Origin of the sequence: Acidovorax sp. Root217 (assembly GCF_001428645.1) — a bacterium.
Classification (GTDB): Bacteria; Pseudomonadota; Gammaproteobacteria; order Burkholderiales; family Burkholderiaceae_C; genus Acidovorax.
Window position 1 is genome coordinate 596,421 of record NZ_LMIH01000012.1, and the last position, 57,671, is coordinate 654,091.

The 57,671-nt window shown below is 68.4% G+C and carries 38 protein-coding genes and 1 tRNA gene (1 of these 39 only partly in view); 8 read left to right on the forward strand and 31 right to left on the reverse strand.

Features of this window, described 5'->3' with window-relative positions:
- Positions 1-210 precede the first annotated feature (210 nt).
- Genes rsgA through ASE31_RS12880 form a run of 3 tightly spaced genes read right to left on the reverse strand, consistent with a single transcriptional unit; the run spans position 211 to position 2,825 of the window.
- Positions 211-1,155: a ribosome small subunit-dependent GTPase A gene (rsgA, locus tag ASE31_RS12870; RefSeq protein WP_057202007.1), complete on the reverse strand. Its 945-nt coding sequence runs from the start codon at positions 1,153-1,155 to the stop codon at positions 211-213.
- Positions 1,156-1,167: 12 nt separating this feature from the next.
- A complete protein-coding gene (locus tag ASE31_RS12875) occupies positions 1,168-1,518 on the reverse strand; it encodes a 4a-hydroxytetrahydrobiopterin dehydratase (RefSeq protein ID WP_057202008.1) in 351 nt (116 codons plus the stop codon).
- Positions 1,515-2,825, reverse strand: a complete 1,311-nt coding sequence (locus ASE31_RS12880) for a M48 family metallopeptidase (protein WP_057202009.1) — start codon at positions 2,823-2,825, stop codon at positions 1,515-1,517. The genes ASE31_RS12875 and ASE31_RS12880 overlap by 4 nt, the downstream gene beginning before the upstream one ends.
- Before the next feature lie 38 nt (positions 2,826-2,863).
- On the opposite strand from ASE31_RS12880, the gene orn reads away from it, so the two are divergent.
- The 3 genes from orn to ASE31_RS12895 all read left to right on the forward strand — a co-directional run bounded on the left by orn (position 2,864) and on the right by ASE31_RS12895 (position 7,306).
- Entirely contained in the window at positions 2,864-3,451 is a 588-nt protein-coding gene (orn, locus tag ASE31_RS12885; RefSeq protein ID WP_057202010.1) for an oligoribonuclease, read from the forward strand.
- 324 nt (positions 3,452-3,775) lie between these two features.
- A complete protein-coding gene (locus ASE31_RS12890) occupies positions 3,776-5,701 on the forward strand; it encodes a DEAD/DEAH box helicase (protein WP_057202011.1) in 1,926 nt (641 codons plus the stop codon).
- A 135-nt stretch (positions 5,702-5,836) separates the two neighbouring features.
- On the forward strand, positions 5,837-7,306 hold the full coding sequence (locus tag ASE31_RS12895) for a GGDEF domain-containing protein (protein ID WP_200961107.1): 1,470 nt from the start codon (positions 5,837-5,839) through the stop codon (positions 7,304-7,306).
- Positions 7,307-7,330: 24 nt separating this feature from the next.
- Here ASE31_RS12895 and ASE31_RS12900 read toward each other — a convergent pair whose 3' ends face one another.
- From ASE31_RS12900 to ASE31_RS12955, 13 genes are all read right to left on the reverse strand, one after another.
- The gene (locus ASE31_RS12900; protein WP_057202012.1) at positions 7,331-8,563 is read right to left on the reverse strand and encodes a multidrug effflux MFS transporter; all 1,233 of its coding nucleotides are present in this window, start codon (positions 8,561-8,563) and stop codon (positions 7,331-7,333) included.
- Positions 8,564-8,753: 190 nt separating this feature from the next.
- Positions 8,754-10,328, reverse strand: coding sequence for a cellulose biosynthesis protein BcsG (bcsG, locus tag ASE31_RS12905; RefSeq protein WP_057202013.1), 1,575 nt, complete (start codon positions 10,326-10,328; stop codon positions 8,754-8,756).
- Positions 10,325-12,835, reverse strand: coding sequence for a UDP-forming cellulose synthase catalytic subunit (gene bcsA, locus ASE31_RS12910; RefSeq protein WP_057202014.1), 2,511 nt, complete (start codon positions 12,833-12,835; stop codon positions 10,325-10,327). The genes bcsG and bcsA overlap by 4 nt, the downstream gene beginning before the upstream one ends.
- Positions 12,832-13,620: a cellulose biosynthesis protein BcsQ gene (gene bcsQ, locus ASE31_RS12915; protein ID WP_057202015.1), complete on the reverse strand. Its 789-nt coding sequence runs from the start codon at positions 13,618-13,620 to the stop codon at positions 12,832-12,834. Before bcsQ ends, bcsA begins: the two co-directional genes overlap by 4 nt.
- A gap of 25 nt (positions 13,621-13,645) precedes the next feature.
- Complete coding sequence (locus ASE31_RS31600; protein ID WP_157412458.1) at positions 13,646-13,819, reverse strand: hypothetical protein; 174 nt, start codon at positions 13,817-13,819, stop codon at positions 13,646-13,648.
- On the reverse strand, positions 13,816-15,642 hold the full coding sequence (gene bcsE / locus ASE31_RS12920; protein ID WP_157412459.1) for a cellulose biosynthesis protein BcsE: 1,827 nt from the start codon (positions 15,640-15,642) through the stop codon (positions 13,816-13,818). The genes ASE31_RS31600 and bcsE overlap by 4 nt, the downstream gene beginning before the upstream one ends.
- A gap of 1 nt (position 15,643) precedes the next feature.
- Entirely contained in the window at positions 15,644-19,543 is a 3,900-nt protein-coding gene (locus ASE31_RS12925) for a cellulose synthase subunit BcsC-related outer membrane protein (protein ID WP_235514434.1), read from the reverse strand.
- 5 nt (positions 19,544-19,548) lie between these two features.
- Positions 19,549-20,700 (reverse strand): cellulose synthase complex periplasmic endoglucanase BcsZ, encoded by a 1,152-nt coding sequence (bcsZ, locus tag ASE31_RS12930; protein WP_057202018.1) that lies wholly within the window; start codon positions 20,698-20,700, stop codon positions 19,549-19,551.
- The gene (gene bcsB / locus ASE31_RS12935) at positions 20,693-23,068 is read right to left on the reverse strand and encodes a cellulose biosynthesis cyclic di-GMP-binding regulatory protein BcsB (RefSeq protein WP_235514437.1); all 2,376 of its coding nucleotides are present in this window, start codon (positions 23,066-23,068) and stop codon (positions 20,693-20,695) included. The genes bcsZ and bcsB overlap by 8 nt, the downstream gene beginning before the upstream one ends.
- A gap of 270 nt (positions 23,069-23,338) precedes the next feature.
- A complete protein-coding gene (locus tag ASE31_RS12940) occupies positions 23,339-31,792 on the reverse strand; it encodes a GH36-type glycosyl hydrolase domain-containing protein (protein ID WP_082604133.1) in 8,454 nt (2,817 codons plus the stop codon).
- A 320-nt stretch (positions 31,793-32,112) separates the two neighbouring features.
- On the reverse strand, positions 32,113-32,247 hold the full coding sequence (locus tag ASE31_RS32940; RefSeq protein WP_255357675.1) for a hypothetical protein: 135 nt from the start codon (positions 32,245-32,247) through the stop codon (positions 32,113-32,115).
- A 362-nt stretch (positions 32,248-32,609) separates the two neighbouring features.
- Positions 32,610-32,685 (reverse strand) — tRNA-Lys (locus ASE31_RS12950).
- Positions 32,686-32,770: 85 nt separating this feature from the next.
- A complete protein-coding gene (locus ASE31_RS12955) occupies positions 32,771-33,661 on the reverse strand; it encodes an NAD(P)-dependent oxidoreductase (RefSeq protein ID WP_057202021.1) in 891 nt (296 codons plus the stop codon).
- A 130-nt stretch (positions 33,662-33,791) separates the two neighbouring features.
- Between ASE31_RS12955 and ASE31_RS12960 the strand changes: the two genes are divergently transcribed.
- Positions 33,792-34,688, forward strand: coding sequence for an alpha/beta hydrolase (locus tag ASE31_RS12960; protein ID WP_057202546.1), 897 nt, complete (start codon positions 33,792-33,794; stop codon positions 34,686-34,688).
- Between the two features lie 18 nt (positions 34,689-34,706).
- On the opposite strand, the gene ASE31_RS12965 is transcribed toward ASE31_RS12960, so the two are convergent.
- Together ASE31_RS12965 and ASE31_RS12970 are read right to left on the reverse strand one after the other, a co-directional pair.
- A complete protein-coding gene (locus ASE31_RS12965; protein ID WP_057202022.1) occupies positions 34,707-35,684 on the reverse strand; it encodes a GMP reductase in 978 nt (325 codons plus the stop codon).
- A gap of 228 nt (positions 35,685-35,912) precedes the next feature.
- Positions 35,913-36,629, reverse strand: coding sequence for a hypothetical protein (locus ASE31_RS12970; protein ID WP_057202023.1), 717 nt, complete (start codon positions 36,627-36,629; stop codon positions 35,913-35,915).
- A 31-nt stretch (positions 36,630-36,660) separates the two neighbouring features.
- Here ASE31_RS12970 and ASE31_RS12975 point away from each other — a divergent pair, with 31 nt between their 5' ends.
- On the forward strand, positions 36,661-39,114 hold the full coding sequence (locus ASE31_RS12975) for a UvrD-helicase domain-containing protein (protein WP_057202548.1): 2,454 nt from the start codon (positions 36,661-36,663) through the stop codon (positions 39,112-39,114).
- A 155-nt stretch (positions 39,115-39,269) separates the two neighbouring features.
- Positions 39,270-39,401, forward strand: a complete 132-nt coding sequence (locus ASE31_RS32945; protein WP_255357676.1) for a hypothetical protein — start codon at positions 39,270-39,272, stop codon at positions 39,399-39,401.
- A gap of 33 nt (positions 39,402-39,434) precedes the next feature.
- Here the strand turns inward: ASE31_RS32945 and ASE31_RS12980 are convergent, their stop codons facing one another.
- From ASE31_RS12980 to ASE31_RS13000, 5 genes are all read right to left on the reverse strand, one after another.
- Positions 39,435-40,409: a tripartite tricarboxylate transporter substrate binding protein gene (locus ASE31_RS12980; RefSeq protein ID WP_057202024.1), complete on the reverse strand. Its 975-nt coding sequence runs from the start codon at positions 40,407-40,409 to the stop codon at positions 39,435-39,437.
- 210 nt (positions 40,410-40,619) lie between these two features.
- Positions 40,620-41,576, reverse strand: a complete 957-nt coding sequence (locus ASE31_RS12985) for a tripartite tricarboxylate transporter substrate binding protein (protein ID WP_057202025.1) — start codon at positions 41,574-41,576, stop codon at positions 40,620-40,622.
- Positions 41,573-42,379: a citryl-CoA lyase gene (locus ASE31_RS12990; protein ID WP_057202026.1), complete on the reverse strand. Its 807-nt coding sequence runs from the start codon at positions 42,377-42,379 to the stop codon at positions 41,573-41,575. The genes ASE31_RS12985 and ASE31_RS12990 overlap by 4 nt, the downstream gene beginning before the upstream one ends.
- Before the next feature lie 10 nt (positions 42,380-42,389).
- Positions 42,390-43,283: a dioxygenase gene (locus tag ASE31_RS12995; RefSeq protein ID WP_057202027.1), complete on the reverse strand. Its 894-nt coding sequence runs from the start codon at positions 43,281-43,283 to the stop codon at positions 42,390-42,392.
- A 42-nt stretch (positions 43,284-43,325) separates the two neighbouring features.
- Positions 43,326-44,477, reverse strand: coding sequence for a CaiB/BaiF CoA-transferase family protein (locus ASE31_RS13000; protein WP_057202028.1), 1,152 nt, complete (start codon positions 44,475-44,477; stop codon positions 43,326-43,328).
- Between the two features lie 150 nt (positions 44,478-44,627).
- Here ASE31_RS13000 and ASE31_RS13005 point away from each other — a divergent pair, with 150 nt between their 5' ends.
- Entirely contained in the window at positions 44,628-45,548 is a 921-nt protein-coding gene (locus ASE31_RS13005) for a LysR substrate-binding domain-containing protein (RefSeq protein ID WP_057202029.1), read from the forward strand.
- Between the two features lie 21 nt (positions 45,549-45,569).
- Here the strand turns inward: ASE31_RS13005 and ASE31_RS13010 are convergent, their stop codons facing one another.
- The 5 genes from ASE31_RS13010 to ASE31_RS13030 all read right to left on the reverse strand — a co-directional run bounded on the left by ASE31_RS13010 (position 45,570) and on the right by ASE31_RS13030 (position 52,752).
- Positions 45,570-46,703: a DUF1513 domain-containing protein gene (locus ASE31_RS13010; protein WP_057202030.1), complete on the reverse strand. Its 1,134-nt coding sequence runs from the start codon at positions 46,701-46,703 to the stop codon at positions 45,570-45,572.
- Positions 46,693-47,790 carry an imelysin family protein gene (locus ASE31_RS13015; protein WP_057202031.1) on the reverse strand — a complete coding sequence of 366 codons (1,098 nt, stop codon included), beginning with the start codon at positions 47,788-47,790 and terminating at the stop codon, positions 46,693-46,695. Before ASE31_RS13015 ends, ASE31_RS13010 begins: the two co-directional genes overlap by 11 nt.
- Positions 47,787-49,253, reverse strand: a complete 1,467-nt coding sequence (locus ASE31_RS13020) for a di-heme oxidoredictase family protein (protein ID WP_057202032.1) — start codon at positions 49,251-49,253, stop codon at positions 47,787-47,789. The genes ASE31_RS13015 and ASE31_RS13020 overlap by 4 nt, the downstream gene beginning before the upstream one ends.
- 30 nt (positions 49,254-49,283) lie before the next feature.
- Positions 49,284-50,486, reverse strand: coding sequence for an imelysin family protein (locus ASE31_RS13025; RefSeq protein ID WP_057202033.1), 1,203 nt, complete (start codon positions 50,484-50,486; stop codon positions 49,284-49,286).
- A gap of 319 nt (positions 50,487-50,805) precedes the next feature.
- The gene (locus tag ASE31_RS13030) at positions 50,806-52,752 is read right to left on the reverse strand and encodes a PhoX family phosphatase (RefSeq protein ID WP_057202034.1); all 1,947 of its coding nucleotides are present in this window, start codon (positions 52,750-52,752) and stop codon (positions 50,806-50,808) included.
- Positions 52,753-53,021: 269 nt separating this feature from the next.
- Between ASE31_RS13030 and ASE31_RS13035 the strand changes: the two genes are divergently transcribed.
- The gene (locus tag ASE31_RS13035) at positions 53,022-55,052 is read left to right on the forward strand and encodes a PhoX family phosphatase (protein WP_057202035.1); all 2,031 of its coding nucleotides are present in this window, start codon (positions 53,022-53,024) and stop codon (positions 55,050-55,052) included.
- Between the two features lie 125 nt (positions 55,053-55,177).
- Here the strand turns inward: ASE31_RS13035 and ASE31_RS13040 are convergent, their stop codons facing one another.
- From ASE31_RS13040 to ASE31_RS13050, 3 genes are all read right to left on the reverse strand, one after another.
- Positions 55,178-56,005 carry a hypothetical protein gene (locus ASE31_RS13040; protein WP_057202036.1) on the reverse strand — a complete coding sequence of 276 codons (828 nt, stop codon included), beginning with the start codon at positions 56,003-56,005 and terminating at the stop codon, positions 55,178-55,180.
- Positions 55,962-56,801 carry a BPSS1780 family membrane protein gene (locus tag ASE31_RS13045; RefSeq protein ID WP_057202037.1) on the reverse strand — a complete coding sequence of 280 codons (840 nt, stop codon included), beginning with the start codon at positions 56,799-56,801 and terminating at the stop codon, positions 55,962-55,964. The genes ASE31_RS13040 and ASE31_RS13045 overlap by 44 nt, the downstream gene beginning before the upstream one ends.
- A gap of 183 nt (positions 56,802-56,984) precedes the next feature.
- Positions 56,985-57,671, reverse strand: the 3' portion of a protein-coding gene (locus tag ASE31_RS13050; protein ID WP_057202038.1) for a homoserine kinase. The gene runs 267 nt beyond the window's last position; only the last 687 of its 954 coding nucleotides appear in the window; its start codon lies off the right edge, out of view — the gene reads right to left on this strand; it ends in the stop codon at positions 56,985-56,987.

Below are 57,671 nucleotides of genomic sequence, written 5' to 3' on the forward strand. Positions count from 1 at the left end.
CGCCCGCAGGGGGAACGCAGTGAGTTCTGCGGCACCACCCCAGGACCGAGCATCGCCGGTTGCCCGCAGCGAAGCGAAGGGACGCAGACTGCGGGGCGCTGTTTCTTTGCCTACTTTCTTTTTGCGCAAAAAGAAAGTAGGTGCGCCGCCGGGCGCACATCCCGGCCTCCGCCGTTGGCACACAGCAGAAGCAACCAAGAAGCCGAAACTTCAATACCGCGTATGGCTCAACTCAGCAAACAGATCCCCATAGATCCGGTACCGGTTCTCGCTGATCCCATCATCCGCAGGCCCGCGCTTGACCGCATCGATCACCCCACAGCCCGGCTCGTGCAGATGCGTGCAGTTGTAGAACTTGCAATCCGTGGCATGCGCCGCGATGTCGGGCATGCAGGCCGCCAGCTGCATGGGTGCAATGTGGTGCAGGCCGAACTCCTGGAAGCCCGGCGAGTCGATCAGCGCCGTGGTGCGCTCCTTGTCCATCCAGTACCAGTGCGTGCTGGTGGTGGTGTGCTTGCCGGAGTTCAGGGCCTGCGAGATCTCATTCGTGAGTACCGTGGCGCCGGGCACCAGCAGGTTGATCAGGGTGCTCTTGCCCGAGCCTGACGGGCCCAGCACCAGCGTGATCTTGCCCTTGAGGTGCTCCATCAGCAGCGCCCGGTCCACATCGCTCGACAGGCGCAGCGACAGCGGCAGCACGCCGTAGTGCTTGCCTGCACCCATGTGGCGGTAGGGCAGCAGCCGCTCCCAAGCCCGTGCGAAGGGTTCGACCAGATCGCTCTTGTTGAGCGCGATGATGGGTTGGATGCGTGCCGCCTCGGCCGCGATCAGTGCGCGCGAGAGCTGGCTTTCGGAGAACACCGGTTCCGCTGCAATCAGGATCAGCACCTGGTCCAGATTGGCGGCAAACGACTTGGTGCGGATCTCGTCCTGGCGGTAGAACAGGTTGCGTCGCTCCTTGACCTTCTCGATGGTGCCTTCCTCGCCCTGGCCGGGTGGGGGTGCCTGCCAGAGCACATGGTCGCCGACCACGGCCTGGCTCTTCTTGCCGCGAGGATGGCAGATGCGGCGCTCCCCATCGGGGGTTTCGACCATGCAGTGGCGCCCGTGGCTGGCGACCACCGTGCCTTCCATGAGGGCGCTGCGCTCAGCCATGGTGTTGCGGCCTCATGAGGAAGTGACCAGTGCGTCGAAGCGCGTGGCGCATTCGAAGTCGGTACTGGAGATGCCCTTCACGTCGTGCGTGTTCAGGCGCACCACACAGCGGTTGTAGTGCACGGACAGGTCGGGGTGGTGGTCCTGTGCGTTGGCGATGAAGGCCACGGCATTCACGAACGAGATGGTCTCGTGGTAGTTGGCGAAGTGGTAGGTCTTCTCGATGGCCACGTTGGCGCCATCGCCGGTCAGGCTCCAGCCCTCCAGCTTGGCGAGCTGGGTGACCACTTCGGTCGCCGTCAGCGCGCGGCGCGTGATGGCCGACCAGTCTTTTTTCTTGAGCATCGAGGAGGGGGCTGTCATGGGGTCAGAGTCGGTGTGTGCATGCGTGCCAGCCGTTCGGTGGCTGGCGGGTGTGAATAGTAGAAACTCACGTAGAGCGGGTCGGGCGTCAGCGTGGAGGCGTTGTCCTCGTACAGCTTGAGCAGGGCCGAGGACAGATCCGCACCACTGGCCTGGGCGACGGCGTAGGCGTCGGCCTGGAATTCATGGCGGCGCGATTGCCGTGCGAAGAGCGGGGAGATGAAGAAGGTGAACACCGGCACGGCCAGCATGAACAGCAGCAGTGCCAGGGCATCGTTCGGGGCGGACGCCACACCCGCGTCGAGCGAGATGCTGGGCCGCACGCCCAGGCCCGTGTAGAACCACACCTGGTTGGAGAGCCAGCCCAGCAGCGCGAAGCCCGCCAGGCTCATGGCGAACAGGCCCACAATGCGCTGGATGATGTGGCGGTGCTTGAAGTGCCCCAGTTCATGGGCCAGCACGGCTTCCACCTCGCCGGGCGCGAGCTGGCGCAGCAGCGTGTCGTAGAACACCACCCGCTTGGCCGCGCCAAAGCCCGTGAAGTAGGCGTTGGCGTGCGCGCTGCGGCGGCTGCCGTCCATCACGAACAGGCCCTTGGCCGAGAAGCCGCAGCGTTGCATGAGCGCGGTGACGCGTGCCTTGAGCGACTCGTCTTCGAGTGGCTGGAATTTATTGAACAGCGGGGCGATGAAGGTCGGGTAGACCACCATCAGCAGCAGGTTGAAGCCCATCCAGAAGCCCCAGGCCCACAGCCACCACATCGGGCCGGCAGCGCCCATGAGCCACAGGATCAGCGCCGCGATGGGCAGCCCGATGATGGCGCCCACCAGCAGGCCCTTGAGCGCGTCGGCCAGCCACAGGCGCAGCGTCATCTTGTTGAAGCCAAAGCGCTCCTCCACCACGAAGGTCTGGTACAGCGAGAGCGGCAGGTCGATGAGCCCGCTGATGGCCGCAAACGCCGCCAGCAGGGCGAGCTGCTGCCACATGCCGCCGCCCAGCACGGCGAGCAGGGCCTGGTTCAGGGCATCCAGGCCGCCAAGCAAGGTCCAGCCCAGCAGCACGGCGGCACCGAGTGCCATTTCCAGCAGCCCCAAGCGTGCCTTGGTGATGGTGTAGTCGGCCGCCTTCTGGTGCGCAGTCAGGGGGATGCGTTCGGCAAACGCAGCCGGCACGCTGGCACGGTGGCCTGCCACGTGGCGGATCTGCCGGCTGGCCAGCCAGAACTTGAGCGCCAGGCCGATGACCAGGGCCGCGGCAAAGGCCAGCGTGAGCAGCATCGAGGGGGAGAAGTCTTCTGTGTTCGGCATGTACCGGGGAGTTTAGGGGATAGGAGACAATGCGCGCCATGTCAGAAGCCAACAACCCCACCCCCGTAAAGCTCGCCAAATCGGACCAGAACCTGGTCTGGCTCGATTGCGAAATGACCGGCCTGGAGCCCGACACCGACCGCCTGCTGGAGATCGCCGTGGTCGTGACCGGTCCCACCCTGGAGCCCCGCGTCGAAGGCCCGGTGTTTGCGATCCACCAGTCGGACGAATTACTCAATGGCATGGATGCCTGGAACAAGGGTACCCACGGCCGCAGCGGCCTGATCGACAAGGTCAAGGCGTCCACCGTGACCGAGGCCGAGGCCGAGCAGCAGATCATCGCCTTCCTCGCCCAGTACGTGCCCAAGGGCAAGGCGCCCATGTGCGGCAACAGCATCGGGCAGGACCGGCGCTTTCTGGTGCGCTACATGCCCAAGCTGGAACAATTTTTCCACTACCGCAACGTCGATGTGAGCACCCTCAAGGAACTGGCCAAGCGCTGGAAGCCCGAGGCCTACACCAGCTTCAAGAAGGCGCAAAAGCACACGGCCCTGGCCGACGTGCATGAATCCATCGACGAGCTCGCGCACTACCGCCAGCACCTGCTGTCGGTGGAGGTGAAGTAGATCTCCTAGGCGCTCGGGTTCCCTTCCCGGTCATGGGAGGGGCCGTGCGGCTTGCAAGTTTTCGAAGTTGAGGGGTATTGCGGGGAAACCCTTAATCGTGCCATAATCGCTGGCTGCGCAGGAATCCCTCGCAGATTGTGCATCTCCCCTCACACACCGGGCTTGCCAGCCGACTGTCCAAGACAGTGCAGGACTGGCGAATAACGCCCACCCGCCTTGACCTTCTGAGTCAGCGCAGGTTTCGTTTGATGGTTGATGTTTTTTAACCATTTAACGAAGCCAACCGTGGGCTCCGCCTGCGGCCGTCTTCGTGAGAGAAAAATCATGACCGACACCTCCTTGGTGCAGGGCGAATTCGCGCCTGCCGACGCTTCCTTTGCTGCCGACATTTCCGTGCAGTCCCTCCCCCTCGACGCCGTGGTGGAATCCGCCGCTGAAGCCGATGCCGCCGTGACCGCCGAACCCAATGGTTTCGTGGAACTGGGCCTGGCCCCTGAACTCGTGCAGGCCGTGGCCGACCTGGGCTACACCCAGCCCACCAGCGTGCAGCTCAAGGCCATTCCCCTGGCCATGGGCAGCGATGCCTCGAAGTTCATCGACCTGATGGTCTCCAGCCAGACCGGCTCGGGCAAGACCGCCGCCTTCCTGCTGCCCGTGCTGCACACGCTGATCAACCAGCAAGCCGCTGCCGAAGCCGAAGAACGCGCTGCCTTTGATCGTTCCGTGGCCGAAGCCGCCGAGCGTGGCGAACCTGCTCCCAAGCGCGCCAAGCGCAAGGACCCCACCAGCTCGCGCAACTTCAAGGCCGCCACTCCTGGCGCCCTGATCCTGTGCCCCACGCGTGAACTGGCGCAACAGGTGGCGCACGACGCCATCGACCTGGTCAAGCATTGCCGTGGCCTGCGCGTTGCCAACGTGGTGGGCGGCATGCCTTACCAACTGCAGATCGCCAAGCTGCAGAACGCCGACCTCGTGGTCGCCACCCCCGGACGCCTGCTGGACCTGCAGCGCTCGATGCAGATCAAGCTCGACAAGGTGCAATTCCTGGTCGTCGACGAAGCCGACCGCATGCTCGACCTGGGCTTCTCGGACGACCTGGCCGAACTGAACCAGCTGACCAGCCAGCGCAAGCAGACCATGATGTTCAGCGCCACGTTCGCGCCGCGCATCCAGCAACTGGCCATGCGCGTGATGCACGACGGCGGTTCGTCGGTGCAGAAGGTGACCATTGATTCTCCACAAGAGAAGCACGCCAACATCAAGCAGATGCTGTACTGGGCCGACAACGCCCAGCACAAGCGCAAGCTGCTGGACCACTGGCTGCGTGACACCACGATCAACCAGGCCATCGTTTTCGCCAGCACCCAGGTGGAGTGCGACGGCCTGGCCAACGACCTGCAACAAGAAGGCTTCTCGGCAGTGGCACTGCACGGTGCCCTGAGCCAGGGCCTGCGCAACCGCCGCCTGATGGCGCTGCGCGCCGGCCAGGTGCAGATCCTGGTGGCGACCGACGTGGCTGCTCGCGGCATCGACGTGCCCACGATCACCCACGTGTTCAACTTCGGCCTGCCCATGAAGGCAGAGGACTACACCCACCGCATCGGCCGTACCGGCCGTGCCGGCCGCGACGGCCTGGCTGTGACCTTCGCCGAGTTCCGCGATCGCCGCAAGATTTTCGACATCGAAAGCTACAGCCGCCAGCAGTTCAAATCGGAAGTGATCGCCGGCATGGAACCCACGCAGCGCTCGCCCCAGGCACCGCGCGGTGGCGACTTCGGCGGTGGCCGTGGTGCCCCAGGCCGTTCGTACGACAACCGTGAAAACCCATCGCGCGGCCGCTTCAATGGCCCCGCACGTGGTAATGACCGCGGTGGCAACGACCGTGGCGGTTTCGGTGGTGGCTTTGGCGGCGGCTTTGCCGGCCGTGGCAGCGACAACCGCGGCGCCCCCCAGGGTGGCGGCCGTGAAGGTGGCTACCAGGGTGGCAACGGTGGCGGCGGCTACGGCGCTCCCCGTGAAGACCGTGGCTTTGGTGGTGGCGCTCCCCGCCGCGATGCCGATGGCTATGGCCGCAAGCCAGGCTTTGGTGACGCGGGCCAGGGCCGCTTTGCCCCCCGTGCCGACGCCGGTGCGCCGCGTGGTGACTTTGCTCCCCGCAAGCCCGCATTCTCCAAGCCAGCCGGCGCTGGCGGCGCCAAGCCGTTCGTGGCCCACGACGCACGCAAGCGTCCTGCCCGTCCTGCACGCTGATCACACAGACACCCTGGTCTGAAGGTCATGAAGGGCTGGCACCGCAAGGTGCCAGCCCTTTTTTGCGTCGGCAGATTGCACAGGCCCGGTTTTCCCTGGCCATGTCGTCAATAATTGCCCACGGAGGAAATTGTCGTGGTGTCATCTCTATCCTCGGGGGCCGACTACGAGCACATGTTCGAGTTGACGCCCGTGTCGTTGTGGCTTGAGGACTTCAGCGAACTCAAGCAGCTGTTCGACGGCTGGCGCGCGCAAGGGGTGACCGATATCCGCGCGCACCTGTCCGAGGACCGGGCCCGCCTGCGCCAGTGCAGCGCATCGCTGCGCGTCCTGCAGGTCAACCGCCGCACACTCGAGCTGTTCTCTGCCAACAGCCTGGAGCACCTGGTCGCCAACCTGGACAAGGTCTTTCGCGACGACCGGCACGACACCGCCGCGCACGAGCTGGCGCAGCTGTGGGACGGGCAGCTGGAGTTCTCCAACCAGACCGTGAACTACGCGCTCGATGGCCGGCGCCTGGACGTGCAGGTGCGTGCGCGCATCTTGCCCGGCCACGAGCACGACTGGAGCCGCGTGCTCGTTTCGCTCGAAGACAACACCGTGCAGTTCAACGATGCGCGCCGCATCCAGCGCAGCGAGCAGTACGCGCGCGACCTGTTCGAGCATTCGCCCGTGTCGCTGTGGGTCGAGGACTTCAGCGCGGTCAAGAACCTGCTCGATGGCGTGCGTGCCCAGGGCATCGGCGATTTCAAGACCTTCCTCAAGGTGCACCCGGACTTCGTGGCCCGCTGCATGCAGGAGATCCGCGTCATCGACGTGAACCAGCAGACCTTGCGCATGTTCGGTGCCTCCAGCAAGGAGATGCTGCTCAACAGCATCGGCCGCGTGTTCCGGGGCGAGATGCACGAATCCTTTGGCGAACAACTGCAGGACCTGTGGGAGGGCAAGACCTTCCAGCAGCGCGAGGTGGTGAACTATTCGCTCTCGGGCGATGCGGTGAACATCCACATGCAGTTCTCGGTGCCCGACAGCCACCGGCACGACTGGGGCCTGGTGCTGCTGTCGCTGGTGGACATCACCGCCCGCAAGAAGGCCGAAGCCTACCTCGAGTACCTGGGCAAGCACGACGTGCTGACCCAGTTGCGCAACCGCGCCTTCTATGCCGAAGAGCTCAACCGGCTCACGCGCAAGGGGCCCTGGCCGCTGTCCGTCATCGCCATCGACCTCAACGGCCTCAAGGTCGTCAACGATGAGCAGGGCCATGCGGCCGGTGACTCCATGCTGCGCCGCGTGGGCGAGGTGCTGGCCAAGGCCGTGGATGCCCCGGCCTGCGCGGCACGCATCGGTGGCGACGAGTTCACCGTGCTGCTGCCGGGCACCGACGAGCGCGGCGCCCTGGCATTGCAGGAGCGCATCATCTCCATGCTGGACCTGAACAACCAGTTCTACCCCGGCCAGCACCTGAGCCTGGCCATGGGTATTGCCAGCTGCCAGTCGGGCGATGCAGTGGAGGCGACCATCAACCGTGCCGACCAGGCCATGTACGCGGAAAAGAACCGCTACTACCAGCAAAAGAACATCGACCGCCGGCAACCGGGGTCGTGATGCCGGAGCCGGTGCCGGGGCGGGTCAGAGATTGACGGGCATGCGGCCGATGTCGGGCCAGCGGTGGTGCAGGTAGATCCAGGCCAGCATGCCGATGCCCATCATCAGCAAGGATGACAGAGCCAGCAAAATGGTCGAATGCATCACCAGCGGGGCGATCACGCCCGCCACCAGTCCGTTGGCCGTGGAACCCACGAAGGCCTGCATCGACGAGGCCATGCCCCGCCGCTCGGGGTACAGGTCCAGCACCAGCAGGGTCACCACCGGCACCATGAGGGCCCAGCCAAAGGCAAACACCGCAATCGGCAGCAGTGCCCACCAGGCATGCACAGGGAACAGCAGGTTGGCCGCCAGGTTCAGCAGCGCCACCGTGAACATGATCAGAAAGCCGTGGCGGATCTGCCGCTTGGGCGGAATGCGCCCGGCCAGGCGCCCGCTGAGCCACGCTCCGCCCATGATGCCCGAGATGGTGAGGATGAAGAACCAGAAGAACTGCGTGGGCGCCAGCGACAGGTGATCGCCCAGGAAGGCGGGCGCCGACAGCACGTACAGGAACATGCCATTGAAGGGCACACCGCTGGCCAGCGCCAGCAGCACGAAGCGTGCGCTCGAACCCAGCTGCACGTAGCCCTGCATCAGGTGGCGCATGTTGAAGGGCTGGCGCTGCTCGATGTGCAGCGTCTCAGGCAGCAGCCGGTAGTTGGCCGTCCACAGCACCACGCCCACCAGGGTCAGGAACCAGAAGATGCTGTGCCAGCCGGTGTGCACGAACAGCCAGCCACCCACGATGGGCGCGATGGCCGGGGCCACGCCGAAGTAGATCGTGACCTGGCTCATCACCTTCTGGGCCTGGGCGGGCGGGAACATGTCGCGGATCACCGCCCGCGAGACCACGATGCCCGCGCCCGTGGACAGGCCTTGCAGCGCGCGGAACACCACCAATTGCCCGATGGTCTGCGACAGCGCGCAGCCCGCCGATGCCAGCGTGAACACCGCGATGCCCCAGAGGATCACCGGCCGGCGGCCGAAGCTGTCGGCCAGCGCGCCGTGGAACAGGCTCATGAAGGCAAAGCCGAACAGGTAGGCCGACAGCGTCTGCTGCATCTCCACCGGCGTGGCGCCCAGCGCCGCCGCGATACCCGAAAACGCCGGGATGTAGGTGTCGATGGAGAACGGCCCCAGCATGCCCAGCACCGCCAGCAGCACCGCCAGGGCCCAACGGGGTGCTTTCCAGAGCAGATGGGCTTGTGGGTTCATGCGGGAGGAGCCGGGAGTTCGTGAGGGGGGCGCCGCAGGCGGGCAGGAAAGAGGCCCCGACGCTTGGCGGGATCTCCGACCGATTATGCGGGAAGCGGCGGCCTGCGGCACTGTGCCAGCGCAATCCCTGCACCAGATTGGGGCTGCCCGGCCGGTACCCAGGCGCAAAGCGCCCCAGGTCCCCGATGCATCAGTAGGTATAAGGAATCCACTCCCCATTGCCCGACTTCATCATGTACTTGCCGGCGGCATTGCGCATCACGATCACGTCCGCGTTCTCCGAGACGAAAGGCGTCGCTTCGGGCGCCTGCAGCCGCTCGGACAGCGGGCGGGCCGTTGCCGCGTAGGGGTTGTCGGCCAGCATGTCGCCCAGCAGCGTGAACAGGCCCAGGTAGCTCATGGGCTGGTTCACCACCACCGGCGCGGCGGGCGGCGCGTCCGCAGCCTTCTTCATGCCGACCAGCTTCACGGCGGCCGGCACGAGGGTGATGCGCGGGCCCGGGATCTCGCGCATGCCCGAGATCTGGATCTTGTCGCCGCGCAGCGAGGCGCCGTGCTCGGGCACCAGCACCACCACCACCGGGCGGCCAGCGGTCTCCAGCTCCGTGATGAACTTGTCGAAGTCGGCCATCAGCTGCACCAGGCGCGGCTTGTAGGTATCGAGGCTGCTGCGCGAGCTCATGCCCGGCACGCGGTTGCCATCGTGCAGCGAGATGGTGTTGTAGTACATCGCCACCGGCGCGCCGCCGCTCTGGGCGCTGCGCTTCTTCCACCACTGCGACAACAGTGCGTAGTCGTTGTAGATCGGCGAGCCATCGAAATTCTGCATGTGCACCGGCGCATCCTGGTTGCGCTGCAGCTTGCCGGCCAGGCCCCCGCGCTGCTCCAGGGTGTGGGCGAACTCTTCGTAGAGGCCATCATGGTTCAGCAGGCCCGCCGTCTGGTAGCCCAGCTTTTCCAGGTTGGGGAACACGTAGCACTGCGGATCGATGCCCTCGTACAGCTTCTTGTGCGGCGTCTGCCCGCAGGAGCCGTGCAGCACCCGCAGCGAGGCCGGGCCGCTGTAGCTGGCCGCGCTGTTGAAGTTGGTGAACAGCACATCGAAGCGCTGCAGCAGCGGGTGGTTGCGCTGGCCCACGAACTCCATGTCGTCCCAGGACAGCGAGCACACGTGCAGCAGGATGATGTCGATGGGCGGCGTGCCGCCGGCGGCCGAGGTGAACTGCAGGCGTTTCTGGCCCTCGCTGGCGTAGAACTTCTGCAACAGGGCATCGGGGTCCGAGGCATCGGCCGGCTGCGTGCCATCGCCCTGGCTGGCCAGGGTGCCGCCGGCTTCATTTTCCTGGGCCTTGTGCTCCTGGATGGCCGCCACCAGCGGTACGCTGAGGATGCCGGCCAGGGCGAAGGTGGCAAAGCGCACGCGGCGCGCCAGCGCTGCGTACAGGAACAGTCCGGCAATGGCCAGCACCAGCGCCGCAGGATTCACCAGCCGTGTGGCCAGCTCCAGCCAGTAGTCTGCGCTGAAGCCGGCCAGCGCCTTGAGCTGCGAGAGCACGCGTGCCGGCGTGGGCAGGTAGGAGTCGTGGTAGAGCAGCGCCAGCGCCGCCGGCCAGGCCAGCACCGCGCGGGTGCGCCGCAGCAGCCGGTGGCCGATGGGTGGCAGCAGCGCCAGCCACAGCAGCAGGTTCAGCCACCAGTTGAAGCCGATGTAGCCGGTGAAGGTCAGGCCGACCTTGGCCAGGAAATACAGGTTCCAGTAGCTCATGCACGCAGCCTCTGTTGCCCGCGCTGGCCACCCAGCGGCCAGCGGGCCTTGGCGGCATCCACCAGCGATCCCCAGAATTTGCGGTAGCCCAGCACCCCCAGCTGCGCGATCTCCTGCAGGCCGTGCAGGGGGCGGTCGGTGTCATGGCTGTCGTTCCACTCGCGCCAGGTGTCGGGGCGCGCGAAGGTGCACTGCACCAGGTCAATCTGTTGTTCGCGGGTCATGGGGTCGAATTGCAGGCCCGTGGCGCTCTGGCCCCGGTGCAGCATGATGGTGGCAGGGAAAGTGCATTCGGTATCGCCGCGCCACAGGCCCACCTGGACCTGCTCGCCCACGGTGAGCTGCGTGCCTTGCGGCAGCTGCAGGCCCACGCCGGTCATCGAGAAATCGGTGCACACGGCCGTCAGCACGCTGCCGTCGTCCTGGTACAGGGTGGCCTGCAGCTGCGTGGACACGCGGTGCATGCGGCGCACCTGGCGTGCCTCGGAGGCCACGCCCAGCGCGGCGCCCAGCATCAGGATGCTGTAGGTGGTCCACAGCAGGTTCAGCAGCACCGTGGCCGTCTCCTCGGTGTTCCAGAAGAACAGGCGCATGAGCCCCATGCCGAAGGCGGCGAAGTTCAGCAGCACCAGCACCGTGTAGGGGCGCGAGATCACCCAGTCGAAATAGGGCTGGTCCACCAGCCCGCCCTTGGCCGTGACGTTGAACTTGCCCAGGCGCGGGTTGATCAGCGCCACCGTGGTGGGCAGGGCCACGTACCAGGCCAGCACCGTCTCGTAGACCTCGGCCCAGAAGGTGTGCCGGTGCTCGCCCTGCACGTGGGCGTTGGCGATGTTGGACTGCAGGATGTAGGGCAGCACGTACAGCGCGATCATGATGGCGCCAGCGTTGATGATGTGCCACTCGAAGAACAGGAAAGCCATGGGCGCGGTGAGGAACACCAGCCGCGGCAGCCCGAAGAAGAAGTGCACCATGGCATTGGCATAGCAGATGCGCTGCCACAGCGTGAGCCCCTTGCCCGTGAAGGGGTTGTCCACGCGGAAGATCTGCGCCATGCCGCGCGCCCAGCGGATGCGCTGGCCCACATGGGCCGACAGGCTCTCGGTGGCCAGGCCGGCGGCCTGCGTCTCGTTGATGTAGGCCGTGGTGTAGCCGCGCCGGTGCAGCTTGAGGGCCGTGTGCGCGTCCTCGGTCACCGTCTCCACGGCGATGCCGCCCACTTCCATCAGCGGGCCACGGCGGATCACGGCGCAGGAGCCGCAGAAGAACGTGGCGTTCCAGAAATCGTTGCCGTCCTGGATCAGGCCGTAGAACAGCGCGCCCTCGTTGGGCACGCGGCGGAAGGTACCCAGGTTGCGCTCGAACGGGTCGGGCGAGAAGAAATGGTGCGGCGTCTGCAGCATGGCGCACTTGGGGTCGCGCTGGAACCAGCCCACGGCGGTGGTCAGGAAGGAGCGCGTGGGGATGTGGTCGCAGTCAAAGATGGCGACCAGCTCGCCGTCCGTCTTGGCCAGCGCGTGGTTCAGGTTGCCGGCCTTGGCATGGTTGTTGTCGGGGCGCACGATGTAGCCCACGCCCATGGACTCGGCGAACTCGCGGAATTCCTCGCGCCGACCGTCGTCCAGGATGAAGACCTTGACCTTGTCCTTGGGCCAGTCCAGCGCCATGGAGGCCAGCACCGTGGTGCGCACCACGCTCAGTGGCTCGTTGTAGGTGGGGATGTACACGTCCACCGTGGGCCACGATGCCGGCATGCCCTGCAGTTCGGCCGGGCGGCGGTGCAGCGGCCAGGCGGTCTGGATGAAGCCCAGCACCACCACCAGCCAGGTGTAGGCCTCGGCGGCCAGCAGGCCATAGCCGAGGAAGGACTCGATGACCGAGTCGAACTCGATGGACGAGGTGATGCGCCACCAGGCATAGCGGCCCATGGCCAGCAGGCTGATGGCGGCAAGGGCCAGCGACGGGTAGCGCCCGGGCAGGCGGCGCAGCACCAGCGACAGGCTCCAGCACAGCAGCATGAACAGGGTCTGCCCGAACCAGTTGAAGGGCGTGGTCATCACGACCAGGCCGGCCACCATGCCCACGGCCAGCACGGCCCAGCGCAGTCCGGGGATTTCCAGGGCAGGGGACAGCACCTGGTCGGCCAGGCGCATGCCTTTTCCCACATTGACGTGGGCGGCCAGGCGGTCCATGGCGCGCAGGAACAGCCGGATCGGCCAGAACACGGCGGTCAGCAGCAGCGCCAGGCCCTTCCAGCCCCAGCGCAGCACGAAGCCGAGGCCGGCAAACAGCCAGTGCAGCGGCTGCAGCAGCCAGGGCAGCAGGGCGCGCTCCGGGGTGGCGGGCAGCACCACGCAGCGCCACAGCCACATCCACCAGGGGGCACCGGGCGCCACTTCGAGCTGGCGCGCCAGCCAGGCCCACGCCAGGCGCAGCCGTGCGCGCGCTTCCTGCGCTCGCGGGGTGTCAGCGGGCAGGGCCGCGCTGGTATCGGTTTGCGCAGTCATGGGCGGCTGGCTCCAGCCACCAGCATCGACGAGGGCGCCTGGCGCTGGCCGGTGAGCCAGTTGCACACGCCCTGCAGGTCATGGGCAGACTGGGCTTGGGGCGCGAAACTGTGGACGCACATCGCGCGTGCCAGCGCGCGCGGGATGTTCTCGTCTTCGTGCAGCGTGTAGGGAATCAGCTGTTCGCCCCATTGCTGGCGCAGCGTCTGCAGGGCCTCGCGGTGCGAAATGCGGCGCGGGTCGAAGCGCGTCACCAGCACGCCCTGGTCGGCCGGTGCCGCTGCGGCCTCGTGCAGCATGGCCTGCACCCCGGCGGGGTCGGCGCAGGCGCGGGCAGAGGCTTCCAGCGTCACCAGCACCACATCGGCACAGCGCAGCGCTGCCCGCGCCAGGGGCGATGGCCACGCGGGCGTGTCCAGCACCACCGTGCAATCGTCGGGCACGTCGAGCAGTTCCAGCTGGTCCAGCAGCCAGCGCGGTTGCGCCTGCAGTTGCCGGTGCAGGGCTTCGATGGCATCGGGCGGCGCCTTGCCGAAGGGCAGCACGCTGACGCCGTCCGTGTTGTCGAAGCCGCCATCGGCCCACCACTGGCCCGCCGCTGCCAGGGGCGCCCAGCCCAGGGCACTGGGCTCTTGCATGCCCAGGTGCCTGGCGAGCAGGTTCTGGGCACACAGTTCCACCGCCAGGCAGGGCTGGCCCTGGCGCGCCAGGAGCGTGGCCAGGTGGGCGGCCAGGGTGGTTCGCCCCGATCCACCGAGCGGCGATACGATGGCAATCACGCGCATGCAGGGTCTCTCTTCATTCGTTCGGTCATTCCGCGCGGGGCGGGGTCACTGCCCCGGGGGGCGGCAGCTCAGGGCGGTAGGGCTGCACGCAGCGCAGCGGCCGGCGCGCGTGCCGCAGGCGGCGCAGCACCAGCCAGCAGGGCCAGGCCAGCAGCGCGCCCAGCACGGTGTAGAGCAGCAGCTCCATCAGGATCTTCATGCCATGGACCTCGGTGAGGGGCGCGGCACGGCACGCCGCCCAATGGGCCGGTGCTGCACGCCAGGCCCGGCGGCCATGGGCAGCAGCGGGCGGGATTCGGTGCCGGGCGCATCGGGCGCCGGGATGGGCGCGGTCGGCAGCGCTGCAGAGACCGGTGCCACCGCCTGCGCCACCAGCGCTGGGGCCGGTAAAGCGCTGGGCCGGGGGCTGTCCGCCAGGGCGGCGCTGTAGTCGGGCAGGCCCTTGCGCAGCGATTCCTGCAAGGGCGTCACCATGGCGCGGATGCCGGTGTCCGAGCTGTCGGTGGCTTCGCTGGAGAACAGCTGGGTCAATGGCAGCGTGAACAGGCGGTTGAGGGCCAGCTCGACGTCGGGTTCGCGGCAGGCGAACAGAAAGACGTAGACGCTTTCGTGGTCGGCCGTGAACAGGTCACCGTCGCGCGAGGTGTGGCAGGCGCGCAGGGCGTCGAGGTGGGGGATCTGCGCCAGCACGTTCAGCCGCACCAGACTGTGCGACAGGCCGATGCCGTGCGTGCGGTCCAGCATGCCGCGCACCAGGGTGCAGAACTGCGCGGGCGGCTGGTAGCCGCGCTCGCGCGCGGGCATGAAGCTGCCGAGCGCCTCTTCGTAGTCGGGGTGCACCTTGCGCGTGTGGCTCTGGGCGTTGATGTCCTGCAGCAGCTGCAGCAGCCGGGAGAAGCCCACTTCCTTGTAGACCACGGCGCTCGCACCCAGTTGCAGCAGGGCCTGCTCGCTGTGCGTGCGCAGCTTGCCCAGGTTTTCACGCACCACGATCTTGAGCGTGAGCGGGCGTGACAGGCGCAGCTGGTGCACCAGGCGCGCGCGCGCCTCGAAGTCCGACGCCTGGCCGGCGTCGATCAGCACCGTGGCGGCCACGCTTGCGGCGGCGGCCACTTCCATGTCGGCCAGGCTGTCGACGATGCGCCAGTGGCCGGGCACGCCGCGCTGGCCATCGACCGAGGCGCGTGTGGCGATCACCTCCGACTGGTCCACGGCCTCGACCAGCTCGCGCACGGCGCCGCGGGTGCGCGTGCCATCGGCGGCCAGGCGGCCCGATGCGCCGTCGTGCAGCAGGCCGAAGGCGGTCTGGAAGAGTGCGCCGGCATCGGTATTCCAGCGCTCCAGGCCCAGGCTCCAGCGGTCGGCCTCGGTGTGCAGCGTGGCGATGTGCATGGACATCTGGCACAGGTTGCGCAGCGCAGGCAGCAGCACCTCGGGTTCCAGCGGGGGAAAGAAGCCCAGCACCACGGGGCGCAGCCGCTCGCGGCACAGCGCACTGAGCTGGCGGCTCACGCGCGCCAGCTCGGTCACGCTCAGGCCCGTCAGCAGGCCCTGCGCATCGCAGATGTACAGGGCGTGTTCGTCCTTGAGTCCCGTGCGCCTGAGCTCTTCCAGCAAGGGTGGCAGGCCGTGGCGCCGCACCTCGGCCTGCAGGCCGGGCGAGAGCACCCACAGCATGAGCCGGCCCGTGCGGTAGGCTTCGCGCACAGGAGGGCGCAGCAGCAGTTCATCCGCCCATGCGGTGCCCGATGCCACCAGGGCCACCGGGCCTGCAGCGACGGCATCCTCGATGAGGGCCGGGAACCACAGCGCGGCGCTGCTGTCGTCGGCCGCCACCAGCGACACCGGCACATGTGGCGGCAACTGCCCCACGCCGTCGGGCAGGCCTTCAATGCCGATGCGCGTGGGTGCGGCGCCGCCGACCATGTCCTGGCGCGATGGGGGCCGCACAAGCCGGGCAAGGGAGCGCAGCCAACCTGCAGGCGGGGCAGCTTTTCGCTGGGAGGAAGAGGCGGAGGACATCTCAGAAACTTGAGTAGGGCTGAACGGGGCGCGGCCGGTTCTCCAGCGGCACGAGCACCGGATCGAAGCGGTAGCGGCCGTAGACCATGAGGTTGGTGGGCGCGTAGTAGGCCGAGCGGTCCAGCTCCAGCTGGGCACCCAGTGCGAGGTTTTTGCTGACCTGGTACTCCAGCACGCCGCGGAACGATCGGCCGAAGCCCGAGCCGGAGCTGCCCGTGTACACCGGCACGCTGCCGCTTTCGGCCAGGCGCGCGCGCGCCAGCGATTGCAGCAGCGCGTTCTGCGGAAAGTAGTCGGTGTCGGCGCTGCTGCTGCGCGAGACCGAGATCGCGCCCCGCGCCAGCCAGGTGAACGCCCCCTTGCGGCCGCTCCATTCGAGGGGCAGGGCCACGGAGGCATAGCTGCGCGGGCTGTAGTAGCCGCCGTGGCCGAAGCTGTACTCCGACAGGTCCTTGCCGTAGTGCCAGGCCGAGAATGTCACGCCCATGTTCACCACGCTGTGGCTGTTCTTCCAGACGTCGCGGTCTACCGCCACGCGCAATTGGGCGCGGGTGTTGCTCTCCACGTTCTTGCCAGTAAGGGCCGCCAGGCTCAGGCTCACCGAGCTGCTGTAGGGGCCGAAGTCGGTCGACAGGCGCCCGGAAGCGCCCGTGGCCACCACGCCGCCCCACACCTGGCCGGTGATGGGGTCGCGCGCGCCGGCATACGACAGCAGGCTGCCCGTGATGGGGCGGCGAAACCCTTCGAGCTTGTAGTCGTAGCGGCCCAGGTCGCCGGTCCTGGCGATGCCGCCCACCAGGTTGGTCACCGGAAAGCCCACGCCCGTGGTGCCGATGTCCCACTGGAAATCGTCGCCTGCAAAGCCGAAGCCCAGGTTGGTGCCCGAGCCGCGCTGGCGCCGGTAGGCCAATGGCGAATTGGGCGGCAGCGCCGCGATCTGGCCGAAGTCCGTGAAGTCCGAGCCATCGGCAGGCAGTTCGCCCGCATCGAGCTTGACCCGGTCCACGTGCAGGAAGTAGTGCCCGTCGTAGCCGCGCGGCATGAAGGCCACCAGGGGCCGCTCCCAGCCGCGCAGGCTGGAGATGCCGTCGGTGGAGTTCTTGCGCAGCCCCGTGTGGGCGGCCTCGATCCACACCTGGCGGCGCGCCTCGATGGAGTCGATCTCGCCCTGGATCTTGGCCACCACAGCCTGGTCGACCGGCAGTGAGAGGGCGTAGCTTTGCTGCAGCACCAGCGGGGGCTCGGCCACTGCGGATTCGCCTGAGGCGGGCTCCGTGGGCGCGCTGCGCGTCTCCAGCGTGAGCGCGCTGCGGAAAAACACCAGTGCCTGCGCATAGTTGCGGTTGGCGCGCTCCAGCCGCGCGGCATGCAGCAGCACGTCGCTGTCCTGCGGGAAGGCCTGCAGCAGCCTGGCGGACAGGGTACGCGCTTCGTCCATGCGGCCTGCGCGCTGCCAGATGCGCAGCAGCGCCAGTTGCTGGCCGGCGTCGGTGGGCGGCAGGTGGTCCTGCAGCCACAGCGCCTGCTCGGTGGCACCCCGTGCATCGCCCAGGCGCGACAGGGCGTCCGCCAGGTTCATGCGGATTTCCAGGCTGTCGGGCTGGGCCTTGGCCAGCGGTGCCAGCAACCGGGCCGCATCGGCGTACTCGCCTGCGGCCATGAGCAGGCGCGCCTGCGTCTGCGTGCGCTGCTGCGCCGTGGTCGGCGTGTCGGGCAGTTGCAGGGGCTGGCGCGCCAGGCGCAAGGCCTCGCCCAGGTTGCCGGCCTGGCGCTGCTGCTCGATGAGCCGCTCCCGGTGCGCGGTGTACAGGGCAATGAGCCGTGCCTCCTGCTCCTCGCTCCAGCCCGGCGACTGCAGCAGGGCGGGCAGGCGGGCGGCCAGGCCCGCGTCGTCCAGCGCGCGGTTGAGCAATTGGGCATGGTCGAGTCGCACGTCCATCGGCAGGCCAGGACTGCGCGCGGCCAGGCGGTCGAACACCGCCACGCCGCGGGCCGGTTGCGTGCGGCGGAACCAGGTGTTGGCCACGGCATACAGCAGTTCGGCATCGTTGCCGGCCGCTTGCTCGGCCTGGCCCAGCAAGGCCTGTGCTTCGGCGGTGTCGCGGCTGGCGCCGGCGCGGGCGACCAGCGATTTGACCGTGGAGCGCTGCACCAGCGCCCGCATGGCATCGGTCTGCTCGGCGGCGGGGATTTGTGCCAGGTCCGCCAGGGCACCCGGGTCGTTGTCCACGGCCGAACGGATCAGTGCGCGCGCATAGTGCATGGCGCTGCGGTCCGCGCCGGCCGTTGTGGCCCGCGCGATGCCTTCGTCCATCACGCTCAGCGCCTCGCGCGGCAGGTTCAGCCGCAGGTACAGGCGGGCCAGGCGGTGGCGCAGCCAGGCATCGCCCGGCGTCAGCACGATGGCCGACTCCAGCGTGCGCATGGCGGCGCTCAGGCGCTGGGCCTGCATGTGCTCGTCGGCCTGTGCCACCAGGATGTCGGCCTGCGTGCCCACGAGCTTCTCGCCCAGTGCCGCGTCGCTGGCCGAGGCCTTTTCCAGCAGCACCAGGGCCTCGCCCGAGCGGCCCGTGCGCGCGTAGAGACCGGCCAGGCCCTTCAAGGCCGAGCTGCTGTTGGCTTCGGCCTTGAGCGCGCTCTGGTACAGGGCTTCGGCCTGGGTGCGGTCGCCCTGCAGGTCGCGGATGCTGGCCAGGGTGGTCAGCGCCTCGGCATTGCTCGGCTGCATGGCCAGGGCCCGGCCTGCGAGGTCGGCTGCCGTGGCCAGTTCGCTTTTCTCCAGCGCCACATCGGCCTGGCGCAGAAAGCCCCAGAACCGGGAGGTGGCCTGCAGGTCCTTCCACTTGCCCTGGCGCGTGAGCGCGAAGGCCTGGCCGAACAGGTCCTGGGCCTCTCCATGCTGGCCCTGGCGCAGGCGGATCATGCCCAGGTTGCCCAGGCTCTCGCCATCGCCGGGGCGCAGGGCGAGCACGGTTTGCAACTGCTCTTCGGCGCGTTCGGTGTTGCCCTGGTCCAGTGCCACGCGCGCGGCATTGCGTGCGATGTTGGCGGGGTCGCGGGCGGCGCGCTCTGCGCGTTCCACGGCCTGCTGCATGGCGGCCAGGCGGTCCACCATGGCCTGGTCGGCCGGGTAGCGCTGCAGGAAGGCGCGCACGCGCGGCATGTTCGCGGCGGTGTTGGGCAGCCGGTCCACGGCACGGCGCCACAGGTCCTGCAGCTGCTGGGCATTCACGTCGGGTTGTTTGGCAAGCGCTTCGATCTCCTGCACCACGGTGCTGGGGTTCTCGCCACCGTACATGCGCATTTCGAGCTGCGCCAGGCGGTAGCGCGACTCACCGGTTTCCTGGTAGAGCTTGCCCAACTGGCGCACGGATTCGCCGCTGCCCTTGGTGCCCGAGCCGCCCACGATCTGCAGGTACTCCAGCGCCAGGCCGCCCAGTTCGGGCGGGCCGTTGGGAAACAGCTCGCGCGCCACGTCGGCGGCCTCGGCCTTGCGGCCTGCACGCGCCATCAGGCGCATCTGCGAAAGCTTTTCGCGGTCGGGGCCGTACACGCGCACCAGGGTTTCGAGCTCCTGCGTCACCTTGTGCCCTGGGTGGCGGGTGCGCAGCGTCTCCAGGATGCGCTTGGCCTCGTCGGTCTTCTTCTCGCGCAGCGCCAGGTCACCGAGGGTGCCCAGGCCCTGGGGGGAGTAGGGGTCCATGGCCAGCAGCTTGTCGATCAGCTGGCGCGCCATGTCGGGGCGGTTCTTGGAGGCCCACAGGCGCGCACCGCTGAGCAACTCGGCCTCGATGGCCGGCGGCGCACTGGCCAGCACGCCGTGGCTGGCCGGGAGGCAGGCGGCTGCCAGCAGGGTGAGCGAGGGCAGCCAGTGGCGGGGTCGGCGCGGCCGGCTGGGCATGGGGGTCACGGCTTCCACCGCGCGATGAGCTGGCCTGCCGCCGTGAAGCGGTACTGGCCATCGAATGCGCCCTGGCCGAAGAGGGCCAGCACCTGCTCGTAGTAGGCCGTGGGCCGCAAAGGCCGCGCCTCCAGGCGCATGCGCTGCGATTGCAGGGCCTTGTCGTCCCCTGCGGCGCGCAGAAAGGGCAGCATCGCGGCCGAGAAGCCCGAGGGCGCGGGGCCCGAGGCCTGCGCGCTCAGGATGTCGATGGATTCGGGCGGGTAGCCCTGGTCGCGCACGTAGCGGGCCATGGGCGCCAGGGTGTCGAGCAGCGCCCGGCGGCCTGGCGCGTCGGCATGCATCATGCCGGCCCACAGGTAGACGCGGATGGCGTTGTAGGTGCCCTGGCCTTTTTCCTTGCCCTCGGTGTCGACCAGAAATCCCTGCTTGGCGTCGTACACCGTCCAGTCGGGCGTGAAGCCCTTGGGCGAGGAGCCTCGAATGACCTTGAGCGAGCTGTCCACCAGCAGCTTCCACTGCGGATCGGCGTCGCCCGCCGCCAGCCAGTGCATCAGGTGCATGGGCATGTAGCTCGGGTTCAAGCGCCAGCGGCCGTTGGGCTGCACGAAGCCTTTGGGTGCGGGCAGCAGGGTGGGGCCCAGGCCCGGGATGTCAGCGGTTTCTTCGCGCAGCACGCGCGCCGCCAGCAGGGCCGACAGGGCCCGGTAGCTGCGCTCGTTCCACAGGCGCCCGGCTTCGCCCAGGGCGTAGGCGATCCACAGGTCGGCGTCGGAGGCGGCGTTGGCGTCGATCACGCCCCAGGTGCCGTCGGGCCGCTTGCCCCAGAGCCATGCAGGCAGGCGCGCCGTCATGTCGCCGGCGCACAGGTTGTTCTCGGTCCAGCGCAGCAGCTTGTCGAACATGGGCCGGTCGTTGGCCACCAGCGCGAAGAACAGCGCATAGCCCTGGCCTTCGGAGTAGGTCTGGCCGCCACCGTCGTCGTCGGAGACCACGCGGCCGCCTTCGTTGATGAACTGGGCCTTGAAGGCATCCCAGGCGGGCCAGGTCGGGCGGCCGGCGCCCGCCTGCTGGGCCCGGGCGGCCGGTAGGCAGGACAGAAGCGCGGCACCGGCACCGGCCTGCAGCGCTGTGCGGCGTCGAAGGAAATCAGTCATTGCGTGCCGCCAGTCGGCGCCGAGCCATGCTGCGCAGCGCGGCGTAGACGATGAAGGTCAGGAGCAGGCCGGAGCCGATGCCCACCAGGGCCAGCAGCAGCGGGTGGCTGTGCATGTGGAACCACAGGCGCTGCCACCACGGCAGGTCGCCCACGTAGTACACGGGCTTGATGCGGAAGCTCTCGATGGCATCGCCGCGCATCAGGCCCAGGTCACCGCGCAGGCTCTTGATCTTGCCTGCGTCGTTCAGGCCCAGGCTCAGGAGTGCCATGGCCTCCTTGTCGGTGGCCGTGAGGGCCACCACGCTGCGCCCGGCCGATAGAGGCGACTCGAAGCCAGTCACGGCCGCCAGCGGCCCATTGCCCTGCAGGATGGCCTGGCCGCCCGAGGCCGACAGGCGCTGGTTGGATTCGAGGTTGAACAGATCGATGAAGGAGCCCATGGCGCGCTCCAGCGGCTGCACGGAGCGCGCGCCTGCGGCCAGCAGGGCCGGCAGGTGGCTCTTCCACTTCTGCAGCAGGCCGTCGCTGTCGGCCTGGGAGATCACGAGGATGTCGGTGTCGGCAGCCTTGTCGGCCTCGTCCGCGCGCAGCAGCTTGAAACGCGTGCCGGGGTAGCCGGTGGAGGCGCTCATGCGGCCCACGGCGGTGAGAAACACTTCCACATCCGATGTCGTGGGCTGGTTGGGCAGGATGATGGAGGTCTGCGCCAGGTCCGGCACCCGCGTGAAGGGGAAGCCGCTGTTGGCATAGGCCGCCAGGTTGGGCATGGCCAGGTAATGGCGAAACGCCGTGAGGTCGATGGTCGACTGCGGGTCGATGGCGGCGAACAGCTCGGTGGGCGGAGCCGAGCGGCAGCGGCCCAGGTCGTTGGGCGGGATCTGGAAGGCGAACTGCAGCTGGTTGTCGCCGCCGATCATGAAGGCCGGGATCTTCAGATCCGAACGCGTCTGCGCATTGCCATCGTCGAACAGCGGCAGCATCACCGTGCTCTTGCTGCTGGTGCGGTCCTCGCGCGACTGCAGCGGGTAGGACTGGATGAACTGGTTGTTGATCGAGATGTTCAGCGCGCCGTGGTCCGACACGCTGTTGGGTGTGTAGCGGTAAGTCAGGTCCAGCGGCACGCCCTTGGCGTTCCAGGTGAACAGGTCGGGGGCCATGCGCGTGTAGACGTTCACCGTGTCGTTGAGCACCGAGCCGCGCAGCTGCAGGTCGGCCGCGCTCTGCACCAGCTCGGCCAGGCGCACGGGGCGTTTGGTGGTGATCCAGCGGGGCGCATCGTAGGGCTTGGCCAGGTCGGGGTAGTCGAGCGACTTGACGGCGATGCTCTGCCCCGACAGAACCGCCTTGCCTAGGGCCAGGGCATCGGCGGCCATCTGCACCTGCGCATCGTCCTTGCCCAGCACCAGCAGCAGCTTGGCGCCCGGGACGTCGGGGTGGGGCACCACGGAGAGGGTGGGTTCGGTGACCGGCGCCATCGCCTGCAGGAAGGCGGGGCGGTTGTCGTTGGTGGCCAGCACCACGGCATGCTGGCGTGGCAGCTGGTTCTCGAACACCGGGAACTGGTTGCCCCGGTAGCCGGCGAGCATGCCGATCCAGCTGGCAATCGAGCCCGATGCCTTGAGCGTGCCGGTGCTGGGCTTGGCGCCGTACACGAAGGGCAGGTTCACCGGCCGGTTGTCGCGCGGATCGAAGAACGGCGCGGGCAGCAGGGCCAGGTCGTCGCGCAGCGGGATCTGGCGCAGCGACAGGTCCAGCTGGCTTTCATTGCTGATGGTGGCCCACAGGCTCGAATGGTTGGGCGCCTCGCATTCCATCGTGTAGTGGCCGATGAACTGGAAGCGAAAGCGGTTGTAGTCGGTGAAGTAGCGCGGGTCGATGTTCAGCTCGACCGTCTGCTGGGTCCCCAGGCGCTCCTTGTCGAGCACGATGGTCTGCAGCGTCTCATCATTGAGGATCACCTTGAGGTGCGACAGGTTCGGGATCAGCGCCGGCGAAAGCGTGAAGGTCAGGCGGAGCCGGGCGGCCTCCACGATTTCGTCGCGCCGCACACCCACACCCACGCTGGCTTCGCTCTCCACGCCGCGCAGCGTGACCGGGCGCGCCAGGCCCAGGTCCTTGAGGCTGGTTTTCCACTGGCGCAGCGGCAGGGCGGGCGCTGCCGCCGTGGCTGCAGAAGCCGCAGGCGCCGGGGCGGCGCTTTCGGATGCTGCCGTGGCGGTCGCTGCCGCGCGCGCCGCGCGTGCCTTGGCCCGCTCCTTGGCGGGCGCGGTCTGGGCATGGGCCGTGGGAAGGGGGGCAGAGACCAGCCCCAGGGCCATCAGCGCAGCCAGCAGGGGAGCTGTTCGGGTGGTGTGTCGAGAATTCACGGTGCTTTAGGGGTGTTTTGGCGTGGTGGTGCAAAAGACGCCCGTGGCCCATCTGCCGACGATGTCATTTGTATGACAAAGTGTATCGATACATTTTGACTATGGGGTGGTGGAAGACACTAGTTTGCAATTAAGCGCACATGCTTTTGCGGGCGTACGCAGCCTGTACGTGGGGAGATGCCAACTGGATTCAGATTTGTAAAAAATGAACCCTGTCGCGCAAAATTCACTACCAGTCTGGTCGGGTATGGGGGCAATTGCCCCCGGCCCTCAGCGCTGCGGTAGGGTGATGCGCACGTGGTGCTCACCCATGCGCACAGGCAGGCGCAAAGGGCCTGCATCGCAGGGCAGAGCCGTCCCGTCCAGCTCGGCAGATGCAACACTGCTTCCCTGTCCAGTGGCCGCAGTGATTTCAACCGTGTAGCGGGCGTCACCCAGCACGATCTGCACCTGGAACCCCGGCCACTCGGCAGGAATGCACGGGTCGATCACCAGCATCTGCCCCTCGCGCCGTATGCCCAGGATGCTTTCCACCCCGGCCCGGTACATCCAGCCCGCGGCGCCGGTGTACCAGGTCCAGCCGCCGCGCCCGGTGTGCGGTGCCACGGAATAGACGTCGGCCGCCACCACATACGGCTCCACCCGGTAGCGCGCCACCTCATCGGGCGTGCGCGCGTGGTGGATCGGGTTGACCAGCGCGAACAGCGCGTGCGCCCGGGCGCCGGCCTGCGGGTCGTTGCGCAACTGGGCCCGGGCCATGATGGCCCACATGGCGGCATGGCTGTACTGCCCGCCGTTCTCGCGCAGTCCGGGCGGGTAGCCCTTGATATAGCCCGGGTCGTGCGGCGTGGCGTTGAACGGCGGGGTGAACAGCAGGGCCAGGCCTTCCTGCGGCAGCACCAGCTTGTCGCCCAGCGAGGCCATGGCGATCAGCGCGCGCGCAGGGTCGGCGGCTCCCGAGAGCACCGCCCACGATTGGGCGATGGAGTCGATGCGGCATTCCTTCGCATCGTGCGTGCCCAGCCAGGTGCCGTCGTCGAAGGTGGCGCGCCGGTACCAGGCGCCGTCCCAGGCCTCGCGCTCCAGCGCCGCGCGCACCGCCTCGGCGTGCGCGCGCCAGCGCGCTGCCCTTGCGGGGTCGCGGGCATCCGCCAGTGGCGCCATCAGCGCCACCGTGCGCACCAGCAGCCAGCCCAGCCACACGCTCTGGCCCCGGCCCTCCTGGCCCACGCGGTTCATGCCGTCGTTCCAGTCGCCCGTGCCCATCAGCGGCAGGCCCAGGTCACCGGTCAGCGCCATGGTCTGGTCCAGCGCCAGTGCGCAGTGCTCGAACAGGGTGGCCGATGCATCCGCCAGCATGGGCTGGAAGAACGCGTCGTGCTCGCCCGGCTGCAGTGCAGGCCCTTCCAGGAAGGCAATGGATTCGTCCAGCACCGCTGCGTCGCCTGACACCTGCACGTAGCTGGCGGTGGCAAATGCCAGCCACACCCGGTCGTCCGAGATGCGCGTACGCACGCCCTGGCCCGAGTGCGGCAGCCACCAGTGCTGCACGTCGCCTTCGGCAAACTGCCGGCCCGCAGCACGCAGCAGGTGGGCGCGCGTCTCATTGGGGCGCGCAAACGCCAGCGCCATGCCGTCTTGCAGCTGGTCGCGAAAGCCGTAGGCCCCGCTGGCCTGGTAGAAGGCCGAGCGCGCCCAGATGCGGCAGGCCTGGGTCTGGTACAGCAGCCAGCCGTTGAGCATGATGTCCATGGCCCGGTCGGGCGTGCGCACCTGAATGGCGCCCAGCAGGCTGCGCCAATGCTGCACCACCTCCTGCAGCAGCGCACCCACATCGAGCAGGCGGTAGCGCGCCACCAGGGCCAGGCTTTCGGCAGCCGATGCGCACTGCCCGATGAAGCCGGTCACCTCCCTGCTTTCCCCCGGCTGCAGGGTGAGCGTGCACTGCAGCGCTGCGCACGGGTCGCACCCCGCAACGCCGCCGCCGGACAGCACGGCCTGGCCGCGCAGCGCCGCCGGGGCCGCCAGGCTGCCATGCCGCCCCAGGAACTCCGTGCGGTCGCTCGTCCACGCCGTCTGCTGGCCGCCCAGGTCGGCAAACGCCACGCGGCCGGCAAACGCCGTGCTCCAGGGGTTGCGTGCCAGCAGCACGCCGCTGTCCGCATCGCGCTCGGCCAGCACGAACGGGGCCGATGCCCCGCGCGAAGTGCCCAGCACCCATTCGGCATACAGCGTCACGGTGATCTGCCGCACCTGCGCCGTGCGGTTGTGCAAGGTCAGGCGCGACACCTTGATCGGATCAGCAATCGGCACGAACTGCAGCAGCTCCAGCGCAATGCCGTGGGCCTCGTGCAGAAAGCGGCTGTAGCCGTGCCCATGGCGCGCCGTGTAGGTGCCGTTGCCGCGAATGGGCTGCGCGGTGGGGCTCCACACGTGGCCGCTGGCATCGTCGCGCACGAAGAAGGCCTCGCCCGCCGGGTCGCTCACCGGGTCGTTGGACCAGGGCGTGAGCTGGTTCTCGCGGCTGTTGCCGGCCCAGGTGTAGCCGCTGCCATCGGCCGACACGTGAAAGCCGAAGGCCGGGTTGGCGATGACGTTGATCCACGGCGCGGGCGTGGTCGCCCCGTCGCGCAGGATGGTCACGTACTCCGTGCCATCCTTGTCGAAGCCGCCCAGGCCGTTGAAGAACTCGAGCCCGGCGGTGTCAGGCGCAGGGGCCGGTTCGTGCTGTGGCTGCGGCGCCGGCAGAGGCGCTGGCCTGCCCACCGCCTCGGGGGCCTCCGCGGGCATCCGTGCCAATTGCTGGGCGATAGGGCCGCGCCGCGCTACCAGCGCCACCCGGGCAATGGACTGCAGCAGTGCGCGCGAAGCCGCATCCATGAGGTCGGCACGCAGCGTGTGCACCACCCCCTGCGCCAGCGACTCACCCAGGCGCGGGCGCGACTGGCTGCTGCGCACGGCGGTCTCGATGGCGATCTGCAGGTCCTGCACGTAGGACGACGCACGCTCGTTGATCACCACCAAGTCCACGCCCAGGCGCTTCATGCGCCAGTATTCATGCGCCTGCAGCAACTGGTGCAGCTGAGCGATGTCCTCGATGTCGTCGATGCGCAGCAGCACGATGGGCAGATCGCCCGAAATGCCGTGCTGCCACAGGCCCGACTGCGGGCCCGCGCCGCGCGCAATGGCATCGGCTGGTGCGCGAAAGCGCGCGTCCGCATACAAAATGGGCGCGGCCAGGCGCTGAAAGTCCGCCGCCGCCTCGGCGCCGATGCCGATGTGGCGCAGCTGCACCTGGGCCTGGGTCCAGGCCAGGGTGCGCGCGCGCTCGAAGGCGCTGCGGTCGTGGTGCTGGTCCACCAGGTCGAGCAGCGCTTCGCGCGTGGGCGCCAGCAGGGTCCATAAGGCCACACGGGCCATCTGACCGGGGGCGATGCGCACGCGCTGGCGCAGCGCGAACACCGGGTCCAGCACCGTGCCCACGGTGTTGGAGAGCGCACCGCCGCCATGCACCGCCAGCGCATTGCGCGCCGTGCGGCCCCGGCCGAGGAACAGGCCCCGGTCGGTCTCGTACTGCGCCGGGGCGATCACCGTGCCCTCCACCACCGCAAAATGCGCGGCCCACACCCCCGGCTCGCCCGGGCTGCGCGCGCGGCGCGTGGCCAGCAGCGCGCCAAACTCGGGCAGGTACTCGGTCTGCACGAACATCTTGGAGAACGCCGGGTGGGCATTGTCGGCCGCAGGCGGGGCCAGTACCAACTCGGCGTACGAGGTCAGGTCGATCTCGCGCGCCCGTGGGCCTGTGTTGACCAGGGTGACCTGGCGCACCTCGCCATCGGCCTCGGCCGATACGATCACCTCGGTGGTGGTGGTCATGCTGCCGTCGTGGCGGGTGAAGGCCGCGTGGTCCTCGGCAAACGCCACCTCGTAGCGGTCGGCAGCGCGGCCTGAGGGCTCTGCCGCAGCGGACCAGGTGCGGCCGCTGTGCGCGTCGCGCAGGTAGACATGCGAGCCCCAGTCTTCGCTGGTCGCGTCCTCGCGCCAGCGGGTCACCGCCATGTCGCGCCAGCGGCTGTAGCCGGTGCCGGCCGCCGTCAGCATGACGGCATAGCGCCCGTTGGACAGCAGGTGTGTGGCCGGTGCCCCCGCGCCTGGCGCGCCCATGCGCCGCACGGCATGCAGGTCGTCGCGCACGTCGGCGGGGCCGGTCTGCGTCTCTTCGGCGCGCGGGTGGGCCACGGCCACCAGGCGCGGCATGCGCTCCTGCAGCAGCAGCTCGCAGGCCTGCACCATGGGCTCGCGGTGAAAGCGCTCGCGCATCTGCCCGCCGTGCAGCGTGTTGGCAATGGCCACGATGGTCATGCCCTGGTGGTGCGCCATGTAGTTGCGCACAATGGCCACGGCCTGCCCCTCGGGCAGGCGGCTGCGCGTGAAGTCGAGCGCCTCGTAAAAGCCATGCTGCCCCAGGGCACCGAGCTGCGCCAGGCGCGCGAAGTTGTGCCCCGCCGCCGTGGCATCCACCATGCAGGCCAGGCCTGTGGCGTAGGGGGCGATCACCAGGTTCTCGGCCAGCCCGCGCTTGAGCCCCAGGCCCGGCACGCCGAAGTTGGAGTACTGGTAGGTGAACTCCAGGTCGCGCGCGTTGTAGGCCGATTCGGAGATGCCCCAGGGTATGCCCTGCAGCGCGCCATAGGCTATCTGCCGCTGCACCACCAGGGTATTGGTGTGCTCCAGCAGGCTGCCGGCAGGCGCGCGCATCACCAGCGAGGGCATCAGGTACTCGAACATCGAGCCCGACCACGACACCAGGGCCGAGCCCTTGCCCACCGGGATCGCCGTGCGCCCCAGGCGGAACCAGTGGCGCGTCTCCACGTCGCCCTTGGCGATGGCGAACAGGCTGGCCAGCCGCGCTTCGGACGCCAGCAGGTCGTAGCAATTGGCATCGAGCCGGTTTTCCACCGCTGCGTAGCCGATGGACAGGAGCTTGCGCTCGGGGTCGAGCAAAAAGGCGAAGTCCATGCCCAGCGCCAGCGCGCGCGCCGTGTCGGCCAGCCCCTGCCAGCGCATGTCGAGCGTGGGCGCATCTGTCCCGGTGGCCTGCAGATCGCGCCCCTGCTCGGCGACCCGCGCGCGCACGGCGCCGCTCCAGAACAGCAATGCATCGCCATCGCCGCTGCCTGCCGGCACCACGATGTCCTGCGCCTCCTTCAGCGCCTTGTCGGCCAGGCGCTGCAGGGCGGGCAGGCCCATCTCCACGGCGCCTGCAGCCACTGCGGTGTCGATCTCGGCCAGCATGGCCAGCAGCCGCCGGCCCTGCGCGCCCTGGGCTGCGGGAACGCTGGTCACTGATTCACGCGCCAGTGCCACGGCATCGCCAAGCCCCTGCACCCAGGTGCCGGGCAGCGGCGCGCGCACCCAGCCCTCGCAGGCATTGGCCAGCGCGATCAGGTGGCCGGCCAGGTTGCCGCTGTCCACCGACGACACGTAGGCCGGTGCCAGCACCTGCGCCGTGCCCGTGTCGTACCAGTTGTAGAAATGGCCCCGGTGGCGCGCCAGCGCCCCCATGCTGGCCAGCGTGGCCTCCAGCCGGTCCGCAGTCTGCACGGCGCCGGCCCAGCCGAAGTCGCGCGCGGCCACGGCCGACAGCAGGTACAGCCCCATGTTGGTGGGCGAGGTGCGGCGTGCCACCACGGGCTTGGGGTCTTCCTGGAAGTTGTCGGGCGGCAGGTAGTGCTCGGCCGCCGTGACGAAGGTCTCGAAGAAGCGCCAGGTGCGGCGCGCGATGCGCCGGAGCGCCAGCGCGTTGTCCAGCGCGGGCGCGCTTTGCGGCGCGGGCACCGAGCGGCGGCTTGAGCGCCAGGCCAGTGCCGGCGCCGCGAGCCACAGGGCCAGCAGCGGCAGCACCAGCGGCCGCGATGCCGGTGCGAAAGCGGCAGTACAAGCGGCCAGCACCGTGGCCAGCAGCAGGCCGCCGGCCATCAGCCGGTAAAAGCCCGCAGGCCCCGGGCGCGGTTTGGTGGCCGACTGCGCGGCGGTTTTCCACTCCAACATCTGCCGATGCGTGGCATACAGCCGGACCAGCGCGCGCACGATGGCATCCACCGCGCGCCAGGCATGGTCGGGCAGCAGTGCAATGGCAGCCACGGTCTGCAGCACCGCTACGCGGAAGTCGGCCACCAGCAGGCGCAGGTGGCTGGCCACGCGGATGCCGGGGCGGCTGGCCCACAGCTCGGCCATCCCCGGCAGAAACGCCGGTACGCCCAGCGCCGCCAGCACCAGCAGCACGCCCCAGGGTGCCTGCGGCCAGGGCAGAGCGCAGCACAGCAGCAGGGTCAACAGGCCGGCCGGGGCCAGCAGCGAGCGGCGCAGGTTGTCCAGCATCTTCCAGCGGCCCAGCGCGGGCAAGGCGGCACCCTGGTGGCGCCGGCCCAGCACCCAGGGCAGCAGCTGCCAGTCGCCGCGCGTCCAGCGGTGCTGGCGCTGCACGGCCACGTCGTAGCGGGCCGGAAAGTCCTCCACCACCTCCACGTCTGAAGCCAGGCCGGCGCGTGCCAGCACGCCCTCGAACAGGTCGTGGCTGAGCAGCGTGTTCTCGGGCACGCGCCCGGCCAGCGCGGCTTCGAAGGCGTCCACGTCGTAGATGCCCTTGCCGGTGTACGAGCCCTCGCCAAACAGGTCCTGGTACACGTCCGACACCGCGGCCGCATACGGGTCCATGCCGCCGGGGCCAGAGGTCAGCCGCTGGTACAGCGAGCCCTCCAGCCCCATGGGCAGCGCCGGCGTCACGCGTGGCTGCAGGATGGCATGGCCTCCCACCACGCGCTGCTCGGCCGGGCTGAAAGTGGGCTGGTTCAGCGGGTGGGCCATCTTGCCGATCAGGCGCAGCGCGGCGTCGCGCGGCAGGCGCGTGTCGGCGTCGAGCGTGATGACGTAGCGCACATCGGGCAGGATGTCGGGCTGTGTCCCACCGTCCAGCGCCATGAAGCTGGTGTCCGTGGCGCCGCGCAGCAGGCGGTTGAGCTCGTGCAGCTTGCCGCGCTTGCGTTCCCAGCCCATGAAGCAGTTCTCGCCGGCATTGAAGCGGCGGTGCCGGTGCAGCAGGTAAAAGCGCTGGCCGCCAGGCGCCGGGCCGTGCCGCAGGTTCAGCGCGGCAATCGCCTCCTGCGCCACGGCAATCAGGTGGGCGTCGCTGCCTGTGACCTCGGTGGCGGCGTCCAGTCCGTCGGACAGCAGTGCAAACGACAGGTCGCCCCCTGCGCCCGCCAGGTGGTGCACCTCCAGGCTTTCGATGTGGGCGCGCAGGTCGGCCTCGCTGGTCAGCAGCGTGGGCACTACCACCAGGGTGCGCAGATGGGTGGGCACGCCATCATCCAGCGCCAGGCCTGGCAGCCCCACCGGGCCAAAGCGCCGGGTGACGCGCCGGTTGACGAGCACGCTGGCCACCTCGGTGGCAGGCAGAAAGCCGGCCAGCGCCAGCGCCACCAGCCAGCCCGGGTGCGTGCCGTGCATGCCCGCCCACCACAGGGCCGCGCCCAGCAGCAACAGCGCCAGGCCCATGATGGCGGCAATGTAGCCGCGCACGCCCAGGCCCACCTGCCAGCGGTTGAAGCGAAAGCCCCAGGGCGGCTTGAAGCCGATGGCCTGCTCCAGCGCGGGCCGGCCTTCGGCCACCAGGTGGTACCCGGGGTCGGTGGCGCGCGCGGGGGTGGCCCCGGTGCCTTGGGCGGCTACGGCTGCCTGCGCACTGGCCAGGGCCTGCTCGGCAATGGCCAACTCGGTCAGGGCCGAGCCACGTGCCAGTTGCTCGATGGCATTGCGGTAAAGGTTGCGGGTGGCAAAGTCCATCGCTGCGAAGCCGCTGCTCTCGCGCAGGCGTGCGTCCACCAGGCCCATGCCCTCGACCAGGTCGGCCCAGTCGATGTCGGACATCAGCCGCATGCTGGTGATCACGTTGCGCACGCTGACGTTCGATGCGCCCTGGCGCTGCTGGGCGTGCTCGATCACCAGGCCCACGCTGGTGCCCTGCTGGGCCAGCCGCTCTTCCAGCCACTGCAGCGCCGGGGTGGTGCGCGGGTCCTGGTCGCGCAGGCGCTTGGCCAATTGCGCGGCAAACAGCTCCGACAGCGGGCCACTGGCGCGTGTGCCGATGTCGCCCACCAGGGCCGAATGCGCGCTGCCCGAGGCCAGCAGGCGGTTGGCCAGTGCCTGCGCATCGGCGCGGTCCGCCCGGCCGGCGCTGATCTGGTCGGCCAGCCGGCGCAGGTTTTCCACCAGCACGATGCGCAAGGTGATGGCCACCGCCCACAGCTCGCTGATCATCAGCGGCTGCACCTCCTGGTAGGCCGCAATGAAGCGGCGCAGCGCCAGCGGATCGAAGTGGCTGTCGGTATGGGCGACAAAGGCCCAGGCAATGCCGAAGACGCGCGGGTAGCCGGCAAACGGCCCCTGTGCCAGCTTGGGCAACTGCCGGTAGTAGCCCGGGGGCAGGTCGACCCGGATCTCGCGGATCTGCTCTTCCACCACGTGGTAGTTGTCCAGCAGCCAGTCGGCGGCGGGCACCACGCTGGATCCCGACTCCAGCTCGGCGGCGCTGGCCCGGTACGCGGCCAGCAACTGGCTGGCGTTGGACCGCAGGCGCCGGTGCAGCGAAGGGACCTGGGGCGGACGCAGGCTCACCTGCTGGGCGGCGGCCAGGCTGCGCGCATGCTGCTCCAGCCGCTCCATACCGAAGAGTTCTTCGCGCACGGGCGCGGTGCCGTTCCACGGCGGCGCGTCAGCGCCCCTCAGAACATGGGAGAGGGAAGACAGGGCATCGACAACAAGCACGGGCGCCTTTCGGGGCACCCCGGGGCCGCGCTGTGCCCTGTGGTGTGCCCGCTGCAGGAGAAGGGGCGAACGGGCCACGCCGTCCGCGTCGAAGGGGGCCTGCGTGCGGCACGCGGGCGGGCCTGCGCTTGCGCGAGGCCGTGAATGCTGCGCGCTCCCTTCAAGCCCGGTGCTTGAAGGGGGCGAACAGCCAGGGCAGAAAAGGCCCTGTTGGGGGATCAGCCCTTCTTGGCTGCGCGCTGCGGCGCTGCGCCGCCGGCCTTTGCGGGGGCGGCGGGTTCCACCATCGCGACGGGCTTCTGCTTGGGCTTCTTCGATTCCTTGTTGCCGCGTTTCTGTTCTTTTCCTGCCATGAAAGGCTCCTTCGCTTGGAACACGCCCCGTGGGTTGGCGGGCGCAATGGTCTCAGCCACCCGCAGCGGTGCCGGGGTGGGGCGTTCGGGCCCCCCCAGCAACCCTCTGCAAAGGAGGGCGCAAGCAGGTACCCGGAGGAAGGGAAAAGGTCTGCAGAACGCAGGCGTCCAGCGGCGGGACGTGATTTGAGCGGCAGTTCTTCGACAGCAGCAGATGGTGGCGAATGCGGCGATTGCAAGGTGCCGGCGTGGGCCGGCCGTGGCGGGGCACGATGCAGGGCCGGTATCGCCTCGGGCAGAAACAAAAAAGCCGGCGCCATGTTGTTCATGGCGTCGGCTTCATGTGCCTTGCGGCTTAGATTTGGTGGGTCCTGAGTGACTCGAACACTCGACCTACGGATTAAGAGTCCGCTGCTCTACCAACTGAGCTAAGAACCCAAATCTTTTAGTGATCTGCCTGCATTGCTGCAGAGCCTCGAATTATGCACTAGTTTTTGGCCGGCTTGCAAGTGGGGCCCAAAAATTATTGCATCGCGTTGCGGCTGGCGAGTTCCACGAACAGCGCACTGTGGTCCAGTTCGCCCAGGCCGTGCTCCACGCCTTCGGCGTAGAGCGCTTCGAAAAGCGCGGTCACGGGCGCGTCGAACCCGATCTCGCCGGCCGTGGCCAGGGCGTTGCGCATGTCCTTGAGCTGCACCGTCATGCGGCCCTGGGGGGCAAAGTTGCGTTCCACCATGCGCTGGCCATGCAGTTGCAGGATGCGGCTGTCGGCAAACCCGCCGCTGATGGCCTCGCGCACCTTGGCCATGTCGGCCCCGCCCTTGGCAGCGAACAGCAGCGCCTCGGCCACGGCGCCGATGGTGATGCCCACGATCATCTGGTTGGCCAGCTTGGCAAGCTGGCCCGCGCCGTGCGGCCCCACGTGCGTGGCGCGCCCGAAGGCGGCAAAGATCGGCAGGGCACGGGCGTAGTCCTCGGGGCGCCCACCGGCCATGATGGCCAGGGTGCCGCTTTCGGCGCCCACCGTGCCGCCGGAGACCGGCGCGTCCAGGTGGGCGATACCCATCTCGCCCAGGCGGGCCGCATGGTCGCGCGCCTCGCGCGGCTGGATGGAGGCCATGTCGATGAACAGCGCGTCGCGGCGCAGGGCCTGCGCTGCGCCGCGCTCGAAGAGCACCTGGCCCACCACGGGCCCGTTGGCGAGCAGGCTGATCACCACGTCGGCGCCGGCCACGGCAGCGCGCACATCGGAGTGGACGGTGATGCCGAAGGCAGCGAGCGGATCGGCCGCCTCGCGCGTGCGGTTCCAGGCATGGACCTCATGGCCGGCAGCGCGCAGCCGGCGCGCCATGGGCGCGCCCATCATGCCGATGCCCAGGACGGTGGTGCGCAGGGGAGGGGTGTTGTTGTTCATGGTCTCTGTCTCCTGGTGCGGATGTCTCTGCCGCCATCATCGGCGGTTTTCGCGGTGCAGCCTGTCATCGGGCTTGCAGTCGGCGCCACTTGCCAGGATGATGTGGCGCCAGGACGAGGAGAACACACCCATGGCCCTGGACACCAAGACACCACACGACCCCGCCTGGCTGGAGTTGATGTACAACAACCGGGCGCTGGTGCCCGAGCACGTGAACTATTTCGCCCGCTGGGCGAAGGAGTCGGCCCAGGTACGGGCCGACCACCCCTGCGTGGCCGACCTGGCCTATGGCAAGGGCGCGCGCGAGACCCTGGATGTCTTTCCCACTACCCAGCTGCCGCCCGGCTCCGGCAAGGGGGCGCCGGTGCTGGTGTTCATCCACGGCGGCTACTGGCGCGCGCTCGACAAGTCGGACCACTCCTTCATCGCGCCGGCGTTCAACCGTGAAGGTGTCTGCGTGGTGGTGGTCAATTATTCGCTGTGCCCCGGCACCCCGGAGGCACCGGTCGGCATTCCCCAGATCATGCGGCAGATGGAAAAGGCCATCGCCTGGATCTGGCAGAACATTGGGCGCTATGGCGGCGACCCGCACCGCATCACGGTGGCGGGGCATTCGGCGGGTGGGCAACTGGCGGCCATGCTGCTCACCAGCGTCTGGCCCCTGATCGGCAACCTGCCCGACGGCGCGGTGCGCAGCGCCTTGTCGATTTCGGGGGTGCACGACCTCGATCCGCTGATGCACACACCCTTTCTGCAGGAGGCGCTCAAGCTCACCGAGCAGCAGGTGCTGCAGTACAGCCCGGCACGCCTGCAGGCGCCCGGCCAGGGCATGCTGTACTGCGCCGTCGGCGGCGATGAGAGCCCGGAGTTCATCCGCCAGGCGCGGCTGGTGCAGGACGCATGGGGCTCGCATGCCGTGCCGCGCTGCCAGGTGCTGGAAGGGCTGAACCACTTCAGCATCGTCGATGCGCTGGCCAAGCCCGGGCATGACCTGCACCACATGGCGCTGATCCTGCTCAGGGCCTGACCCGCGCCGGGCGGGGGCTCACATCAGCAGGTGCTCGCCCGCGTTGTCGCCGCCCAGGATCACGTAGTTCACCTTGCGGATGTCCATGAGCTTCTTGCCGCCGGCGTAGCTGATGGAGCTTTGCACGTCCTGCTCCATCTCGATCAGGGTGCCCGCCAGCTTGCCCTTGATGGGCTCGAGGATGCGCTTGCCCTCCACGTGCTTGTACTCGCCCTTGTTGAAGTCGCTGGCCGAGCCGTAGTACTCCTTGAACAGGGCACCATCGACCTCCACGGTGTTGCCGGGCGATTCTTCGTGCCCCGCGAACAGCGAGCCGATCATGACCATGCTGGCGCCAAAGCGGATGCTCTTGGCGATGTCGCCGTGGCTGCGAATGCCGCCGTCGGCAATGATGGGCTTGGTGGCCACGCGGGCGCACCACTTGAGCGCCGACAGCTGCCAGCCGCCCGTGCCGAAGCCGGTCTTGAGCTTGGTGATGCAGACCTTGCCCGGCCCTACGCCCACCTTGGTGGCGTCGGCGCCCCAGTTCTCCAGATCGATCACCGCTTCGGGCGTGGCCACGTTGCCGGCGATCACGAAGGCCGCAGGCAGTTTGGACTTGAGGTAGCCGATCATGTTCTTCACGCTGTCGGCATGGCCGTGCGCGATGTCGATGGTCACGTACTCGGGCGTGATGCCCGCAGCCGCCAACTGGTCCACGGTGTCGTAGTCAGGCTGCTTCACGCCCAGCGAGATCGAGGCATAGCAGCCCTTGGCATGCATATCCTTGACGAACTGCAGGTTGTCCAGGTCGAAGCGGTGCATGACGTAGAAATAACCGTTCTGCGCCATCCAGGTGCAGATGGTTTCGTCCACCACCGTCTTCATGTTGGCCGGTACGACCGGCAGGCGGAATGTGCGCCCGCCCAGCTCCACGCCGGCATCGCATTCCGAGCGGCTTTCCACCTGGCACTTGCGCGGCAGCAAGAGAACGTTGTCGTAATCGAAGATTTCCATGAGATTTCCAAGCTCCATAAGAGGCTGCAGCAAAACGATTTCTGCTGCAGTGGGCGCTTGGCTTGAAGACCGGTCATGCGATTGGAGCCGTGATGGCTGCAACGAACCCTGCTGTGCGCAGGCACAAAAAAACCGGGCAGCAAGAAACTTGGGCCCGGTGATTGATTCTACCCGCGCCAACCGGTGCGGGTATATCCCTACTGTTATCTCTCCAATAGGGAACGGGTTCTAGGGGGCGCAGCGCGACTGTGCTGCATCGATGATCCGCCCGTCCTTGTCCTGCACCCAGCCCACCAGGCGCAGGCGGTCGGTCTTGGCGCCTTCGGGGATGTAGATGGGGCGCGAATCGCGCCAGCCCGAGCGCTCGCCTTTGGACAGGGTGTGCGGGTTGTCCAGCGAACGCTGGTACACGTTGCGCACCAGGTGCCGGGCCACGGGCGAGCCCTCGGTGCCCGCCGGGATGGATTCCACCAGCAGCAGGTAGAAGGCTCCTGCATCAGGCCCTGCAGCGGGCGCAGCGCCCCGGGTGGGCACGGGGGAGAAGGCGATCGACGCCCCCAGGTAGTCGTTGATGGCCGGCCCGTGCGACACCCGCAGCCGGCTGCCCTGCACTCCTTGCACGGGAGCGGTATTCACGTCGGTGGCCGTGGGCGCCGTGCGGCCCAGGGCGGCCAGCCGCGCCAGGGCATCGCGCGTGGCGGCGGCCGACAGCGGCGCGTCGTCGCCCTGGGTGCCGGGCACGATCCAGTCCAGCACCAGGGTGCCGGGCGCCGTGGGGGCCGGCGTGGCCTTGTCGGCCCAGCAGCTCTCGCAGTCGGCGCTCACGAAGCGCTCGAACAGCGCGACCGGGCGGGGCACGCCGTCGCTGCTGCAGCTGGACTGGGCTGCGAGGTGGGGGGCATGCAGGGCCAGCAGCATGGCTGCGGCAAGGGCAATGTTTTTCATGGCAGGCGTTGGCGCTTTCTACAATGCCCCCATGTTCCCACAAGACCTGTTCCCGGGTGCACCGGATCCCCTGGTGCCCCCCACGCCCGCTGCACCATCGGCTGTACCGCCCCTGCTGGCCAATCTCAACCCCGAGCAGCTCGCCGCCGTCACCCTGCCGGCTGGGCATGCGCTCATCCTGGCGGGTGCCGGCTCGGGCAAGACCCGGGTGCTCACCACGCGCATTGCCTGGCTGCTGCAGAACGGCTACGCCACACCGGGTGGCATCCTGGCCGTGACCTTTACCAACAAGGCCGCCAAGGAAATGGTGGCCCGCCTGTCGGCCATGCTGCCGGTGAACGTGCGCGGCATGTGGATCGGCACCTTCCACGGCCTGTGCAACCGGCTGCTGCGCGCGCACCACAAGCCGGCCGGCCTGCCGCAGTCGTTCCAGATCCTGGACACGCAGGACCAGCTCTCGGCCGTCAAGCGCCTGTGCAAGCAGCACAACGTGGACGACGAGCGCTTTCCGCCCAAGCAGTTGGCATATTTCATCTCCGGCTGCAAGGAGGAGGGCCTGCGCCCGGGCGACGTGCAGGCCAACGACAGCGATACGCGCAAGAAGATCGAGGTCTACCAGCTCTATGAAGAGCAGTGCCAGCGCGAGGGCGTGGTGGATTTTGGCGAGCTGATGCTGCGCAGCTACGAGCTGCTGCGCGACAACGACCCGATCCGCGAGCACTACCAGCGCCGCTTCGCGCATATCCTGGTGGACGAGTTCCAGGACACCAACAAGCTGCAGTACGCCTGGCTCAAGCAACTGGCCGGCAACGACAGCGGCGGGCGCTTCGAGGCGCGCGGCAGCGTGATCGCCGTGGGCGACGACGACCAGAGCATCTACGCCTTTCGCGGTGCGCGCGTGGGCAACATGGCCGACTTCGTGCGCGAGTTCGATGTGCAGCAACAGATCAAGCTCGAGCAGAACTACCGCAGCTACAGCAACATCCTCGACTCGGCCAACGCCCTCATCAGCCACAACAGCCGCCGCCTGGGCAAGAACCTGCGCACCACGCAGGGCCCCGGCGAGCCGGTGCGCGTGTACGAGGCCACCACCGACCTGGCCGAAGCGCAGTGGATGGTGGACGAGATCCGGCAACTGGTGAAGAGCGACAGCTTCGAGCGCAAGGAGATCGCCGTGCTCTACCGCAGCAATGCGCAGAGCCGGGTGATCGAATCGGCCTTGTTCAATGCCAGCGTGCCCTACCGGGTGTATGGCGGCCTGCGCTTTTTCGAGCGCGCGGAAATCAAGCACGCGCTGGCCTACCTGCGCCTGTTGGAGAACCCGCACGACGACACCAGCTTTCTGCGCGTGGTCAACTTCCCGCCGCGCGGCATCGGCGCGCGCAGCATCGAGGTGCTGCAGGACGCGGCCCGTGCGGCCGGCTGCTCGCTGCACGACGGCGTGAGCGCCGTGCCGGGCAAGGCCGGGGCCAACCTGTCGGCCTTCGTCGCCATGGTCGACGTGCTGCGCGAGCAGACCGAGGGCATGAACCTGCGCAAGATCATCGAGCAGATGCTGCAGTCTTCGGGCCTGGTGGAGCACTTCCGTACCGAGAAGGAAGGCGCCGACCGCATCGAGAACCTGGAGGAACTGGTCAACGCGGCCGAGAGCTTCGTCACGCAGGAGGGCTTCGGCCGCGACGCCGTGGCCCTGCCGGTGGATGAATTGCGCAACGACCGCCTGGGCCAGAGCCCGGCCAGCCAGGGCCTGGATCCCGATGCGCCGGTGGTGGACGAGCCCCTGCCCGCTGTGGCCGGCATCGTGGACTTCGACACCGGCGAAACGCTGTCGCCCCTGGCCGCGTTCCTGACCCATGCGGCGCTGGAAGCCGGCGACAACCAGGCCCAGGCCGGGCAGGACGCCGTGCAGCTGATGACCGTGCATGCCAGCAAGGGCCTGGAGTTTGATGGCGTGTTCATCGGTGGCATGGAAGAGGGCCTGTTCCCGCACGAGAACTCGGCCAACGAACGCGAGGGCCTGGAAGAAGAGCGCCGCCTGATGTATGTGGCCATCACCCGCGCGCGCAAGCGCCTGTACCTGAGCCATTCGCAGACACGCATGCTGCACGGCCAGACACGCTACAACATCAAGAGCCGCTTCTTCGACGAGCTGCCCGAGGCGGCGCTCAAATGGATCACGCCCAAGCAGCAGGGCTTTGGCACCTATGCGCCCAATGCAGGCAGCAACCCGTTCGGCCAGCGCGACCGCAGCCCCTTCGGCTCCGGCCGCACGGAGCAGTTCGCCAGCCCGCCGGTGCCCGTGCAGAAGGCCGCGCCATCGCATGGCCTGCGCGTGGGGCTGGCCGTGTTCCACACCAAGTTCGGCGAGGGCAAGGTGCTGGCGCTGGAGGGAACGGGCGACGACGCGCGGGCCCAGGTGAGCTTTCCGCGCCACGGCACCAAATGGCTGGCGCTGTCGGTGGCCAAGCTCACGATCGTCGATTAAAAGGGGCCGCCTTTTTGGCGCCCTTTTCTGACAGACAGCGGGGGCCGGGGCCGCAAAAATGGAGATTCCAAGGGGCTGCGCCCGCGCCGTCCGGCACATGCCCCCCGTCCCGACGGCCAGGGAGGACCCTGCCTATGCTGTTCCATCCATCCCCTATGTCCCGCGCCGCCTTGGCCGGCGTCTGTGTTCTGGCGCTGGCCCTGGCCGGCTGTGACCGGGTGCCCAAGCCCAAGGCCCAGGAGGCTCCGGCCCCTGCCGCCGCGCCGGCACCTGCACCGACCCAGTAGCGCGCTGCCTTTTGCCAGGTAGCGGCAGCTCGTTCAGTCCACCTTGATGTTGCGCGCCTTGACCACGCGGCTGTAGATCTCCGCATCGCGGCGCACCATGGCCGCCATCTCGGTGCGCGTGACGCCCAGGGGCTCGCTGTGCAGCTCGCGGATGCGGCGCGACAGGTCGGGGTCCTTGCTCGCTTCGACCAGCAGTGCGTTGAAGCGGGTGAGGATGGGCTGCGGCGTGGCCGCAGGTGCCCAGATGCCGTGCCAGGACATCATGGAGAAGCCCGGCATCACCTCCGACAGCGTGGGCACATCGGGCAGGGCGGGATGGCGCGTGGGGCCCGAGTAGGCGAGCGCCTGCACCTTGCCGCTGCTGATCAGCTGGTAGCCGGTGGCGATGGGCTCCATCAGCGTGTCCACCTGGCCGCCCACCAGGTCGGCGATGGGGCTGGCGCGGTAGGGCACGTGCAGCATGTCGATGCCGACCTCGTCTTTGAGTGATTCCACGATCAGCTGCGAAGGGCTGCCCGCGCCGTACGAGGCGTGCGAGTAGACACCCGGCTTGGCCTTGGCGGCGGCCACCAGGTCCTTGACGGTCTTGGCCGGGAACTTGTTGGTGGCGATCAGCACCAGGCCCTGGCGCATGGTGGTGGCCACGGGCACCAGGTCCTTGTCGGGGTCGAACGGCAGCTTGCTGTAGATGAAGGGGTTGATCGTGAACGCCGTGGACAGGTTGTACACGAAGGTGTAGCCGTCCGCAGGCGACTTGGCCACTGCGTCCGAAGCCAGGTTGCCGGCCGTGCCAGGCCGGTTGTCGATCACCACCGGCACGCCGAGCTTCTTGCCCGCGTAGTCTCCGTACATGCGGGCGAAGATGTCGGGCGGCGTGCCGGGCGCAAAGCCCACCACGATCTTGATGGGCTTGTTCGGCCATTCCGCCCCCTGGGCCAGGGCCTTGCCGGCCAGCAAGGTACCGGCGGCCAGCACCAGCATCGTCTTCATCACCATTGTTCTGCGCATTCTTGTCTCCTGTTGCGGGTTCATGCCCGCTTGTGTGGTCTGTTCGCTTCGCTCGTCTGCAGCGCAACGCCGCCATGGCGTGCACCGCACCGTGTGGGTCTGTCCGTCAATCGATGGCATCACTCCTTTCGTGCCGGGCATGGCTGCGCCAGAGCCGCCGACTCCGGTGGGCGGGCTGTGGGAGGGGCATGCGTGGCCTGTGGGTCGCTATCAGTCCACCTGGGCGCCGGAGCGTTTCACTGCTTCGCCCCACTTGGCGACCTCGGCCGTGCCGAAGGTGGCCATCTCCGCTGCGTTCATGGCCGCGGATTCAATGCCCTGCGCGGCGAGCTTCTCGCGCACCTCGGCCTGGGCCAGCACGGCCTGCGTGGCATCGCGCAAGGCGTCGCGCTGCGCGGCCGGCATCGAGGCGGGCGCATACAGCATGAACCACGCGACCAGGTCGAAATCCGCCACGCCCTGCTCGGCCAGCGTGGGCACGTCGGGCGCTGCCGCACTGCGTTTGGCGCTCGACGCGCCCAGGGCGCGCAGCTTGCCCGCACGGATGTGCGGCAGCACGGCGGCCGGGTGGTAGAACATGAACTGCACGTTGCCGCCCATCAGCTCGGTGAGCGCCTGCGCGCCGTCGCGGTAGGGCACGTGCACGAAGTCTTTCCCCAGGCGGATGTTCAGCGTCTCGCCCGCCAGGTGGCCCGAGGTGCCGTTGCCCGCCGAGGCGAAGCTCACGGATTTGCCACTGGCCTGGCGCAGGTCGGCCACGCCCTTCCACGGCGCGCTGGCCGGCACCACGAGCAGGGTGGGTGTGGCGCCTGCAAAGCCCAGCGGCACGAAGTCGCGCAGCGGCTGGTAGGGCAGCTTCTTGTACAGCGTGGGGTTGATGGCATGCGTGCCCACGGTGCCCATGAGCAGGGTGTTGGCATCGGCGCCTGCACGCGCCACCATCTCGCTGCCGATGGTGCCGCCCGCACCGGGTTTGTTCTCCACGATCACCGTCTGCCCGAGCTGGCGGCCCAGGGCCTCGGCCAGCACCCGGCCCACGATGTCGGTCGAGGTACCGGCGGCAAAGGGCACGACCAGCTTGAGGGGGCGGCCGGTGCCCTGCGCGCTGGCAGCGCTGGCCAGCAGCGCCAGTGCTGTGGCGGCGATTAGCTGGCGGCGCTGCGTCATGCTGCTTCTCCAAAGCCATCGGGCAGGCTGCCCTCGTACTGCAGTTCGCGCGTGGCCTGGTAGGACAGCGCAAAGCCGCTCGGCGTCTCGGCCTCTTCGGCCAGGTGAGCTATGAGCCCCGCCGTGCGCGCCAGGATGGGCACGCCGCGCAGCGACGCCACCGGGAAGCCCACGCCCATCAGCACCGCCGGGATCGCGGCCGAGACGTTCAGCCGCAGCTCCTTGCCGACGATGCCGGGGATCACCTTCTCCACCGCCAAGGCGATCTGCACGTAGCGCAGGTCGGCGCCGGCTTCGGTGGCCACGGCGATGAGCCGGCCCACGCGCGGGTCCACCTCCTTGTGCAGCGGGTGGCCATAGCCCGGGATGGAGCGGCGCGCGGCCTTGAGCTCGGTGACCACGGCCGTGGCCGCATCGTCGAGCGTGGCGCCGGCATCCACCCGCGCCGCCACGTCGGCGAACATGCGGCCTGCGGTTTCCGATGCGCCGAGGATCACCGAGCCGCAGCCCAGGATGCCGGCGGCCACCGCACCCTGCAAGGCATCGGGCGCGGCGGCAAAGGTCATGCGGCTGGCCTGCACGCTGGGCACCAGGCCGTGCTCGGCGATCGCCACCAGGGTGGCGTTGAGCACCGCGCTGCAGGCCGCGTCGGGCCGGCGGCCGGTGAGCAGCAGGAAGAAGTAGTCGGCGAACGGGATGTGGCCGATCAGGTCCTGGCACAGGTCCTCGCCGCGCACGACGATGGTGTGCTCGTTGGAGGTGCAGATGGCGGTGCGCGGGACGGTGGATTTTCCGATTTTCATGGAGCGGCTTTCAGGCGTTTTGCGGTTCGAGGCGGAAGTCGTAGTGCGCCGACCACCAGGGCGCGGCCTGTGCCGTGCCGTCCGGCGCCTGGCCGGCGGGGTGCTGCTCGAAGTCCACGATCAGGCTGGGGCGCACGCCGAACACCGCATCCGACTCGATGTAGGGGCTGCCTGCCACGAAGAGGTGGGTGGTGACCGGGGCATGCCCAGTTGCGGAGACCATCATGTGGATGTGGCCGGGCCGGTTCGGGTGGCGGCCCATGCCGTCGAGCATGCGGCCCACGGGGCCGTCTACCGGCACGGGGTAGAAGCTCGGGCGGATGGACCAGAACCAGTAGCGCCCCTGGTCATCGGTGCGGACGCGGGCGCGCGCGGCCATGCCCGAGCCTTCCACCTGCATGTCGTACACGCCCTCGCCATCGCCCGACCAGATGTCGAGCAGCGCGCCCGCCAGCGGCTGGCCGTGCGTGTCGGTCACGCGGCCACTGTAGAAGGTGGGTTCGCCCTTGACGCCTGCGGACAGGTTGGCGCCCAGCGGCAGCTCGGGCGCGCCCTCCCAGTAGTAGGGGCCCTGCACCGTGGCCTCGGTGGCCTCGGTCATGCGCTGGCTGCCCTTGGCATGGGCGGTGGCACGCAGCTGGTCGAGCATCACCACCATCATCGAGGCGCCCAGCGTGTCCGACAGCAGGATGAACTCCTGGCGTTGGCCGGTGCAGGCCTTGCCCACGGCGGTGAGGAACTCGATGCCCTGCATCCATTCCTCGGGCTTCAGGTCCACCTCGCGGATGAAGGCATGCAGGTGCGTGACCAGCGATTCCATGATCTGCGCGAAGCGCGGGTCGCTGGCGCCGTCCAGGCGCTGCAGCACGGCCTGGGTCAGCTCGTTTTCATTCGATGGGGTCATGGGTTCTTGTCTCCTTGTTTTTTCTTGGGGTCGGCTGGCGGGTCAGAGCGCTTGCCCGAGCCGCTGGCGTATGGGTCCGACGATGGCCGCGTTGTCGGCCCCCAGCATGGGCGGCGCGGTGACTTCCAATGCGCGCTCGCCGTCGAAGCTCACGGGCGAGCGGATGGTGCGCCACTGGCCGCCCTCGGGGTGGGGGGCGCTCACTTCGAGTTGCAGGTGGCGGGCCTGGGGGTCTTCCATGGCCTCACGGGTGTCGTACATGGGCGCGTGGGGCACGTCCTCGGCTTCGAGGCGCTCGCACCAGGTGGCGCGTGTCTGTTCGCGGAACAGGCCGCCGAGCAACGCGATCAGGTCCTCCTGGTGGGCGATGCGCGCCTCGCGCGTCGCAAAGCGCGGGTCGTCGAACAGGCGCGGGCGCTCGATGGCGTTGGCCAGGCCCTGCCAGAATTTCTCGGGCGAGGACATGTGCAGGGCGATCCACAGGCCGTCGGCGCATTCGAGCACATAGGACTGCGAGACGCTGGGCCGGCTGTAGGGGCCCATGACCTCGTCTTCCGAGAAGTAGTGCGTGAACGCATCCAGGTTGAAGTGGCACATGGCCTCGAGCATGGACACCTCGACCTTGCGGCCCACGCCCGTGCGGCCGCGCTCGACGATGGCACCCAGCACGCCGTAGGCGGCGTAGAAGCCGGTCATCGCATCGGCCAGCGCCGGGCCCACCACGCGGGGGTTGGCAGGGTTCACCAGCAGCTTGAGGAATGCGCTCGCGGCCTGGGCCACGGTGTCGTAGGCCGGGCGGCCTGCGGCCGGGCCGGTCTGGCCGAAACCGCTGATCGCGCAGTACACCAGGCGCGGGTTCAGTCCGCGCAGCCGGGCCTCGCCTGCGCCCAGCCGGTCGGCCGCGCCGGGGCGAAAGTTCTGGATGTAGACGTCCGCATCCTTGACCAGCTCGTCGAACACGGCTGCGTCCTCGGGCAGCTTGGGGTTGAGCGTGATGCTGCGCTTGTTGCGGTTGTAGGTCTGGAAGTGCGGGCTGTAGAGGCCGCCGCGGAACGCGCGGAACGGGTCGCCCGCGCCGGGCTGCTCGATCTTGATGACCTCGGCCCCCAGGTCGGCCAGGAACATGCCTGCCGCCGGGCCCGTGATGAACGTGCCTTGCTCCAGCACCTTGATACCGCTGAGGACTTTGTGCACCTCGTTGTCTCCTTGTGGGTCTCTGGCCGCCTGGACTTCAGGGCGGTCTTGTGGGTTGCAGGCGACTGTAGGGGGCGTACCGACTTCCTGGAAATGATTGTTTTTCATGGTTACCATCGATGGCATCGATCAACCACCGGTGGCACCGCCATGGAACTGAGGCACCTGCGCTACTTCATCGCCCTGGCCGGCTCGCTCAACTTCACGCGTGCGGCCGAGCGGCTGCATGTGACGCAGTCCACGCTGTCGCACCAGATCAAGCAGCTCGAGGAGGAGATCGGCGCGGCGCTGTTCGACCGCGCGGGCAAGCGCGTGGCGCTGACCGGTGCGGGCGACGAGTTTCTGCACTACTGCACCAAGGCCCTGCACGAGATCGACCTGGGCCTGGGCGCCCTGCGCCAGAACGGCTCGGAGGTGGCGGGCGAGCTGCACATCGGCTCCACGCACACCTTCAACCTGGGTTTCATCCCGGGCTGTATCGCCGCCTTCCACGAGCGCCATTCGCGCGTGAAGGTGGTGGTCGAAGAACTGTCGGCAGACCACATCGCCGCGCGCCTGCAGCAGGGCACGCTGGACCTGGGCATCGCCTACCGGCCGGCAGTGCCGGGGCCGCTGCAGTTCGAGCCGCTCTACAACGAAGAGATGGTGCTGGTGGTGGCCAAGGGCCATGCGCTCGCCCGGCGCAAGCGCGTGCGCATGGTCGAGTTGCACCGCATGCCCATGGCCCTGTTGCCGGCCAGCTTTGCCACGCGGCAGATGCTGGACGAGTGCTTTCGCTCCTGCGGCGCCGAGCCGCAGGTGGTGGCCGAGATCAACACCCTGGCGCCGATGATGGACCTGGTGGGCAAGACGCAGCTGGCGTCCATCGTTGCAGCCAATGTGGTGTCACCGCATTCGGGGCTGGTGGTGGTGCGGCTGGAAAGCCCCACGCCCGTGCGCACCCCGGGCATGCTGTGGTCGCCCGTGGCGCGCGAGTCGGCGCCCACGCGCGCGTTCTCGGCCATCGTGCGCAAGCTGGCGCTGCGCAGCAGCCTCAAGGACGTGGCCCAGCGCGCAGGCCGGGCGGCCTGAAATGCCAGCCCCTGGCGGGTGTCAGGCCAACCTTACCCAGTGGTTGTCCATGCGCGCGCCCGTGAGCTCCTTGGCATGCGCGTGCGTGAGAGGGGTCGGGGAGCACGCGTCTTCCAGGGAATGCGAGACACCGGCGGCCCACAGCCGGCCACTGCCCACGGCCAGTGCGCAGACTTCCTCCAGGCCCACCAGGCCGCGCCACTGCCCATCGGGCGTGAAGGTGGCCACGCCCTGGCTGCGCGGGCAGCTCACGGCCCAGCCCTCGGCGGTGCTGGCGATGCTGCCGCCATAGCCGGCCATCGACTGGCCGGCGGGGCACAGGCGCAGTGCCTTGCCATCGAACAGCGCAAGGATGGGCGCGGCCGCCTTGTCCGCCGCCTCGGCGTGCTCGGCCTGCAGTGCGATGCCCAGCACCGTGCGCTCGGCGTTCCAGGCCAGGTGGCGCAGGCTCAGGCGCGCATCGGGCAGGCGCCACTGGCCCTGCAGTTCGCCGCTGTCGCCGTGCAGCCGCACGATGCTCGAATCCATGGTGTGCAGGTCGCGCTTGGTGCGCCCCGTTTCGGGCGCAGTGGGCACGCCGCCGTTGGCCACTATCAGCGCCGGGGGGCCGCCCTTGGCGGCGGGTGCCCAGATCAGCTCGTGCGCATCGATGCCGTGCGTGGCCCACTCGTCCACGGTCTCCAGGCTGCGCGCATCGCGCCGTGCGACCAGGCTGGCGCCCGTGTCCACGTCGGTCTCGGTGGTGTAGAGGAAGCGGCCGTCAGCGCTGGCGATCACATGGCCGTTGAAGGAGCGCGTCGCATCCACCCAGTGCCACTGCGCCTTGCCGGCGGGCTGACCTGGATGCCAGCGCACCAGCCAGTCACCGGGGCGGCGCGCGGTGGCGACCATGCTGCCATCGGGCAACTGGCTGAGGCCGTGGGCGCGCGTGGGCACTTCCAGCATGTGGCGCACCTGCAGGGGCGAAGGCCCGCCGGCCTGCGCGGCCAGCACGCCGATGCGGTAGCTGCCATCGGCCTGCTGCCAGGCAGCCAGCAGTTGCATGGCTGCCGCAGCGGCGGGGGCTGCGTGGGTTGCCAGCGGCATCGCCGCCAGACCGCCCATCAGCCACAGGGCCTGGCGGCGGCTCAGCGTGGCGTTCACCTCAATCCCCATCGGCGTCCGAGAAGCCGATGCTCACCTGCAGCGCGGGCGCGATCTCGGCCTCGGCCAGGCGCTTGAGCGCTGCCAGTTCCCTGGACGCCTGCAGCACCCGTTCGCCGCCGGCCTTGCCGGTGGCGCCAGCCTGGTCGATGGCCTGCAGCGCCTTGTCCACGCGCTGCGTGGTGGCCAACAACTGGTCGGCCAGCGGGTTCAGGCCGCGGCCGCGCAAATAGGTCTCCAGCGGCACCAGGGCCTCGCCGGGCGTGGGGGTCGGGGCGCTTTCGGGCAGCACGGCCAGGGTGCGCAGGGCATTCCACTCGGCCTTCCAGGCGGCAGAGGCCTGGCCGCTGGCGGCGCGGGGGTACTCGGGCGTGCGCGTGCCCTGCGCGGCACGCAGCGGCTTTTCCATGTGCGCCCAGCGCAGGCGTTCGATGCCGCCCACCCACTGGTTGATGAACTCGCCCATGGCCGCGGTGGAGCGCTCCTGTTCGTCCTCGGCCGCCCAGTCGGTACCGGCAGCGGTGTCGAAGGCGCTGGCCACGGCCACGGCTTCGCGCTCGATGTCCAGGGCCACTTCCACGGCATAGCTGCAGGCGGGTGTGCCGGGCGCCACGGGCTGCGTCCACAGCAGCCATTCCAGCGCTGGCAGGCCCTTGGCGGGCGTGCCGATGCGCTCGAAGGCCTTGGCGCCCTGCGGCTGGGTCTTGATGGCCCGTTCGATCAGGGCCGGGCGCGTGGGGGCAAAGTCCATCTGTCGCTGTGTCCGGCGTGTGATCACCGGGCCCACGGCCACGGCGCCCAGCGTCTCCCAGGCCATCATGCTGCGCTGCCAGGCGTTGCGGGCGCCGGTGAGGGCTGCGGCCGATTGGCCTGCAGGCGCCTCGCACAGCGCCCGCACGGCCGGTGCCAGCGCCTGTGCGGCAATGGCCAGCTCCTGTGCGCGCGGCTTGCCCCAGTGGCCGTACAGGCTTTGCAGCGCGTGCGTGGTGTCGTAGAAGGGCACGGCGTCGCGCTTCCAGCGGGTCTGGGCCTGCGCCGGCAGCAGCAGGGCGCCCAGGGCCAGGGCGGTCACCAGTGCGCGAAAGGATGGGTGTTTCATAGCGACTCCACGAACTTGACCAGCGCATCGCGCTCGGCCTTGTTCATCTTGAGAACCTTGTCCTTGGCTGCCTCGGCCTCGCCGCCGTGCCAAAGCACGGCCTCGAGCACGCCGCGGGCGCGGCCGTCGTGCAGCAGCCGGGTGTGGCCGTTCACGTCCTTGATCAGGCCCGTGCCCCACAGCGGCGGCGTCTTCCACTGCCGGCCATTGGCGGCGAAGTCGGGCCGGTTGTCGGCCAGGCGTTCACCCATGTCGTGCAGCAGCATGTCGGTATAGGGCCAGATGCGCTGGCCCGACAGGGCCTTGCTCGTCAGGTGCGGGAAGGGGCCTTCCTTGGTGACATAGCTTGGCCGGTGGCAGGTGGTGCACTGGGCATTGGCGAACAGCGCCTGGCCACGCACGACCTGTGCGTCCTTGGGGTTGCGGCGTGCGGGCGGTGCCAGCGTGGCCTGGTAGAACACCACGTCGTCGAAGGTCTTGTCGTCGATCTCCACGCCCGGCTGGCCCTGCGCCGCGGCGCTCTTGCCGCTCGGTGCGGCCAGGCAGTCCTTCTGAGTGGGGGTGCAGGTCTCGTTGGCGAAGTGCTTCGAGGTGATGCCCATGTCGCCCTGGAAGGCGCCGCCGGTCTGGTGCGCGATGGTCGCAACGTTGCCCTTCCAGCCGAAGCGGCCCAGCATCATCTGGCCCGAGGGGGCGTCCCACACGCGGTTGGGCACGCCCTTGATCGGGCCGTCTGCCGCTGCCTGGTCGGCCGCGTTGGCCAGGATGTCGGCCTCGGCAATGGCTTCGAGCAGGCCCAAGCCGATGATCTGCGGCGCAATGCGCGGGCTCGCCATGATCTGTGGGTGCATCGGGCCATAGCCCAGGTCGGCAAAGCCGTAGGTCGGGTCGAGCAGTTCATAGCGCGTGCCGTCGGCGAACTGGCCCTTGATGGTCTTGTAGCGCAGGGTTACGCGGCCCTCGGGCTTGACGCCCTGGACAGCTGCGTTGTTGAACTGGTCGCCGTACACCGGGTCGTGCTTCGGGCCGCCATGGGCATCGGCGCCAGGGATGGACAGGCGTATCAGCAGGGCCACCGTCGGGTCCTTGGTTTCGCCCAGGCGGTTGAAGATGGCTGGCGGCTCACCCCGGCCGTCCTGAACGTGGCAGCCGCCGCACGAGCGCGCGATGAAGTGCGGGCCCAGGCCGTCGCGCGCCTTGGTGGAGGCCGGTGCCTCGACCCAGTTGCGGCGGAAGAACGAATTGCCGATCACGAAGCGCGTGCGCTCAGCGTCATCGAGGTTGGCGGCCGGGAAGGAAAAGGCATTGCGGCCCGTGGCGTACACCGTGGTGTTGCCGCCGACCTTCTCGCCGAGTGGGTCGGCGGGGGTGTCGGCCATGAGGCCGCCCAGGGCCGCAAGGCCGATGCTGGCAATCGCCAGGCGCGTGGCGCGCCGGCGGTCAGGGGCTTGCAAAAGCGACATGGAACGAAAGGAAAGCGCAGGCGGGGAGCCTCAGGGTTGGACCAGCGTGAGCTTGGTGATGCCGATGGCGTTGGCGGCTTCCACAAGATCCTTGCTTTGCTGGGTCAGGCTGTCGATGGTCTTCTGGATGCGCTGGCGGCCCGGTGCATCCTTGCCGCCGATGATCTCACGGTCGAATGGTGCCTGGATGGCCTCGGCCGCCGCCACCGAGGTGGCGATCTGCTGGGTGGTCTTGTCGGCCAGGGCCGGGTTCTTGGCGGCGACCAGGTCGCGCAGCGATGCGCCCTTGACCTTGCTTCCGTCGGCGCGCTGGTATTCGCCCAGCCACACGTTCTGGATGCCCTTGGCATTGGTCACGGCGTCGCGGTGCGTGTTGTCCGAGAAGCACGAGTGCTCGTCTTCCTGGTCCTGGCTGTTAAGCGCCACTTCCAGGCGCTCGCCCGCGAGTTCGCCGCGCGAGAGCGAGCCCAGGCCCACCAGCATCTTGCGCACCGACTCCATGTTGCCCTTGGCGAACTTTGCGCGGTAGTTGGCCTTGGCATCAGGTGCCCACGACTTCACGAGGAAGCCCAGGTCATCGACCAGCAGTTCGGTCACCACCGTGAGGTACTGGCGGCGGCGGTCGGCATTGGGCTTCTTGCCGTCCACGAAGTCCTCGAAATTGCGGTTGCCCGGGCCGGTTTCGGACAAGTCCTGGCCCCACAGCAGGAACTCGATGGCGTGCCAGCCGGTGGCGATGTTCTCCTCGCCGCCGCGCTCGTTCTGCGCCGCCAGCGCCTTCTTGGTGATGGCGATCTTGCGGTTGTTGATCAGGCCGGCCTTGGGCTTGCCTTCGACGCTGTCCACATACGATTCGTCCATGGGCCAGGCGTTCATCTGGCCTTCGGGGCCCTTGTCGTCGTCGATGGGGCCGCCGTAGAAGCGAAAGGCCTCCGTCTGGCCGTAGAACTCGCGTGCGGCCAGCCAGGTCTTGCGGGCCTCGGCCAGGGTTTCGGCCGACGGCTGGGCGGTGAAGGCCTTGATCGCCGCCTGCATGGCTTTGGCGCTGGTCAGGGTGTCTTCGTAGTTGGCATGCACCAGCGTGGCGTACTGCGCCGCCACTGCGGCGGCCGTCACCGCCTGTTGTGCCTGAGCGGACGTGCCCTGTGCCTGCGCCACACCCAGGAAGCCCAGGGGGCTGGCGGCGATCAGGGCCGCAGCCAGGGTGGTGGTGTGCAGTAGCGTGGTTTTCATGCGTTTCTCCTCAAGAACGAAGACGGGTGACAAGGCAGACCTGCCTGGAGCCGCCCGGGCTGGCCGGGGCCAGGCCGGGAATCCGGTGGGCGTGATGGGGCGAAAAGGCCCGAAGTTCAAGGATGCATCGCGGTGCCGCACCCCTGGATCGCAGTGATTATAAGAATGGGATGTATTTGCATTGGTGCAAAAGGGCATTGTGCCTGCGTGTGCCATGCGGCTCCCCTGTGGGGGTGCCGTCCACGAAAAAAGGGGTCCCGCATGGCTGCGGGACCCCCTTGGTGGCTGCGCCCGGCGCAGCCGTTGCAGAACCGGAAGATCAGCCCAGGCGTGGCTGCTTGGGCGTTGCCGTGAGGTAACCCACGGCGGCGCCGGCCTTGTTCTTGTAGTTGGCGATGATCAGCGGGTCCAGCGTGGGCTTGACCACGCTGTGGATGGCGCCCCAGTCACCGGCGTGCTGGAAGTTGCTCATGATGTAGGTCCAGCCGTTGATTTCGTCCACGGCATGCAGGCCGGTGGATTCGCCGCCGGCGGGAATGGACATCAGGCGCGACAGCTGCTTGGTGTCGATGTTGTAGGCCCACAGGAAGTTGTTCACGTGCTGGCTGCTGTCTTCGCCGATGAACAGGGTGCGCATCTTTTCCGAGAACTTGAGGTTGTCGGGGTTGCCGATGGTGTTCGGGTTGGCGGTGTTGCCCAGGGCGTCGGAGGCGATGTCTTCGCCAACCAGCAGCGCCTTGGTGTCCACAGGCATCCACTCGCTGTTGATGTTGGCGCCCGCAGTGTCCTTCTGGCCGCCGCGCAGGTTCAGGGCCATCACGGCACCGGCGTTGATGGCCTTGGGCACGGACACGCCGTTGCCCGCCACGTTCAGGGCATTGCCGGCCACCATCGAGGTCTGCACGTTCTGCAGGGCCGAGTAGGCGATCTTGTCCTTGGCGTTGACCGTGGTGCCTTCCATCTTGGTAAAGCCCATGCTGGCGCCCACGAAGGCGGCGTAGCGGTGGGTTTCCAGGAAGGCGGCGGCCTTTTCCATGCCGGGCTTGAGCTTGATCCACTCTTCCTTGCCGTTGGACACGATGCGGGTGTAGCTGGCATCGCTCGGGTTGGCGGTGGCCACGGTCATGATGTCGGTGGGCTTGAGCGTGTTCGCCAAGGCTTCGATCTCGGCGCTGTTGGCCGAGCCGAGCTTGATCCAGGTCAGCGGTGCGCCGGCAGTGGCCTTGGCATCGACGGTGAAGCCGGCGCCGACCTTGGCGGCATACAGCGTACCCGAGGACAGGTCCTTTTCCTTGTCGGCCACGAACACGAAGTAGGCGCTGTTGGTAGCGTCGTCACCCATCAGCGCGGTGCGCTGGTCGGGCATGACCTGCACCAGCTCGTGCGAGATGCGGCCCATGCAGAAATGCTTCTTGATGCTGGCGGTGCCGTCGGGGTTGACCGTCACTTCGGGCATGTGGCCGTAGTGGTAGGGGTTGGCGCGGCTCGCGTCGCCGTACAGGTTCTTGGCGTAGGCCTGGAACTGGGTGTTGCTGGCGACGGTGAACGCATCGGGTTCGTACTCTTCGCTCGACAGGTGGGTGCCCCAGGGCGACAGGCTGGCGCCGCAGGTGATCCACAGGCCGTGCACCTTGGAGGTGTCGACGTTGTGGTACTTCACCAGGCTCAATTTGCCGGTGTTGGGATCCTGGTCCAGCGTGAGCACGGCGATGGGCGAGGGCAGCTTGCCGTACATGTCGGTCTTGCCGTCCTGGGCCCAGGTGGTGTATTCGAACTGCACCACGGCGAACACGTGGTTGCCCTTGACGCCGTCGACCTTGGCGTTGGGCACGGTCAGCAGCGAGGTGCCGTCCGGGGCATCGGAGAAGAACTGGCGGTCCTTGCCGGCCACCGTGGTGTCGATGATGGGCTGGTTGTTGATGTCGAAGTAGCTGCCCGCCAGGATCTGGCCGCCCTTGACGTTGGGCACCGAGTCGCCGGTGATGAAGAAGGGCTGGTAGGCCAGCGCGTAGCTCTGCACCGAGCCGTCGCTCAGCGTGACCTGCATGGTCGAGCCCACGGTGTTCGTGGCCATGGCCGCCGGGTTGGCCAGCGTGGGCGCGGCCATCGAGGTGAACGCGGTGGACACATAGGACGCGCCGTCATCGCCACCGCCGCAGGCGGTCAGCAGCGAGGCAGCGATGCCGCCTGTGCCCAGCGGAAGCAGGGGGATGCCGGCCAGGAATTGGAGGGCCTGGCGGCGCGAAGGGGTGGACGCAGAGGTCATTGGATTGCAGCTTCCGTGGTTTGTTATATGGGTTTTATGAAGAGAGGCCGCTGCTCGCCATGCAGGCATGGCAGGGCAACGGGCCGCTCTCTTGGTGCTGGATGCTAAGAACACTGTGTGACAGGCATTTGACGGTGCCGTGGCGGGCTGCCGGCCACACCCTCGAATCGCCCTGCGCGCCGAGTGCTCTTGCGTCACGGATCGGTCATATGCGATTTCTAGACTGCCGACTCCCATGACTTATCAATACCTAGAGGAGTGCGGTTTTCATGAGCAAGACTATTTCTGACAAGGTCGTTCGCAACGACGCTGGCAACACCCCTTTCAGTGCCATCCTGGACGTCCACCTGTCGCGCCGCACGGTCACGCGCGGTGGTCTGAGCGCAGCGCTGGCCCTGCTGACCGGCACCAGCCTGTCCGCCTGCGGCGGCAGCGACGACGAGCCGCTGAAGCTGGGCTTCAGCTCGCTGGCCAATTCCATGACCGACGCCTGCGTGGTGCCTGCGGGCTATGTGGCCCAGGTGCTGGGTGCCTGGGGCACGCCGCTCAACGACAGCGCCGCCGAGTGGGACAAGGACGGCAAGAACAGCTCCAAGGACCTGCTCAACTCCACCGGCATGCACCATGACGGCATGCATTACTTCCCGCTGGACGGCAGCTCCAGCGAAGGCCTGCTGGTGGTCAACCATGAGTACATCGACGAGAAGGCGCTGCACCCCGCAGGCCCCACCACGGTGAACAGCAAGCGCCCCGCCGAAGAAGTGCGCAAGGAAGTCAACGCCCATGGCGTGGCCGTGATGCACATCCGCAAGACCGGCAGCGCCTGGGCCATCGTCAAGAACTCGCGCTACAACCGCCGCTTCACCTCGGCCACGCCGATGGCCATCAACGGGCCGGTCGGCGGCACCGACTGGGTCAAGACGCCGTATTCGCCCACGGGCACCACGGTGCGCGGCACCAACAACAACTGCGGCAACGGCACGACCCCCTGGGGCACCTACATCACCGCCGAGGAAAACTGGGCGGCCTGCTTCGTCAACACCAATGCATCGAACCAGCCTGCGCACCAGGTGCGCGTGGGCGTGCCCACGGCCGCCGGCCGCTACAAGTGGGAAACCGCCGCCGGCGACGCCACCGAAGTGCAAGGTGAATTTGCCCGCTTCAACGTCACGCCCAGCGGTACCAGTGCCCTGAACGACTGGCGCAACGAGGTCAACGGCTTTGGCTACCTGGTCGAGATCGACCCCTACGACCCCGCCAGCGTGGCCACCAAGCGCACGGCCATGGGCCGCTTCGCCCATGAAGGCGCAGCCTACGGCAAGCCCGAAGCGGGCAAGCCGCTGGCCTTCTACAGCGGTGACGACTCGCGCTTCGAGTACATCTACCGCTTCGTGTCGGACGCCAACTGGGATGCGGCCGATGCCCGCCGCAGCGACCGCCTGGCCGTGGGTGCCAAGTACCTGGACAAGGGCACGCTCTACGTCGCGCGCTTTGGCGACGACGGCAGCGGCACCTGGCTGCCGCTGACGCTCGCCAGCGTAGGCAAGGACGGCACCCGCCTGGGCGACAAGTACAAGACGATCGACGAGATCCTGATCAACACCCGCGCCGCAGCCGACTTCGTGGGCGCCACGCCCATGGACCGCCCCGAGTGGACGGCCGTGCACCCCTCCAACGGCGATGTGTACGTGACGCTGACCAATAACACCAGCCGCAACGCCACCACGGGCACGAATGCGCCCAATCCACGCCTGAACAATGCCAACGGCCACATCGTGCGCTGGCACGACACCCCGGGTGCGAATACCTTCAAGTGGGAGATCTTCGTGTTCGGCTCCGAGGCCGGCGCTGCCGCCGACACCAACCGCTCGGGCCTCACGGCGCTGAACCAGCTGGCCAGCCCGGACGGCCTGGCCTTCGACGACCGCGGCATCCTGTGGATCCAGACCGACAACGGCATCGACGGCGGCCGCAACAATGCCGTGGCGCGCTCCACCAACGACCAGATGCTGGCCGTGATCCCCGGCGCCATGACCACCGACAGCAAGGGCACGGGCCCGGTCATCAATGCCCAGAACCAGGGCGACCTGCGCCGCTTCTTTGTGGGCCCGAACGAAGCCGAGATCACCGGCTTCGCGTTCACGCCGGACTACAAGACCATCTTCCTGAACATCCAGCACCCGGTGAACTGGCCGGCCTACGGCACGAGCGACGCCACGGTGGCCGCCTCGGGCACCGTGCGTCCCCGCTCTTCCACCGTGGTCATACAGAAAGCCGACGGCGGGCCCATCGGCGTCTGACAGGGCGTTTTAGGCGCTTTTTCGCAGCAAGCCTTTGCAGGCTGTCACGCGCAGGCGTGGCAGCCTTTTTTCATGCGCGCCTGCCTGGCGGCAGGCTTGCCAGCTTGCCAGCAGGTCGGGGTGTTTCAGTAGTCGGAGCCGTACGGCGACGGCGGCCGTGCGCGCGAAGTGGGTCCGGGGGCCGGTGCTGGTGGCGTGGTGCCGCCGCTGCCGCCAGGTGCTGCAGGGTAGGTGATCTGCCCGCTGCCATCCTTGCTGCCCTTGCGCCCGGCGATCTGCCAGGCAGTGCGCTGGTCCACCAGGCGGGCCAGGAACTCCAGTTCCTCGTCCGTGTGGTTGATGGCGCCGGCCGGCGTCAGCATGCGGCCGTTGCGCGGCGCGACCTCGGCCCAGAAGGCCTGGTGGTAGGACGCCTGGCTGACGACGGATTCGCCCCCGGCCGCAATGTCCACCGTACCGTAGCAGTTGCAGAAATAGCTGCGAAAGTCCTGTTCAGGGAACACCTCGGCATACACCCCCGTGCCGCGGATGCCCGCCGTGGCCGTGGGCATGACCACCTGGCGCTCGCTGCCCCGGCCCCACACGCTGGCCACCGCACCGGTCAGCAGGCGCAGCACTTTCACGGCCATGGGGGTGTCGCCTTCCAGCGAGATGCGGGTGTTCTGGCGCACCATGAAGGCGTCCTTGCCGACGGTGAAGACCACGGTGGAGCCCGGCCCCGTCTCGATCCGGTCACCAGGAGCGATGGCTTCGCCCGCCGCCAGGGCCTGGCCGTTGCGGCGCACATCGCCGCGCATCTCCACCACGTTGCGGCCTTGCTGCGCATGCGCCGCAGTGAACCCTCCAGCCGCCGTCCAGGCGGCAGCCGCCTGCAGCAGGCTGCGCCTCTGGTACCAGACGACCTCGTCTTCAGTGCGGCCCTGGAGTTGGTGTGGGTGCTGGCTGTTCGTCATGGGATTCCTCCGGTGAGGGTTTGGCGGGCGGTTCGAAGCAGTCGCGGAACGTGAACACGATGGAGGTGAAGAACATCGCCGCCAGCATCATGGCCGTGCCGACCATGATGCCACTGGCGGCTGTGCCCAGCCCGGCCAGGGCAATGAGGCCCGACGCAAGGGCCACTACCACGCCAGCCACGAGGAAGATGCCCATCCAGCCCAGACCGAACACGAAGAAGGCACCGAAGTTGCGCACACAGGCCACCAGGCTGAAGAACAGGGCCTTCACGGGCGGCACCCCATGCCAATGCACCAGTCCGGGTGCGTGCCAGAAGGTCAGCGACAAAGGCAGGTACAGCAGCATCGACAGCCACATGGCGCCCTGGAACGATGCGCTTTCGGCCACCTCGCGCGTGAGTGGCGCGCCCCCCAGGTAGACGCTGGCGAACTGGCCGCCGTCGATCAGTGCCGACAACCCCATGATGGACAGGAAGCCCACGGCATACAGCGCGCCCAGCACCAGCATGTCGCGCAGGCGCTGCTGGCCGGTGCGAAAGGCCACCAGCAGCACGGCGGGCGTCGGAAAGCGCCCCATGGTGGTTTCGGCCGCTGCCACCATCATGGCCAGCGTAGCCGAGGGCAGCAGGGCCAGCGCAATCGCCGGGCCCACCAGCGGGACCAGGCTGGCCAGCGACATGGCGGCCATGGTCATGAAGAACAACGCCGCCAGTGCCATGGGTTGGCGCCAGAACGACCGGATGCCGAGCTTGACCCAGGCGATGCCGGTGCGGGCGGGAACGATGTGGAGTTTCATGGATGCAGGGGCGGATCAGGAGGGGACCCGCGCCATCGGGCCTGGCTTCTGGGTGGGGGAGATGGCGACTAATTTACCCCAGCGGACCATGGCGGGGGCCATGTGGGGGCATGCGAAAGGCCCCGGGGCGTGATATTCCTCGCGAAATGCGCGTTCAGAGGCCCTGTTTGTGCGCAGAACCGTTCAGTCCGCGTGCACCGGCAGCGCGATGCGCCCGCGCAGCACGCGCTCGAAGTGGGTCGGGTCGTGCGGGGTCAGCATGGAGGCCTCGCGCGGCAGGTAAAAGTCCCACAGCCGCGAGATCCAGAAGCGCAGGGCGCCGGCACGCAGCAGGGCCGGCAGCAGTTCGCGCTCGGCAGCCGTGAGGGGGCGCACGGCCTGGTAGGCGTCCAGCATGCGCCGGGCGCGCGCGGCGTCGTGCGTACCGGTGGGCAGGTCGATGCACCAGTCGTTCAGGCACACGGCCAGGTCGAACAGCCAGGTATCGACGCCGGCAAAGTAGAAGTCGAAAAACCCCGTGAGCTCCTCGCCGTCGAACATCACGTTGTCGCGGAACAGGTCGGCATGCACCGGCCCGGTGGGCAGCGCCGTGTAGGCCGAAGAGGCCGCCACATGGTTCTGGTAGGCCAGCTCCGAGCGCAGCAGGGCTGCCTGGCTGGCATCGAGGTGCGGAAGCACCACGGGCACGGTCTCGTTCCACCACGGCAGGCCGCGCAGGTTGGGCTGGTGGCGGTCGTAGCCGCGCCCCGCCAGGTGCATGCGCGCCAGCATGGTGCCCACGGCGGCGCAGTGCACCGGGCCGGGGGCCAACTGGCTCTTGCCGCGCAGCTTGCTGACCACGGCGGCCGGCTTGCCGCACATGCTGTGCAG

Bases quoted from the DNA above. Each gene is read 5' to 3' on its own strand.
- rsgA (WP_057202007.1), bottom strand. From the start codon at position 1,155: ATGGCTGAGCGCAGCGCCCTCATGGAAGGCACGGTGGTCGCCAGCCAC.
- ASE31_RS12875 (WP_057202008.1), bottom strand. From the start codon at position 1,518: ATGACAGCCCCCTCCTCGATGCTCAAGAAAAAAGACTGGTCGGCCATC.
- ASE31_RS12880 (WP_057202009.1), bottom strand. From the start codon at position 2,825: ATGCCGAACACAGAAGACTTCTCCCCCTCGATGCTGCTCACGCTGGCC.
- orn (WP_057202010.1), top strand. From the start codon at position 2,864: ATGTCAGAAGCCAACAACCCCACCCCCGTAAAGCTCGCCAAATCGGAC.
- ASE31_RS12890 (WP_057202011.1), top strand. From the start codon at position 3,776: ATGACCGACACCTCCTTGGTGCAGGGCGAATTCGCGCCTGCCGACGCT.
- ASE31_RS12900 (WP_057202012.1), bottom strand. From the start codon at position 8,563: ATGAACCCACAAGCCCATCTGCTCTGGAAAGCACCCCGTTGGGCCCTG.
- bcsG (WP_057202013.1), bottom strand. From the start codon at position 10,328: ATGAGCTACTGGAACCTGTATTTCCTGGCCAAGGTCGGCCTGACCTTC.
- bcsA (WP_057202014.1), bottom strand. From the start codon at position 12,835: ATGACTGCGCAAACCGATACCAGCGCGGCCCTGCCCGCTGACACCCCG.
- bcsQ (WP_057202015.1), bottom strand. From the start codon at position 13,620: ATGCGCGTGATTGCCATCGTATCGCCGCTCGGTGGATCGGGGCGAACC.
- ASE31_RS31600 (WP_157412458.1), bottom strand. From the start codon at position 13,819: ATGAAGATCCTGATGGAGCTGCTGCTCTACACCGTGCTGGGCGCGCTG.
- bcsE (WP_157412459.1), bottom strand. From the start codon at position 15,642: ATGTCCTCCGCCTCTTCCTCCCAGCGAAAAGCTGCCCCGCCTGCAGGT.
- ASE31_RS12925 (WP_235514434.1), bottom strand. From the start codon at position 19,543: ATGCCCAGCCGGCCGCGCCGACCCCGCCACTGGCTGCCCTCGCTCACC.
- bcsZ (WP_057202018.1), bottom strand. From the start codon at position 20,700: ATGACTGATTTCCTTCGACGCCGCACAGCGCTGCAGGCCGGTGCCGGT.
- ASE31_RS12940 (WP_082604133.1), bottom strand. From the start codon at position 31,792: ATGGAGCGGCTGGAGCAGCATGCGCGCAGCCTGGCCGCCGCCCAGCAG.
- ASE31_RS32940 (WP_255357675.1), bottom strand. From the start codon at position 32,247: ATGGCAGGAAAAGAACAGAAACGCGGCAACAAGGAATCGAAGAAGCCC.
- ASE31_RS12955 (WP_057202021.1), bottom strand. From the start codon at position 33,661: ATGAACAACAACACCCCTCCCCTGCGCACCACCGTCCTGGGCATCGGC.
- ASE31_RS12960 (WP_057202546.1), top strand. From the start codon at position 33,792: ATGGCCCTGGACACCAAGACACCACACGACCCCGCCTGGCTGGAGTTG.
- ASE31_RS12965 (WP_057202022.1), bottom strand. From the start codon at position 35,684: ATGGAAATCTTCGATTACGACAACGTTCTCTTGCTGCCGCGCAAGTGC.
- ASE31_RS12970 (WP_057202023.1), bottom strand. From the start codon at position 36,629: ATGAAAAACATTGCCCTTGCCGCAGCCATGCTGCTGGCCCTGCATGCC.
- ASE31_RS12975 (WP_057202548.1), top strand. From the start codon at position 36,661: ATGTTCCCACAAGACCTGTTCCCGGGTGCACCGGATCCCCTGGTGCCC.
- ASE31_RS32945 (WP_255357676.1), top strand. From the start codon at position 39,270: ATGTCCCGCGCCGCCTTGGCCGGCGTCTGTGTTCTGGCGCTGGCCCTG.
- ASE31_RS12980 (WP_057202024.1), bottom strand. From the start codon at position 40,409: ATGCGCAGAACAATGGTGATGAAGACGATGCTGGTGCTGGCCGCCGGT.
- ASE31_RS12985 (WP_057202025.1), bottom strand. From the start codon at position 41,576: ATGACGCAGCGCCGCCAGCTAATCGCCGCCACAGCACTGGCGCTGCTG.
- ASE31_RS12990 (WP_057202026.1), bottom strand. From the start codon at position 42,379: ATGAAAATCGGAAAATCCACCGTCCCGCGCACCGCCATCTGCACCTCC.
- ASE31_RS12995 (WP_057202027.1), bottom strand. From the start codon at position 43,283: ATGACCCCATCGAATGAAAACGAGCTGACCCAGGCCGTGCTGCAGCGC.
- ASE31_RS13005 (WP_057202029.1), top strand. From the start codon at position 44,628: ATGGAACTGAGGCACCTGCGCTACTTCATCGCCCTGGCCGGCTCGCTC.
- ASE31_RS13010 (WP_057202030.1), bottom strand. From the start codon at position 46,703: ATGGGGATTGAGGTGAACGCCACGCTGAGCCGCCGCCAGGCCCTGTGG.
- ASE31_RS13015 (WP_057202031.1), bottom strand. From the start codon at position 47,790: ATGAAACACCCATCCTTTCGCGCACTGGTGACCGCCCTGGCCCTGGGC.
- ASE31_RS13020 (WP_057202032.1), bottom strand. From the start codon at position 49,253: ATGTCGCTTTTGCAAGCCCCTGACCGCCGGCGCGCCACGCGCCTGGCG.
- ASE31_RS13025 (WP_057202033.1), bottom strand. From the start codon at position 50,486: ATGAAAACCACGCTACTGCACACCACCACCCTGGCTGCGGCCCTGATC.
- ASE31_RS13030 (WP_057202034.1), bottom strand. From the start codon at position 52,752: ATGACCTCTGCGTCCACCCCTTCGCGCCGCCAGGCCCTCCAATTCCTG.
- ASE31_RS13035 (WP_057202035.1), top strand. From the start codon at position 53,022: ATGAGCAAGACTATTTCTGACAAGGTCGTTCGCAACGACGCTGGCAAC.
- ASE31_RS13040 (WP_057202036.1), bottom strand. From the start codon at position 56,005: ATGACGAACAGCCAGCACCCACACCAACTCCAGGGCCGCACTGAAGAC.
- ASE31_RS13045 (WP_057202037.1), bottom strand. From the start codon at position 56,801: ATGAAACTCCACATCGTTCCCGCCCGCACCGGCATCGCCTGGGTCAAG.